The following is a 57,299-nucleotide window of genomic DNA, read 5'->3' on the forward strand; positions in this document are numbered from 1 at the left end:
CCGGGGCTGCAAATATAAAGCAACTGGCAACGCACCCATGTCGCCGCAGGCACTGCCGCAAAGTCGGGAATAAAACCGTTTTCTTCCGTACAATTCAGGAACACCGGCTCAGCCCCTGCCAATAAGGCAGCCCCTTCGTAAATTTGGTAGAACGGGTTAGGCATAACAATCGCCGCATCCGCTTTGCGTGCTACCACCGCTTGGGCAAAAGCAAACAGTGCTTCGCGTGTACCGTTGACGGGGATGACGTGTTGTTCCGCATCTACCGAACCGGCCGGAAGTTGAAAACGCTGCATCAACCACTTAGCAATCGTTTCACGCAACGCTGCACTGCCTTTGGTCAACGGGTAATTCGCCAAACCGCTCATATTCGCAGCAATGGCTTCAGCGATAAACGTCGGTGTCGGGTGCTTCGGCTCCCCCATTGCCAACGACACTGCGGGCAAGTCCGCAGGGCTAATGCCTTGCAGCAAGGTACGAATGCGTTCAAACGGGTAGGCTTGCAAGCAGGCAAGATCAGGGTTCATGGAGCGCAGTTATCCCAAACAGTGGTGAAAACACCAGAGTATAACGGAAAACCTGAATCTCCTGAAACGCTACAGCGGCAAAGAATTCGTTGCTGCATTCACCAGTGGTGAGTGGTAATACCCTGATTCTGATAAGGCGAGCGCCTGATGCAGGGTGTTCCGTTGCAGCCGGGCTTCAATGCCTTGTTTAACCCTGCCCCACTCGGTGTCAAGAATACTGTAAATAGCCGTATCGCGAATAACACCATCCGGCATAATCGCGCTACGACGCAAAATACCTTCTTGTACCGCCCCCATTTTTTCTAATGAACGGCGTGAAGCCACATTGCGGATATCAGTTTTGAATTGCACCCGCAAAATACCAAACGTTTCAAACGCATGGCGTAGCAGTAGGTATTTGCTTTCAAGATTAACCCCGCTGCGTTGGTATTCAGGCGCATACCAAGTACCACCGATTTCTAGCCTCATGTGTTTCATGCAAATATCGCGGAAACGAGTACTGCCAATCGCCCGACCGGAGGCATTATCAATGACAGCAAACGGCAAGTCAGTTCCGCCTTCACGCAAACGGATAGCGTTATTAATAAAGGCTTCCATCTGCGCTCGTTCGGTCATATCACCGTAAAACATGTATTTCCAGATATTTTCGTCACGAGCCGCTTGCAACAAGTCGGACAAATGCCACTCAATCAAGGGTTCAAGGCGTACCAAACGGCCTTCTAACGTCATAGGTTGTAATGTCATAACCTATACCCACTTAAAATAAGCAAGACAACACACAGAAACTGCCTTGTGCTAATCCAGCCCCTAAAAACGCCCCGATCAGCACATCGCTAGGGTAATGCAGCCCCAAAATGACCCGCGACAACGCCACCAGCACCGTAAACGGCACAACCAGCAACGCCCATTCTGGGTAGTAATGCAGCAATATCAATGTGAAACCAACCGCGTGTAAAGTATGCCCAGAGGGAAAACTAAACTGATCAAGTGCAGCAACATTCTGGAAAATATCACCGTTGTGATTGTAAGGGCGCACCCGCTCAGTCGAGGTTTTCAGCCACTTATAGATCAATACACCCGCCAAGCCCACTAAACCCATGTGCAATGATACTTGCACGGCAGTTGCACCATAAATCAGTGGCAACATCACTATCAGTACATACCAAAACACCCCGTTACCCAAACGGCTGACAGCAGCAAACAATAGGCTAACGGATTTCCAATGATTAATGCGGTTGAACAACAAACATAAAGGAATTTCACGGTCATTAAGCCGATGGAGCAATTTCATAGCGCACCTCGCGCAAGACGTTTTGAAGGGTTTGATCTAAGCGTGCCACGACTTTCTCCCAGCTCAAACCATGAGCTGTCTGGCTCGCATATTCGCCTTGACGGCGGCGTAAATCGGGGTCAAGAGCCAATTCAATACTAGTGGCAATAAATGCGGCATTATCATCAAGCAGCACAGCCATACCATTTTCACCGTGACGAATGTGTTCGTAAGCAGCCGCATAGTTGAAAGTGACAACCGCCAAACCACTAGCCATTGCCTCCAGAATCACATTACCAAAGGTTTCGCTGGTGCTGGGGTACAGGAATAAATCACCACTCGCGTAATGTTCTGCTAAGGCGATACCCGTTTGCATCCCCGCAAACAGACAATCGGGGTGAGCTTCTTGCAAACGCTTGCGTTCCGGGCCATCACCAACCAATAAAAAACGCGCATCCGGCACATGTTGTTGAATCGCACGGAATGCCGTAAAAGCCAGATCAAGGTTTTTTTCTTGTGCCATACGTGACACCAACGTCACCAGCAATTGTTCGGGCTGTATCCCGAAGCGTTCACGTAAAGTGCTGCTGCGACGTTGTGGATTGAACAGTTGCACATCAATACCACGCTCTAAAATGCCTAATTTGGTATAACCGCTGGCGGTAAGTTGTTGCTGTAATTCGCGGGTCGGCACTAACGTAACCAACGTTTGGTTATGCACGTGGCGTAAATAACGTTTCGCCAGATTGAAAAACCCACTCAAACGGTAATAACGGCTGTAGTGGTCGAAATTGGTGTGAAAGTCGCTGATCACGGGAATGCCAAGCTTTTTTGCCGCTTTCATCGCGGAATAACCTAAGGGGCCTTCAGTCACAATCTGTACGATGTCAGGGCGTTGTTTTTTCCACAAGCGTTTCAAGGTGTTGTATTGCGGAAAGCCTAGGCGAACCTCCTTATAGAAAGGCAGAGTCAATCCATTGACAAGGTATTCCTTAAACAAGTCTTCGCTGCGGGCTTTTTCTTGTGCTGATTGGCGCGGACGCACCAACTGGATGTGATAGCCTCCCCGCCGCCGCAATCCATCCACTAAATGGCTAATAGTATGAGCCACCCCATTAATCTCTGGTGGCCACGTCTCGGTGACAACCGCTAAGCGGGTCAGGGAAGTAACAAGTTGTAGTGGGCGGTTAGACACAAAAACTCACGTTTAGCAGTAGATATACCCGCTATTTTGCAGGGTCAATGCTGCAAGACCGTGACGTTTTCATGACGGTTGTGTTTAAGTCGACGGTGAAAAACGGTAGCCCGCACCACGAACGGTTTGAATGTAATGTTCAAGACCATACGGTGATAACACCTTACGCAGACGCAAGATATGCACATCTACTGTGCGCTCTTCCACATACACATTGCGCCCCCAAGCGTTATCCAACAGTTGTTCACGACTGTACACACGGTCAGGGTGTTGCATGAAAAACTTTAACAGGCGAAACTCAGTAGGGCCGAATTCGAGTTCTACATCATTAACGGTAACGCGATGACTGAGTGGATCAAGGCTCAGTTGCTCAAACTCCAGTATTTCCCGCGATTGACTTTGCTGGGTACGGCGCAACACCGCTTGTATACGGGCAATCAGTTCGGCAGGTGAAAACGGTTTGCTGATGTAATCATCAATACCTGCCTTAAAACCATTGATTTTATCGCTTTCTTCTGCTTTGGCAGTGAGCATAATCACCGGAATATCTTGGGTGCTGGTATCCCGCTGCAAACGCCGTACAATATCCAGACCACTCACACCAGGCAGCATCCAATCCATCAGGATCAGTTCAGGGCGGTGTTGGTCAATTTCAGCGTAAGCTTGCTCGGCATCAGCCGCTTCACGTAATGTGAACCCCACTCGCCCAAGGGCAAAACTCACCATATTACGGATGGGCTGTTCGTCATCGACAATCAGGATTGTGCTCATGTTAAACCTATCTGAATTCCATTTTATTCGGGCGATTTAACCCTATTTGTGTGTCAATTCGATGACAGAGTAATAAAACGCTACCAGTTTCTCCGCCTGCGCGGTGTGTGACCAAGTAGCCGCATACGCCAGCGTCTCTTGCGTTTTTTGGATGTACAAAGTTTTATCCAGCAACAAACATTTAACCTGTTCTGCAAACAGTGCTGGATTTTCTGGGGCGACCAAGCCACCGAGACCTGCCCCCATAACATCTTGCGTCCCCAGTACTGCGGTAGACACTACTGGCGTACCGCACGCCATGGCTTCCAGCAACACTAGCCCTTGCGTTTCAGTACGGGAAGCAAACACGAATACATCCGACGCTTTGTAACACGCCTGCAATTCGCCATCACGGTGCAAATAACCCACAAATATCACATGCCCAGCCAAACCTTCACGCTGAACTTGTTTATGCAAGGCTTTTTCCGCAGGTCCCTCCCCTGCAATTACCAACAAAACATCAGGAATGTCTGCCCGCAACCTTGCTGTCATCGCTAACAAAAAGCCGATATTTTTCTCAAACGCTACCCGTCCCACAAACAGAATCACGGGGCGTTCAATAGGAATACCGTGCTGCTGGCGAAAAGCCATCCCATCACCCGCTGCGAATACCTGCTGATCCAACCCCGTCGGCAACACTGTCATGGGCGTTGTTACCCCGTAACCTAGCAGTACTTGCTGCATGGCGGTCGATGGGACAATCAGTGCATCCAAATCTGCACACTGGGTACGCGAAAAGCGCCGCGCCACGTAGCGTAACCACTCTTTCGGCAACCATTGGATGTAGTTGTAGAGGTATTCTTCAAAAAAGGTATGGTAAGTCGCTACCACCGGGAGCTTCAGCTTGCGTGCCAATTTCAGCCCTGCGTAATGCGCCACGAACGGGGTATGGATATGGATAATGTCGTAATCCCCCGCCCGTAAGGTTTCCGTCAAACGGTGGATATGGCGGATACGCATCATGCGATCTTCCGGGTCAACAATCACATTGCGTGAGCTGATGCGAATAATGTCGGTTTCATCCGCCGTCGTTTCAGCATAAGCTGGGGCAATCAATGTCACCCGATGCCCCGCCGCCTGCAATGCCTGCCGGAATGCCTGAATCGACGTAGACACACCATTGACGCGCGGAAAATACACGTCGGAAACCATTAATATGTGCATGATTTATTAACCTGAAACAGCGTTGGCTGCCAACTCGAATTCCTGAAAATTCACTGGCACATTGATTTCTTCCTTACCGCGCTGCAAAGTTAAGCTGAGCTGGATAGTACCCGCATATTGTTCCAGCAACTTCACTGCCTGTTCCTCGCTTTCCAGCCTCACCCCGTTGACTGCCAGCAATACATCGCCCGTTTTCAATCCCGCTTTCACGAATAACGCCGGATCAGCGCCGGGGCTTAAACGGTAGCCAGATAACTTACCGCTTACCACGACAGCCTCAGGCTGCACCGCATCAAACAAGCGATAAGGGTCAACAGCCGCATTGTCGCGAAACGCTTTCAAATCCACGAAGGCTAACTCATCCGCCGATACTGCCAAGGGCGCTGCAACTGCTGTTGCTGCCGGAGAGTGCATCCCCAACTCTAACTTTTCCAGATGCCCGCTCGCTGCGTGTTGTAATAGCGCGTAATGCTCGCTCACTTCCAATAATTTAACGCCCTTGTGGGTATGCAATTCACGCCCGCTTTGCACCAAAAATTGTCCGCCATCATGCTCCAGCACCGCAAAACCCTGTCCATTAGGTAGCCGCAACATCCCAGACAAACTCAGCGGCAAGCTGGTGAGGGGAATATCACGCCAATCCGGGCGACGCCCAATCACTCCCGCAGGCGCAGGCGCTGGTTCGTATTGCAGCGGGAATTGCAGCAAGGGCAAGTAATCCGGGTTGTAATTGCCTGCCGGGTAAGGCTTGCTGTCATCAATCTGGGTGGCACTGTTGCCCGCACGGTACGTCAGGCTGGCGGGGTTATCCTGCTCAATCGGGCGCTCGGTAACGATTTCGCCGGTCTGGTAAGGCGTGCCATCCACACGGGTCAGGGGTTCAGACGGGTCACGGAAATGGCGGAACGTCACCGGGGTTTCCGGGAACACATCCTTGCCCTTGGTGTAACGCTGGCTGACCACCACTTGGCGGTAGCGGGCAGCAGCCGCTAAAGCGTCACGTTCTGGCGGGTACAACAAACCGCCCTTGATGGTTCCATCCGTTTCCAGATGCCCACCTTTGGCAGTGAACTCACGCATCAAGGTTTGGCGTAAGGCTTGCGCTTGCTGGAAACTGTCCGCACTGGTGGTATCCAGTGCAGGCCAGTCGGCACTGTAGCCATTGGCAGCACGGATATGCTGGCCCAACACCTTTTCTACCGCCTGCGGCATATCACCGTAAAGGCTTGCGCCCACCACCGTTTCAAGGAAATAGCGTAATTCCCCCTTGCCCAGCTCGCGGTTGAGCGGATCGCCCTGCCCTGCCTTGCCCGGCGTGACGGTTTCCGGGGTGCTGCGGTCAGCCTTGTACAGCAGGTAATTCATTTCCTGCCACCCCAGTTCTCCGGCAAACTTGCGCGGCATTGCCCAAGTGCTGTCCACGGTGTTACCCGTGCCAGAGGTGAAAGTCGGGAATTCGGTGCGGGTAATCCCGCTGTGGCAGCCGATACACTGCGCCATTTCTTCGCGGGTTTGCGGGCGTAATGCGCCATTTTTGTCTTCGATATAACCCGCCAGCAACCAGCCCGCACCGTTATCGACCCAGCCTTGTGCATCGTTGCCGTAAATGCCCGTGCCTTCGGACTTTTCACCGGGGCGGAACTGGCTGGGCTGCCAATCCCGCGCCTTGTACATGTAGCGCACTTCCTTGACCCGCTGGCTGCGGGTTCCGGGGAACGGGCTGATGCTGGCATCCGTGCCATCCGCCCGTACATCAACGTAGTGCAACGGGTGGGCAAATTCTGTTCCCAGCGGATACAGGCCGTGCTCGACCGCCACGCTGGTGGCTTTGCCCAGATAAGTTTTGCTGTCATTGGGCAACAATCGCCCCTGAATAGCGTGTTCCAGCAAATCAAGGTTTTGCGCGTAAGTGGCAAGGTCAAAACTGCCATCCTCACGCTGCATGAATGTTTCCGGCAAGCGGATATAGATGCCGGAAACTGAGCCGGTCATGGGGGTAAAAATGCCGTAAGGCATGAAATTGATGGCACGCCAGCCGGTGATCCAGCCTTGCGCATCGCTAAAAAAGCCATTTTTAGCCTGTTGACTGCGCACGAAACCATCCGCTTTCGCGGGCAAATCCGCCGGATCAAGACCGGGGAACAAACGAAACGCTGATTGCACGCCCGCATCCCACTGTTTTGGGTCGCCGGGGCGTTGCGCGTAGGCCGCTTTCCAGTTGTCGGTACGCAAATAAGTGCGCATGTCCCAAGCGGCGGTATCAATCCCCATGGCTGCGACGACGGCTCGCAGGTTTTCCGGTTTCAGGGTGTTTTCCCAGCGGTTGATGGTTGCCAAGGGCATAACCGTGTCATACGGGGCGAAAGCGTATTCGAGTTGTAGATTACCAATGCGGGCTTCCAGACCGGCTTGCGGGTTGTTATTACCCAGCCCTTGTTGATAAGCGGCATTGGTATGGCAATATTGGCAGGCATTTTGCGTGCCGCGTGAGGTTTCGATGTAACACTGGGCGGGTACTTGCGCGTAAGGGTTTTCAAACAGCACCGGGTTGGCACGGTCGCCTTGCAGGCCAACGCCAGCACCCCCTGTGGTATCAACAGGATTGGTCGTCGTAACATTCTCAGCCGTGTTGTCACCACAGCCAGCCAATACGCCTAACACCATCCACACAAACAGCCAGTTTTTGTTCATAAACGCCTCACCCACAAAACAGGAAAGGCTGGCAAGCGAAACTTACCAGCCTTCAGACTAGAACCTCACGTTGTGCAAGGTTTACTTGATGGCTGGCAGACCGCCAATGTAGCCGAAGTCAGCGTCGAATTTGTCGATGGTAGCCAAGGCTTTATCGACTTCCGTGTTTTTGCCTGTCGCCCAATCACCGTGGTGCTGATTGTTACTCATGATGTAGGTGTGACCGTTCATGTCTTCAGCCACTTGCAAGCCATTGTGTTCAGCACCGGCTACACCGCTCAGGACGCGGCTCAGCTTTTTGGTGTCAACATTATAAGCCCACACGAAGTTGTTGACGTGCATCCCGGAGTCTTCACCGATGAACAATGTGCGCATCTTTTCAGCGAAGAAAATGTTATCCGGGTTAGCGATTTTATCGACGTTAGACGTATTACCAAACGCATCAGCCGCCGCCAAGTCTTCACCCAGCAGGGCGGTTTCAACGTACATATTGCTGGCTACGTAATCAGAGTTGATCGCAGCACCGGAGGTGTCTTTCTGGCCACTTTTCAGGTCAGCCGTGTAAGTTGCACCAGACGATGACTTTTTCAGCTTGATGTCGTTGATCGGCTCTTTGGCATCATCGGTCATGCTGTCACGGATGGAGGACATTGCCATGTACAGCTTCTTGTCAGCCGCATTCACAGCAACACCTTCCATTTTGGTGAATTCAGTCGTCGCGCCTTTCAGGGCAGCATAACGACGGGATTCCAGGAACGCTGCTGCTTTTTCTTGACCGGCTTTCACCGTCAAGCATTCATCAGCTGTAGAGCCAGCGCGAACACGAGTGTAACCAGTTGGGCAAGCGCCCTCAGCCGGTGCAACCGCATCAAAAATACTTTCAAAGGTGGCAACATCAGCCAAGGCTTTGATTTCTTTGTCCGTACCACTGCCCAGTTTCACCCAAGTCAGGTTGGCTTTGCCGCCTGCATCTGCGGAAGTTTGTGTCCACTTGGAGGCGTAGATAGTGCCGGAAGACAGGTCGCCCGCTTTGTCAGCCACGTACATCAGCATGAAACCGTGCGTGCCGTCATCACCCATGTATGCGGTTTTGCCATCCGGCATGACTTTGGACTGTTCCCAGGTACCACGACCCATCGAGTAGTGCTTGACGATAGTGGTTGAACCGTCTTCCTTGACGGTGACTTCCGGGATGAAGCCATAGTGGTAGGGGTTGGCAATCTTTTCATTGTTGAAATACTTTTCAGTCAATGCTTTAACACCAGCCGTAGTGGTAGCCGCCCCTGTCGTCAGCGGGTTGTATTGCAGGTCGTAATCTTCTTCAGAACCCAAGTGCGTATTCCAAGGTGTTTGTGAACCAAAGCACGGAATCCACAGGCCATCAACACCCGCGAAATCCAGCGGCTTTTGGGATTTGACTGACAATTTGCCGTCAGTTCCCTGCGTAATGCCAGTCAGGATCATGGACATCGGCATACGGGTATACCAGCCTTCTTTCTTGTAGGCTTCTGAACCGTCAGACAAAATCCAGTCGTATTCCAGATGGGAAACTAGGAACAGGTTGCTGCCAATTTTCAGCAGGCTGTTAGCATCCGGGGTTTCAGCAATCACCGGCTTGCCCATTGGATCCATGATTGGTGTCATTTTGTGGTCGTACAACTGCCCCGCAGCGTTGGCATTGCCACCTACTTTGTCTTTCACGCCAAACAGCTTATTGTAAGTCAGCGGAAAATCTTTGCTGGTGCCGTCAGCGTAAGTGACTTTGGCAACAGAGGCAGAGTAGGTTTTAGCCATGTCAGCCGCAACAGTCGGCGCTGGCATACTGCTGAATTCGACCGACTTGACAGCTGCGCTGGCGGAAGCAGAAGTTGTGTTGTCATCATCACCACAGCCAGCCAGAGCAGAAGCGACTGCCAGTGACAGCAAGCTGATTTTCAGGTATTTCATTGCATTATCTCCAAGGGTAATTGGGCGTGTACGCCGTGCAATGTAACGCTGCTTATTGACGTTAACGTTAAGCTTATGTTGCAGTTTTGTTAAATATCTCAGGTGTTTGGATATGAGCACTTATGCCGTACAATTGCCGCCATGAAAACTTTATCCCTTAACTCCCAAGCCAATGGCAGTATCCGAGTGCGCGAAGCCCTACTCGGTAGCCGTATTGACACCAAACCGTTCCTTGCTGATGAAACTCTCGCCATTAACCCGCTGACCGTGGCGATTCCCGGTGGAGGTTGCGCGGTGCTGTTCCGTTACGGTGTTGTGGTCTTTTTTGGCCTGAGCACCGAACAAGAAAGCGCCTTCATGGAACGCTTGCTGCCATTGATTCAAGACCCACGTACTTGGCCAGATGAAGAATTACTTGACTTGCGCATCGAATCCACCCAATTGGAAGGTATGGATGCCCAAGGCTGCCTATGGTTACACGATACCTCAATACAGCGCGTGCAATTGGTCGCCGAAATGCTGGCTCGCAGCTCTATCCTTTCCGATGACGAAGCCCGCCTGACCAAAACCTTTGACAAAATCGAACCCTTGGCACAAAACCTCAGTAAACAAGGGCGTGTCGGGCAAAAAAAGCAAGTCTTGCTCACTTACATTGGCGATTCTCTGCTCAGTCAACAACGCATGGTCGGGCGTGCCGAAGTCGCCGACAAACCCGATTTGCTGTGGGAACGCCCCGAATTAGAAGGCTTATACCTACGGCTAGAAGACGAATTTGAATTGCGCGAACGCCATCTGGCATTGGAACGTAAGCTGCAAGTCATCTCAAACACCGCTGAAACTTTGCTGGATTTATTGCAAACCCAGCAAAGTTATCGAGTGGAATGGTATATCACTATTTTGATCGTGGTCGAAATCTTCCTGACGCTATATGAAATGTTTTTTCGTGGGCATTAATGGTCGCGATCAGGTAAAGCAATATTTAATTCCAACACATCAAAATCCGCGCCTTTCTCGAATTGGACATTAACCTGTTCATCGCTAATCGGCACGTATTTGCGGATAACTTCCATAATATCGCGGCGTAATTGCGGCAGATATTCTGGCCCATTACGGTCAAGGCGCTCATGAGCAATGACAATTTGCAGGCGTTCTTTAGCAACCTTGGCACTGGTGGGTTTCGATTGCTTAAAATAATTAAACCATCCCATAAATCACCCGAACAACTTTTTAAAGAAGCCCTTTTTCTCCACTTCCAAGAAGCGGTGCGGGACAGTTTCGCCTAAGAAGCGGCGAACAAAGTCATCATAGGCTTGGCCTGCGTCACTCACTTTATCAAGAATAACGGGGGCACCGCTGTTAGATGCCTGTAATACACTTTGTGACTCTGGAATCACTCCGATCAAAGGCACTGCCAGAATTTCCAGAATATCCTCCATTGCCAGCATTTCACCCGCCTGAACCCGTGCGGGTGAATAGCGCGTAATCAACAGGTGTTCCCGCACGCTTTCGCCACGTTCTGCACGGTGTGTCTTACTTTGCAACAAACCTAAAATCCGGTCTGAATCACGTACTGAGGACACTTCAGGATTAGTCACCACAATGGCATCATCGGCATAATACATCGCCATATGTGCGCCACGCTCAATACCTGCGGGGGAATCGCACACAATGAAATCGAAGCCCAGTTCGTGTAAGTCATCCATGACCCTGCCTACACCTTCTGGGGTCAGTGCATCCTTATCACGGGTTTGAGAAGCCGGTAGAATATGTAAGTTTTCAACATGCTTGTCGCGAATCAAGGCTTGATTGAGGGATGCTTCATTATTAATAACATTGACAAAATCGTATACGACACGGCGTTCACACCCCATGATCAGATCAAGATTGCGCAGCCCGACATCGAAATCAATGACGGCAGTTTTATAACCACGCATGGCAAGCCCCGTAGCGAATGCCGCACTGGTGGTGGTTTTACCAACGCCGCCTTTGCCTGAGGTAACGACAACTATTCTGCTCAAAAGATGCTCCTTCTTATTGACACGGTATAACGGGTACTTACCACGAAATACTTCAGCGATACTACCAGATAACGCACATATTATTTAGCATAAAAACCTGAAATGTTTAGAACATGGGAGTAATTTTCAACTTTTCGCCATCCAACCAAACCATCGCTGGAGAGCCTTTCAGATTCGTGTCCATGTCATCCAACAAACGATAATGTCCTGCAATCGAAACCAATTCTGCCTCTAGCTTCTGGCAAAAAATACGGGCGCTGGTATCCCCACCAATCCCAGCCAATACTCTGCCGCGCAAGGAACCGTACACATGCACCGAACCACCAGCGAGAATTTCTGAACCTGCACTAGTATGCTGCAATATCACTAGACTACCTTCAGGAAAATACACTTGTTGACCTGAACGCAACGGTCGATCAACTACCTTCACACTTGTGGCTGTACTGGCTGTAACCTTTGGCTCTATCGCTACCATTTCTGGCTCTACAGAACGCCCTAAGCGGCTGGGGGCACCGGTGGCTCGCCCTGCTCGTAAAACAGACCAACCTGCTTGCATGGCTTTTTCGACACACTCTTCAGCAATATTGCGTATCCCAACAGGGATAAATCCCAAAGTCAGTAACATTTCTCGCAAACCCAGCATGTCTAATGTTAAACAGGCTTCCCCTAAAGGGCTACAATCCACCAATAACGGGCTGTTGTCGAATAGTTGCGGCAAACTGTCGCGCTTATTTTGCAGTTTTTCTTGAATGGTCTCCAAGTTAGCAGAAGCCAGCCGCAATACGCTGAGCAAGGTCATTTCACCCTTTATTTCAACTAATTCTCCAGACAAACCGTGTACTCCTAACTAACGAATGCATGAACCTGACAGTAACCTCAACCGATAAAAGGTACAACATTGTTTGTATATTTTGCATAAAATCGTTTTATCGAAATATTTTATGCGAGTATAATTCACTTAATAAATACTTTTGCTGATTTTTTGCACTGGGGGCTCCAATTATCATGTACAGGGGTACATCTTCGCCAACTCTCGGCGTAACTGCCGCGTTGCTACTGGTATTGGCTATACCAACACTGGCTGCCACTGGGCAAACTGCTATTACAATAATATCCTCCCCAACACTTACAACGTCTAATAACACACAAGATGCACAAACCTATTTCGACAACGCCACCACACTCTTGGTTTCTAAAAACGGCAGCAAACCAGACTTAAGCAATGGTCTAAAATGGCTCGAACGCTCTGCTGCACTTCGTTACCCACCCGCGTTGTTTGAGCTTGCTAATTTGTATGAAAACGGTGTTTACGTAAAGCAGGACACTCACAAAGCGGTCAGTTTTTATGAACAAGCGGCGCAACAAGGGCATGTTGATGCCCAATACAATTTAGGGATGCTGTACTTACGCACACTTAAGGAAACAGATAAAGCACGTCACTGGTTGGAACAAGCAGCACAGCAACAAGATGCTCAAGCCCAATATAACCTTGCGCTATTGCATGATTTCGCCACAGATAAACAAGCTGACCCAGAGGAAGCTACGCACTGGTATCGCCAAGCCGCACAAAATAAACATATCAATGCCCAGTTCGACTTAGGGGTACGCTACCTGCAAGGCATTGTCTTGCCAAAAAATCTTTCACAAGCCGCTTACTGGTTCCGCAAAGCGGCCGAACAAGGTGACCCCGCTGCGGCTTTCAATCTAGGCTTGATGTACGAAGAAGGTAAAGGCTTAACTCAGAACCTGCCAGAAGCGATTCGCTGGTATCAAGAAGCAGCCCAACAAGGTGAAACAGGAGCACAATATAACCTTGGCATTAAGTACCTCATGGGTCAGGGGATTACACAAGATACCTCCAAAGGTATTGATTGGATACGCAAAGCGGCTGAAGGTGGCAACCCTGCTGCTCAGTACACGGTAGGCTTCATGTATGACCAAGGTTCGAATCTGCCCAAAAACGACCATATGGCGCTGCACTGGTATCGTCAATCCGCCGAACAAGGGTACACCGATGCGCAAATTGGGCTAGCCATCATGTTCACACAGGGTCAAGGTGTACCAGTTGACCAAACAGAAGCCCAGCAATGGTTCCTTAAAGCAGCAGAAGCAGGTAGTGCAGTTGCCCAATTCAATTTAGGTACACACATGGCACACGGTATTGGCACGGCTAAAGACTTGCTATCGGCTGCTTTTTGGCTATCCCGTGCAGCCGCGCAAGGGCATGAAGCCGCGATTGCCAACCGCGATTACGTGCTAAAACATCTGACTCAACAGGAACATGATGAATTAGTACGTCGTTTGAAAACGGTAACAGACGCAACACGGACTCAGGACAAGCAAGTCGCCATCCAGTAGAATGCGGGGCTTTAAGAAAATAAGCGCGGATTCATGTCTGTATTGCTCAAACCCCACTTCCCCGCCTCTCCCAACGGTTACATCCGCTGGGGGCAATTGTATGGCGCATCCCTCGACTGGTTGCTTGCCCAATCCGCGCAAAGCTTTGATAGCTTGCTGCTGCTGGCAGTGCCGGATGTGCATACCGCCTACCAGATGGAATCCGCCCTGCAATTTTTCGCCCCAGAAATCCCGCGTCACATTTTCCCCGATTGGGAAACCTTGCCCTACGACGTGTTTTCCCCGCACGAAGACATTATTTCCGAACGCCTGAAAACGCTGGCAACGCTGCAAAATCTCAAGCGCGGCATCTTGCTTGTGCCCGCCACCACCTTGATGCACCGCCTTGCACCCACCAGTTATGTACACGGGCATACCTTTGTGGTGCGCAAAGGTTCGCCGCTCAATATCGACAAATTGCGCAAGCAACTCGAAGAAGCAGGCTACCGCAACGTCAGTCAGGTAATGGCGCACGGTGAATACGCGACGCGTGGTTCGCTGGTCGATTTGTTCCCGATGGGCAGTCATACGCCCTACCGGATTGATTTGTTCGACGAGGAAATCGACTCGATCCGCACGTTTTCGCCGGAAACGCAGCGGACGGATACCGTCGTGGATAGCATCGAACTGCTACCAGCGCGGGAATTTCCGCTGGATGAAGCGGGGATTCGTACCTTCCGCCAGAATTATCGGGCGCAAGTCGAAGGCGATTTGAGCCGTAGCCGCATTTACGAAGGCGTGAGTCAGGGCAAACCGCCAGCGGGGATTGAGTATTACTTGCCGCTGTTCTTTGAACATACCGCGACGCTGTTTGATTACTTGCCGAAGAAAACCTTGCTAATACTCGCAGAGGGTGTGGATGCAGCAGTTAAGCAGTTCTGGGAAACGGTGGAATATCGGTATGAACAGCGGCGGCATGATATTGAAAGGCCGTTGCTCGCGCCGGAGAAGTTGTTTCTGACAGCGGCGATGTTGGGGAGTTGGTTGGAGGATTACCCACGGGTTGATGTACAACGCGGTAGGGGCGTATTGCATACGCCCTCTTCCTCTTCAACAGAAGACGAGGGAGAAAAAGAAAGAGGGCGTATGCAATACGCCCCTACGGTGGATTATGGGGTCGCCGCCCTGCCCTCGCTCCTCATCCACGCCCGCCAAGAACAGCCCCTGTTCCTGCTGTTCAATTTCCTCAAAGACCTGCAAGGGCGCGTACTATTCACCGCCGAATCTGCCGGGCGGCGTGAAGCCTTCCTCACCCTGCTGAAAGACAACGGCATCACGGTCAAGACGCTGGAGACCTGGCAGGATTTTCTCGGTAGCAAAGCAGAAATGGCGGTCACAGTTGCACCGTTGGAAAACGGTTTCTGGCTACCTGATGCAAAGATTGCGGTCATTCCCGAAAACCTGTTGCATGGGGTGCAAATCCAGCAGCAACGCCGTCGGCGCAAAGCTACCCGCGATGCCGATGCCATTATCCGCAACCTGACCGACCTCAACGAAGGCGCACCCGTAGTCCATGAGGAACACGGTGTCGGGCGTTATCTGGGGCTGGAAACGGTCACTGCGGGCGGGGTGACGGCGGAATATTTGCTGATCGAATACGCCAACCACGACAAGCTGTACGTCCCCGTCGCCGCGCTGCATCTGGTCAGCCGTTACACCGGGGCTGACCCGGAACACGCGCCCTTGCACCGCCTCGGCAATGAGCAGTGGGACAAGGCACGGCAAAAAGCGGCGGAAAAAGCCCGCGATGTGGCGGCGGAATTGCTCGACATCCACGCCCGTCGTGCCGCGCAGCAGGGGCATAGCTTCCCGTTTGACGACAATGATTACCGCCTGTTTGCAGGCGCGTTCCCATTTGAGGAAACGCCGGATCAGGCACTGGCGATTGAAAACGTGATCAAAGATATGCGTTCCGCGCAGCCGATGGATCGGGTGGTGTGCGGCGACGTGGGTTTCGGCAAGACCGAAGTGGCGATGCGGGCGGCGTTCGTGGCGGCAAATGCGGGCAAGCAGGTGGCGATGATTGCGCCGACGACCTTGCTGGCGCAGCAGCATTTGAACAATTTCCGTGACCGTTTTGCGGACTGGCCGTTCAATATCGAATCGCTGTCACGCTTCAAGACCGGCAAGGAAACCAGCAAAGCACTGGAGGCACTCGCCTCCGGCAAAATCGACATTGTGATCGGTACGCACAAGCTGTTGCAGGACGATGTGCATTTCAAGCAACTGGGGCTGGTGATTATCGACGAGGAACACCGCTTCGGGGTGCGCGACAAGGAGCAGATGAAAAAGCTGCGTGCCAATGTCGATATGCTGACCATGACTGCCACACCGATTCCGCGCACGCTGAATATGTCGCTGTCTGGCTTGCGTGATTTGTCGATCATTGCCACCCCGCCGACGCAACGCCATGCGATCAAAACCTTTGTGTGCGAGTGGAACAAAACCATCATTCAGGAGGCGTGTGCGCGGGAATTGTCACGCGGCGGGCAGGTGTATGTGCTGCACAATGAGGTCAAAACCATCGACAAAATCGAGCAGGAACTGAGCGCGATGTTGCCCGGTGTGACGGTGCGCCATGCCCACGGGCAGATGCGGGCGCACGAGCTGGAAAGCATTATGAGTGATTTTTACCACCAGCGTTTCCAGATTCTGATTGCGACCACCATCATTGAAAGTGGCATCGACGTGCCGACCGCCAACACGATTTTGATCAACCGTGCCGACAAGCTGGGGCTGGCGCAGTTGCACCAGTTGCGCGGGCGGGTCGGGCGTTCGCACCACCGCGCTTATGCCTATCTGATTGCGCCGCCGAAATCCGCACTTACGCCGGATGCGGTCAAGCGGCTGGAAGCGATTGAATCACTGGAAGAACTGGGAGTCGGTTTCACGCTGGCAACGCACGATCTGGAGATTCGCGGGGCGGGCGAATTGCTCGGCGAAGGGCAAAGCGGGCAGATTCAGGAAATCGGTTTCAACCTCTACAACGACCTGCTGGAACGCGCGGTGAAGGCGTTGAAGTCGGGCAAAGTGCCGGAATTGAGTGCCACCAGCCGCCGCACCACGGTGGAATTGGGTGCGCCTGCGCTGATCCCGGACGATTATTTGCCGGATGTCCATGCGCGGCTGATCCTCTACAAACGCATTGCCAGCGCGGAATCGCAGGCAGCACTGGACGAATTGCGAGTGGAAATGATCGACCGCTTCGGGCTGCTGCCAGAGCCGACCAAGACGCTGTTCAGCGTCACGCGGGTCAAGCTGCTGGCGCAAGAACTGGGCATCCGCAAGCTGGATATGCACGTCAAGGGCGGGCGGATTATCTTTGACGACAAGCCGAATATTGACCCGATGAAGGTGATTACCCTGATTCAGAAACGCCCGTGGGTGTTTAAGCTGGATGGGCAGGATAAGTTAAGGTTTGAGATTGAACTCCCGACGGTGGAGGAGCGGGAGGAGTGGGTTATCAAGCTGATAGGGGAGATTGGGGGATAACTAGAGTCCGAAATTGCCGCCAAGAGCAGTAACGCAGTTCAGTTTACAATTTTTCATTAGGATGCCAAATGAAACAAATTGGTTTTGACAAAAAGTTTTCTTTACTTGCTCAAGAAGCACACCTTGCCAAAAACACACTTTTATCTGGTTTTGATTTGCTATTGAAAGCAAACTTTTTTCAGGACAAAGACGGTTATTTTTACTCAGCTTTTTTCCATATATCCATTGGCATGGAACGAATTCTGAAACTAGCAGTTGTTACCCACTATATGCTAACGAATAACCATCAGACGCCAACCATCAAACAGTGAAAGAAAGACTTCGGACACGACATCAGAACACTTTACACAGAGTCATTGAAACTATTACCTATCTATCTTCATCCAAATGCTGCAACGCCGTCTAGGACACAAAACGATGAAGCATTGATTGATTTCTTCACAGAATACGGTGTTGGTAGTCGGTACTTCAACTTGAATGAAGTGTGTGAAGCAAAACAGGACAGAAGCCCACTAGACAAGTGGTTAGAGGTAGCAAGTGACATCTACGAAGAGTACACATCACACCAAATACGGGAACGATCCGCCCTGAACTTAATTTATCGGATGGATAGAAAAGGAATTCGTAACGACTTCACTCCTCATCTCGATGAACATGATCATCCAATGACTGTGTTTGATTGTCTATATCGTCAGTATGTCGTCCAGAAAAGTACTCCTTTAATCATCTGGCGACTGATTGAAATACTGCAACCAATCCACTTCTTACTTGAATCAATGGCACATAGAACCCATGACGAGGAAACACAGCACAAGGACATGGTGATTCCACACTACGAAGATTTCTTCTATTTTTTGCGTGCTGATAAACAAAGCATCAAAAGAAGGAAAAAATGGTTAGATATATTCAATTCATAAAAATTTCAAACGAATAAAGTCCATTAGTTAATTTCCTCTTTCTCTTCAATTAACTTACAAATAAGTCTGCACACATTGGGCGGTATTGAAAAGGTAGTCTGCCTAAACTTATATCCTGTATTCAGAGTCTGATTTATTTTCCAAGCCGGAATAGCATATTCCCGCTGGGTCACAGGATCAACTTTCCAGCTCATTTCAAGAGGAATAAAAAACTCCTCATTAGGGTCATCATTTCTATCTATAGATTGATATTCACTTAATGCCACCCCTTTTGCGACAATACCAACCTGATTATGATAAAGAAAGACAATATCTCCTTTTTTAATACCTGTGACACTCCACTTCCGCCCATAATATGCTGCGGCTTTATTGCCATTTAACATCTCAGTATATGCTTCGTCGTCCCATGTCACATTCGTATTAACAATCCAACAATGCTCTATAGAATCCGTATTTTCTCCAACAAGAACACCTGTGATATTTTCATAAGAACTAATCACAGATTCTTTATCTTCATCATTTACATCAACTCGATCCAATCTTTTAATTGCCTCCTCAATAACTAGAATCATATTTTCAGCACTATTCTTTATAACGCCATAATCAGGGAAGCTAATATTTCTATTATGAGCTATATCATTTCTATAATCAGACAAATCCTCCCACTTACTTCTCATGTCTTCTTTGCTCATATCAAAAATATTTCTAAAGTACTTATCCCAATTCGACACAGGGATATAACCTTTGATTGTCGCCACATCCTCATTGCTGAAATTTTCTTTATTCTTAATGGCTTTGATTAATGAATTATAATCAATAACAGAAATCTCCTTAAAAAGGACATCTGATAATTGCCTAAAATCAACTTTATAGAGATCATCTTCATGTAATGAGCTACTTTTTGACTCTTTTACTTTTTTTACAACATTTGCATCCACTTCTTTAACTGACCAGTTAACACCAACGTTAACAACCATAAACTGCGTAATTAAATAACGCATTAGATTCTCAACTTTATTAATCAATGGAAATAGCTCTATTGCATAACCTCTACCAACATCATCCCATAGAGTGTTTATATAAACATTTTTATTACTAACTCTTAATGATGCTTTTCTAATAAAACGCGAAGCGACTCTTAAAGATTCTGCATCTTCAGAAAGAATTGAAAATATTATATATCTATACTTATCACTATTATAGACGGAAGACACATCTCCATCAAACACTTTATATGAAACCACATGGCTTTTATTCTTCTCTATAAGATCAATTTCAGTATCGCTAATCTTAATATTATTATATGCCCTAAGAAAAGATAAGAATCCATCTTTACTACCACAGAAACCGTCATCCACATAAAATGCGATTAAATACTTAATTTCCATAAAGCTCGTAATCCTATCCGAAGTCACTATAAAAAATTTTCAATTAACGAATCTTATAGTAACAGTCGCAAGCTTAAAAATGAATCAAAAAATTCATACTATATACCGATCTCCTTGTTATTGATATTTTAACAAAAAAATCAATCATTTACACATAAACAATCATACCCAGCCACCTCATAGCATGGCACAATCCACAATGAATGGGGTCGTACTTGATTGAGTTTAATCACGTGACCAACAGCACCTGCTCTTCCACCCTTTCAGGCAAGCTGATCGGCACAAAGAACGCCTAATCCTCACCCAACTCACCCACCACTCGAACCCCACTGCCCACATAAAAACAAAATCATGCTGGCTGACTGATCCGCACTTCCACCCGCAACATCCACCCTATGCTATCCTACCCCCAACAAGATTTTTGGCGTTGGTTTATGTCCGCATCGGTAGCACTCAAGGCAAAGAACACCCCATCCCCCGGCACGGTCGGGCGCGGCAAAGCTGTCACCCTCGACAGCCTTCCCACCCACACGCATTGGACAGACGGGCAAGTCAGCCTCCACCTCGGCGATAGCTTCAACCACTACGCCCAATGGGACACCCCAACCGTCATCGTTTCCGACGGCGCGTATGGCATCCTCGGCTTTGAAGGCGACACCTCCGACCACCTCGGCATCGCCGCATGGTACGAACCGCACATTCAGGCATGGAGCCAACACGCCACCGCGCAAACCACCCTCTGGTTCTGGAACTCCGAAATCGGCTGGGCAAGCGTCCACCCCCTGCTGGAACGCCACGGCTGGCGTTACGTCAACGCCAATGTCTGGAACAAAGGCAAAGCCCACATCGCTGGCAACGTCAACACCGCCAAAATCCGCCGCTTCCCCGTCGTCACCGAAATGTGCGTCCAATACGTGTTTGAAGCACGGCTCGACAACCTCAGCTTGCAGCAATGGCTCTACCGCGAATGGAAACGCACCGGATTGACCCTGCGTAGAGCCAACGATGCCTGCGAAGTCAAGGACGTAGCCACCCGCAAATACCTCGACCAAGGCCACCTCTGGTATCCGCCACCGCCGGAAACCTTCGCCAAAATGGCCACTTACGCCAACCAGCATGGTAATCCGGCAGGCCGCCCCTACTTCTCCCGCGACGGCATACGCCCGATGACCGCCGACGAATGGGCAAGCCAACGCAGCAAATTCCACTGCCCAATGGGTTTCACCAACGTCTGGGAACGCAATCCCCTCAAAGGCGCAGAACGCATCCGCGTCCCCGAAATCAGCGGCAAAGCCGCCCACCTCAACCAAAAACCGTTGAACTTGATGGGCATGATCATTGAAGCCGCCAGCGACGCAGGCGATGTAGTATGGGAACCCTTCGGGGGATTGTTTTCAGCATCATTGGCAGCGAAACGCGCCGGACGCAGAGCGTTTGCCGGGGAAATCGACCCGACTTATTTCCAGCTTGGTCTGGAACGCTTCATGCCGCGCCAATCCACCCTGTTTTAAGCATCAGCGCACCACGTTGCCATTCGGCTGGATACCGAATTGCGCCGCCAGTATCGCACTGATGCTGGCATCGTCGCCCTTGGCAAGCAAACGATTCCACTCCCCAACCGTGCGCCCCTGAAATTCAGCCGCATAAACTTCCGCCTTGAACCGCTCAATAGATGGGTGAGCAATGCGATCAAGTTTGGCAAAGTTGGTATCCAAACGGTACGGAAACTGCGCCAACAATGCCCGCAACAGGGCTTGATATTCACGGGTCGGCAAATAAGCCGTACCACCAGCACCCCAGTTTTGCACCATTTGTTGCGCCTGAACATACTGCGCGGCAGTGCCTTGGAACTTGTAACCGTTCGTATTGGTTTGCTGCAAGTTGGAAGTCCGTGCTGACGTATCCTCCGGCTCTAGCACCAAATAATCCGGTGCTTTGTGGTAATGCTCATCCCGCACTTTGGCGATAGAGCCACCCGGAATCACCGCAATACCCACGATTTTTGGCTTACCGAAAATCAAAAACTCCGGCAACCACGCGAGCATGGCGACATGGGTTTGATCATGGGCAAAGTGGTTTTGGCTATCCTTGAAACGGGCGGTAATCTCAGTCGCCAACGGAAACCACGCCTTGATTTCCAGCCCCGGCATTGGGCTAATTTGCCCGTCAAACACTGTGTCAGGAAAACCGGGGTCTTGCCGCCGCCATTTGCCAAATCCGGCGAAGCTGCTTTGCTTGTTCAGGTACTCACAGGTGTTGAACTCAATCAAATTGCCCACCAACGGCGACAGCTTGGAAATAATCTTGGCGAGATTTGCCGCTGCTTCCGGTGATGCGGGCTTCGCCAGTTCCAGCACGTCAAAGCAGTGACCATTCAATGCCTGCATATGCTGGGTTGCCAGTGCGAGGATTTGTTGCGTATTCATGCACCTATCCTCAACTGCATTGCATTCAGGATGGCTTGTGCATCAGCCTTCAGCACCTGACAAATTTGCAGGAATTCCAACACATCCAGACGGCGTTCACCGCTTTCGTATTTGGAAACAAAGGACTGCGGACGCGCTAAACGGGAAGCAACATCAGATTGTGTCAATCCTGCCGTTTCACGGGCGGTGATCAACAAAGAACAAAAATGTTCGTATGCGGGAGAGTGTAAAGTTTTAGCCATCCGCGCATGATAAATCCTGAAATCGAATATCCCATTTCAGGATAAATGTGTTAGATTTGTATGAACTGATGAGGGACTAACCATGTTACAAGACTCGATTGTGGAAGAAATCCACCGCATCCGTGAAGAATACGCCAAACGGCTAGGCTACGACCTGAACAAAATCTGTGAAGAAATGCGCCAACGCCAAGCACAGGCAGGCCGCAAAGCCGTTACCCGTATGCCGCGTAAACTACGTCTCCAGCCGCAAGCGGCGTAAGGCTGAACGGGTTTATGTCCGCATCGGTAGCACTCAAGGCAAAGAACACCCCATCCCCCGGCACGGTCGGGCGCGGCAATGGTCTGGAACGCTTCATGCCGCGCCAGTCAGAAAAGACTGATGCAAGAAAACGCAAAAAGCATTCTTGGGCAGATATACCCAGCTTCGGCATGTGGGCAGACCGTGAAGAAATGGCAGACCCAACAGAATATGTACGAAACATTAGGAAACCGCGTTATACCCTGTAAGGCTAACCTTATAGACCGCGTCCATATCAGCAATCAACATACTTTGCGCCTTTTCAGTAATGCTTCCGCACGGCTTTCAAAGAGTAATGAACGGGCTTTGGCGGATACATCAGAACGTCCGCTGCGATACACCCTGCCAACGGGAACAGAGGGAAATACTGGGGACGCTTGTGTGTTGTTAACCATGTTCCAGTTCCCGCTTGAGGCTATCCATATCCACGGTAAACACCTCCACCTGTTCCTCTGCCAATGCTGCCAGAAAATCCACGCGGTCAAGTCCTGCAATGACCGCTGACTTTTCCAGCGACACAGCCCCGCTCACATACTGACGGATGGCTATCCCCAACTTCATCTCACGCACCGACTGCAATAGCTTATTGCCCAGTTCCTCACCCGAAATATAATCACTGTCCACCTGTCACTCCTCCTTACCCGACCACACTCAAATGCGGCTGCTTGAAATCCGTATCCTTAGCAAACACCGGAGGCAGCAAATTCGCCACAAACCGCAGCTTGCTCCCGTAATCGTCGAAGACCTTGCCACTCTTGTGGCAGTAAAGTTCAATCACTTCAGCAGCTTTGAGCAGACTGGCTTTTTCCGCCTCACTGACAACGACCACCTCACCGGGTTGAGTTTTCCCTTGCGGTGACAGAATCATGTACAGCGTCACGCCCCTGTCGTGCCCTTGCTGCCAAGCTTCTTCGTATTGCTCCACCGTCAACTCGTAGAAACAGGCTTCATTGGGTTCAAAACCCAACTTGAAGATGACAGAAACAGCCGGAAAAACGGTGAAAAACAGGTCAAACATGGGCTACGTCCCGTAAGTGCCAACATCGCAAGTTTAGCACTGGTTGATGAAAGCTGCCCACGCAGCACTGGGAAGCCATTTCAACTTTGGCAATCCCCCCAAAGCGTCTTATACTGGACATCAAGCAGCTTAGAGGACGCTACCATGCAAAAACATCAGGCTTTGCAACTACTTCGTGACCAATTCACCGAAATCCGCCAACGCTTCGGTGTCAAGCGGCTGGCACTGTTTGGCTCAACCGCCCGCGACGAAGCCCAAGCAGGCAGTGACGTGGATGTGCTGGTCGAATTCGATGGCAAAGCCGACTCCAAACGCTATTTCGGCCTGATGTTCTATTTAGAGGATATGCTCGGTTGTCCGTTGGACTTGGTGACAGACAAAGCCCTACGCCCCGAACTACGCCCCTTTGTGGAAAAGGATGCCATTTATGTCCCGTGAATGGCGTTTCTACCTCAATGACATGATTGAGTTCGCCGAACTGGTACTGGAATATACAGACGGCTATTCGCAAGCCGAGTTTGAGCAAGACCGCCGCACCTATGACGCGACCCTGCGTAATATGGAACTGATCGGCGAAGCGGCTACCCACATTCCTGACGAAATCCGCGAACAGATGTCAAACATCCCATGGCGGCAACTCATCGCTACCCGCAACCGTATCATCCACGCCTACATTGGCTTGGACAACGACATTCTGTGGAGCATCATTGAAACCAACATCCCACCATTACTGCAAGACCTGAAAGCCTTTAGGGATAGGTAGAGTCCACCCCAAACACATACCCCAAATCAATCCCCTGCTCGGCAAACGGCGGAATAAACACCTGCTGGCAATCCTCTGCCGTAACGCACTCTTTGGAAAATACCACCCGGTAATGCTCCCCCGCCAGTTCATAGGCGATCAGGGTTTTATTCTCCGGGGAAATCACCCAATAGTACGGCACTTGATACACCTGCAAGCGCATCAGGTGCATCACCAAATCCTTGCTTTCATGCCCCGGCGAGGTAATTTCACATACCCAGTCGGGCAAAATATCCACCACACCCTCCGGCGGATTGGGTACACGTTGCTTGCGCCACCCTGCGAGGTCATGGGTTGGGCAGTGGTGTTCACTGTAACGCACGCTGATTTCCGTCACGATCCACCAGCCATCTGCACCTTTGCGACGTTTGAAGGGAGAAACTTCATCAGAAAGCCCGGATTGCACCTGCGCATGGGCAAACCGCGCCATCGGGCGTTTCACGATTTCACCATTGATCAGCTCAATGCGCCCATCGGTTGTATCTGCCAGCAGCAGGTCATCGACTGTCGCAAACTTCCGCGCTTCCATCTAACGCCTCCACGTCAACCTTTTGATATTGACCGACAGATTACCCCTACCACACGCAAAAACAAAGTGGAGATCAGGTTAACCCACTGAGGCAAATGCGTTGTCAGCACGAATATTTGTAGCTACAATTCATAAATATCGCCACAAATGAGGCAACATTTATGCACGTCGCTGTCCGCGAACTCAAAAACCGCTTTTCCGAATACCTGAAATACGCCCAAGCAGGCGAAGAAATCATCGTCACCACCCACGGCAATCCCGTGGCACGTTTGACGCGCTTAGCACCCAATTTGCAACTTCGCGCCTCACAACCACTGGATAAATTAGCGTGGGTGCGGCGTGGACAAGCTGGCAAAAAACTGGGATTGCCTGCCGCGCAGCGTATCCGCTTAACCGATGGCGTGTCGTTGAGTGATTTGCTGCGGGAAGACCGTGCATGAGCATCCCCCTGCTTTATCTCGACACTTCCGCGTGGCTGAAATTGTATGTGGAAGAAGACGGTTCAGAAGCAGTCCATGCGGCGGTTGAACAAGCGGAACAGACTTGCACCCACCTGATCTAACCCATTAAAACCCGGACACCTCAACTTGTGAGGAATGATGGCATCTCCTATAAATCAATACTGGGGGCGTCTGTTTTTTGTTAACCATGCTCCAGTTCCCGCTTGAAGCTATCCATATCCACGGCGAACACTTCTATCTGCTCCGCAGCCAATCAAGTCACCATTCCCTCGAAACTTCGTCAACAACAAAATGGCAATAAAAAACCCCGCGATGCGGGGTTTTTTTATTATGGTTACAAAACCTTACGATTTTTTCGCAGCATCATCCACTTTAGCCGCATCACCTTTGCCAAACGGATCAGGGCGCGGTGTATCGTTAGTAGACGGTGGCAAAATCGGCAACTTGATGTCAGGCTGTTTACCTGTCAGGGTTTTCAAGAACGCCACAATATCAGCCGTTTCAGTTTCAGAGAATTTCTTACCCAACTGAATTTGACCCATAATCGTGACGGCCTCTTCCAACGTTTTCGCAGCACCATCGTGGAAATACGGATACGTCATTTCTACGTTGCGCAGTGTAGGTACTTTGAACTTGAAACGGTCAGCATCTTTGCCAGTAACACCCACCAAACCTTCGGCTTTGCTGTCGGTTTTGTACGGTTCAACTGCACCCATTTTCTGGAAGCTGGAGCCACCTACCGCAGGACCATTGTGGCAAGCCACGCAACCGCTATCTTTGAACAACTTGTAACCGTTGAGTTCTTTGTCATTCATCGCAGTCTCATCACCTTTCAACCAGCGGTCAAATTTGGAATCGGGTGTAACCAACGTTTCTTCAAATGCCGCAATAGCATCCGTCACCATGTCGATGTCGATCGAATCTTTGCCGAATGCCATCTTGAACTCGTCTTTATAGGCGGGAATGGATTCCAAGACACCAATGGCAAGTTCATGCGTGAACGCCATCTCTCCAGGGTTAGCAATCGGGCCACCGGCTTGAGCTTTCAAGTCTTTGGCGCGACCGTCCCAGAATTGCGCCACATTCATGCTGGAATTGAGCACAGTTGGTGAATTGATTGGGCCTTGTTGCCAATGGTCGCCGATGGAAGTGGGCAGGTTATCCGTGCCCCCCATGCTCAGGTTGTGGCAAGAGTTGCAAGAAATAAAGCCGGATTTGGATAAACGCGGATCAAAGTATAACTTTTTCCCTAACTCTACCATCGCCTCTTTTGGCACATAAGAAGGTAACGGTTTAATGGGTTCGTCTTTCACAACACTGGCTGCTTCTGCCGCCTTGGCAGGCTCAGCCTTGGTAGCTGTGTCCGCCCACACAGCAGTGGCAACACCAAGTGCCAGCAATGAAATCATCAGGGCTTGCGCTTTCATGAGTATCTCCTACTTTTTTGGGTAAATCTTTTGTAGGCTCATGTTAGCGGTAAGGGCTTTATTCAACTTGATACAGATCAAGTAATTTCCGGTCATATCATAGGGTTTTTAGTTCATCATCATCGGTTTTTTGGGATAATCCGCCATTGTATTCATGCATTTCCTCTGATATTGGTGTCAATCTTGAAAAAACTTCTGTCCTTTGTATTCAGCATTTTCTTGCTAGGTGGCTGCATCGACCGTTTCGAGGTACAACCGGATAATAAACTGCAAGCCCAATTGCCACCTGGCGCACACATTACCGACGATGGCACGATGCTGGCGCAAGGGCGCGTAGTCGGCGTTAGCGACGGCGACACCTTGACCGTCTTAGCCAGCAACAAACGCAATTACAAAATCCGTTTACAAGGCATTGACGCGCCTGAAACCAAACAAGCGTATGGGCAAAAGTGCAAAGAAATGCTCATGACCCGCGCCGTCAATCTCACTGCTGATGTTGAAGCTTACAAACTCGACCGTTACGGGCGCGTGATTGGCAAAGTCACGGTAGAAGGCAAAGATGTCGCGCTGGAACAAATCAAAGCCGGTTGCGGCTGGCATTATGACGCATACGCTAAAGAACAAAGCTCTGACGATCAAGCCGCTTATGCTGCTGCGGAAAAACAAGCTCGCAAAGCCAAGCGCGGGCTGTGGAAAGACAAACAACCACAAGCACCTTGGGATTTTCGCAAACAATCATCCAATAAAAAATAAACACGGAACGGCAATACGTAAAGCACTCCATCATCTAAACAACCCCGTTTGTCTGGAGACAATGGCTATCGTTTAACTCAGGATACATAAATATAAAATGTTAAAAATAGACAACAAATTAAAATTAATTTTTATAGAAAGGTATATGGCTACATTATTATATTAATGCAATTTAGTAGCGCGTTATAAGACAAGAAAGACTTAAGGACACAGCTATTCCATAAGTTTTTATTTATACAAAATAGCAAGCAAAAGGAGTTTGTTATGTCATCCATTAACGCTCAATTCACATCAGATAAATATATTCCCAAAAACCTCACCACTTATGGCGAGAAATCCTCACGGCAACAAAATTCTGTCACACAAAGGCAGCTTCCAAACTTGTCAAGTAATCCAGAAATACTTCAATCACTGTTCAATATCGTGGCACAACTCCTTCAGTTACTCACACGGCAGCCAGGAGCCGGTGCTACAGGTGCTACAGGTGCTACAGGTGCTACAACAGGTGCTACTGGAAATGGAGATGCGGGAGCTGGAGGTCCGGCAGGAGACTGTCAAGACTCAGTAGCTCCTTGGATTGGTACCAATAACGACGATTTCCAAACAGCCCACCAATGTGGTCAATCATTATCTGGTCGCGATGGTAATGATGTTTTAACAGGACAACAGAGAGGTGACTTCTTGTCTGGTGGAGATGGCTTAGACCGACTATCAGGAGAAGGTGGCAATGACTCCCTCTACGGGGGCAATCATGAAGACTGGCTATTCGGTGGCACTGGTACTGATTACCTTGATGGTGGTTCATATGATGATATTTTGATAGGCGGCTCCAATGGCAATGAGGAAATACGAGTCGATGGAAATCTGCAAGGAGAGACGTTAAGAGGTGGAGATGGTAAGGACAAATTGTATGGTGATGATTATACAACATCAAATACAGGAGTTCCAGGAGATATTGATGCTGATGGCACTCCTGCCCCTACTTTCCCGAATAATGACATCCTTGAAGGTGGTAATGATGACGACCTATTGGACGGTGGGTCTGGTAATGACAAGTTGGACGGCGGCGATGATAATGACACTTTATATGGCAGCGTAGGCAATGATGAACTATACGGCGGCGATGGTGATGACCTGCTGGATGGGGGATCAGGTAATGACATACTCGAAGGTGGCTACGGAATAGATACAATCATCGGGGGAACAGGCGATGATACCATCAATGAAACTGTAGAAATTGGCATTCCTCCAGGAGAGGGCTTCCACGACAAAATTCAAGCAGCCATTGACTCAAACCCAACTAGTGGCGGTAATCAGGAAATAATAAACCTAATGGCAAAGGAAAGAGCGGGAGAAATCAAATTGCAACAAATTGATGGCTCAAGTGAAGATCCTCGTCTTAACCGCGTGGAAAAAGATACTTTCCATTTGAAGCAGGATCTATTTACTAACGGGCAACCAAATTATCGTGTCATCCACTTTGCCGCAGGCACAGTAGATGACGCCGTGTTCGTTACCAATAACGCCAACAACAATACTTACAAATTAAAGAATATTGAATTTATTTCTCAATCTAATGGCAGCAATTTTACTCTATCAGACTTTTTAAGTAATCAGGCATATGTCACAAAAATCAATGCTGACGGCAGCATTGTTTAGTCGTAATTGATTCCTGTATCAAGCCAACATTCTCCTCTATTTTTATGATAGAGGGGAATATTAAACGGTAATTTAGCAAACCGGCGTTTTGGCTTTCTCCCCCACCACTTCGCGCACCAATTTTGGCACGAGGAAACCGGGCAACTGTTGGCGCATTCCTTCGAGAATGCTGACAGCCTCGGTTTCCGCCACCTCAAAATGTGCCGCCCCCGCCACCCTATCCAACACATGCAAGTAATACGGCAAAACCCGCTCGGCAAACAACGCTTCGCTCAAATCCACTTGCGCCTGCACACTGTCATTCACCCCACGTAACAGCACTGCCTGATTCAACAACGTCACACCCGCCGAATGCAAAGCGGCTAATGCTTGGCGCACATCGTCTGCTGCTAACTCTTGCGCATGATTGGCGTGAATCACCATGACCACTTGCTGACGGATACTTGCCAGCACCTGCAAAAATCCCGCGTCAATCCGCGACGGCAACACCACCGGCAAACGGGTATGAAAACGTACCCGTTTCACATGAGAAATATTGTTCAACTGCCTGAAAAACAATGCCAAACGTTCGTCAGCAAGTGTTAGCGGATCACCGCCACTCAAAATCACTTCGCACACATCAGGATTAGTGCGGATATACGCCAATGCCCCTTCCCACTCACCCTTCACCGGATTCGAGTCGCTGTAGGGAAAATGCCGCCGGAAACAATAACGGCAATGCACCGCACACGCGCCCGTCGTCACCAATAACACCCGCCCGTGATACTTGTGCAATACACCATCGGCTACCAGTGCCTGATTATCACCCACAGGGTCAGCGTGGAAACCCTCAACCACTTGCAACTCGTCATCCAATGGCAACACCTGGCGTAACAGCGGATCATTCCAATCGCCGTGTTTCATCCTAGCGATGTAGCTGTACGGAACCAGTAAGCGGAATTGGCGAGCAGCATCCACACTCATGCCATTCCCTCCCAACCCCAACGCTTGCATCAACGCCAACGGATCACGCACAGCCCCCGCTAATTCACGCTGCCAACCCACTACCGGAGATTGTTTATAAAGCAACATAGGCAATATCCCAAGAGTTAAAATCGTCACCTTTACACAATAACGGCTCAACCATGCCATTTTCTACCTGATTTTTTATCTTGATTCCGGTTATCATAGCGGGCTGTTTTGAATATGAACGATTTTGGAGATGGACAATGGCTACCTATGGTGCAAATGATTTACGTGTTGGTGTAAAAATTATCATCAACGGCGACCCTTACACTGTCGTAGAAAGTGATTTCGTGAAACCCGGCAAAGGGCAAGCATTCACCCGCGCCCGCGTCCGCAACCTCAAAAGTGGGCGCACCATTGAGCAAACCTTCAAATCCACTGAAACGGTCGAAGGTGCCGATGTTGAAGACCGTGATATGGAATACCTCTATACCGACGGCGAAAACTGGACATTCATGGACAGTGGCACGTTTGAACAGCTAGAAGCGGGTGCAACCGCCATGGCTGATGCCGTCAAATGGCTGAAAGGCAACGAAAAATGCGTCGTCACTTTATGGAACGGCGTACCATTACAAGTCACCACACCCAACTTCGCCGAACTGAAAATCACCCAAACCGACCCCGGTGTCCGTGGTGATACCGCGACCGGTGGCACTAAGCCTGCCACGCTCGAAACCGGCGCTGTCGTCAAAGTGCCGCTTTACATGGAAGAAGGCGAAATCCTCAAAATCGACACCCGCACTGGCGAATACGTTTCCCGCGTCAAAGCGTGAATCTAGCCGCTTTGCACGAACGCGCATCCCTGAACCAGCAGGTGCGCGTTTTTTTTGCCGAACGCAAGGTGCTGGAAGTCGAAACCCCGGCACTCTCGCAAGCAGGTAATACCGATCCGTTCATTGACAGCTTCAGCGTCAACACACCTCACGGTTTGCGTTATTTGCACACCTCGCCGGAATACCCGATGAAACGCTTGCTGGTCGCGGGGGCGGGTGACATTTACCAACTCTGCAAAGTGTGGCGGCGTGATGAAAGCGGCAAACGCCATAACCCCGAATTCACGCTGTTAGAATGGTATCGGCTCGGTTTCACTTGGCAACAATTGATGCACGAAGTCGCCGATTTATTGCACACGCTGATTCCACACCTGCAAAAACCCCCACGTTTTTGCAGTTATCGTGAGGCATTCCTTGAAAGCGTGCAGCTTGATCCCCATCTTGCCACAGAAGCCGAATTGTCGGCTTGTGCGCAGGCACACGGCATCGCCATCAGCGGTGACATGCCGGTGCAAGCTTGGCGGGATTTGCTGTTAACGCATTGTGTGGAACCGCAATTCCCTACCGACCAATTGACGTTTCTATACCATTACCCCGCCAGTCAATCTGCGCTGGCAAAAATACAGCAGGTGGATGGGCAGGCGGTTGCGGAACGTTTCGAGGTGTATTTAGGTGCATTGGAGCTTGGCAATGGTTATCAGGAACAAACCGATTCAGCGCAGAATCGCTTAATTCTGGTACAAGATGCGCACACTCGCGGGCATGACATCCCCGTCGATGAACGTTTTCTTGCGGCACTCGAACACGGCTTGCCAGAATGCGCAGGCGTTGCCCTCGGCATCGACCGGATTCTGCTGTGCAGGATGCAACGCGATGACCTGAAACAGGTTATCGCTTTTTCATGGGAGGTGGCATAATAGCCGCCGACAATAACAGTCAAGGAGATTGAACGTGGACTTTCTGATATCTAACGCTCATGCCGAAGGTGCAGCCGCACCCGCAGGTGGTGGCATCGAAATGTTGCTCATGATGGGCGTATTTTTCGCCATTATGTATTTTATGATTATTCGCCCTCAGCAAAAGCGTGCCAAAGAACACAAGATGATGATCGAATCCCTCAGCAAAGGCGATGAAATCGTTACCGGCGGCGGCGTGATTGGTAAAATTGCGAGTATCGGTGATAGCTTCGTCGACCTGACAGTTGCTGATAATGTCACCATCAAAGTACAAAAACAGGCTGTTGCTTCTGTCCTGCCCAAAGGCACGATGAAAGGCGCATAAACGGTAAGTGGGGGGATTTTCCCCCTCACCTCCAACCCACACGGAATCCTATAACAATGAATCGCTATCCACTCTGGAAGTACCTCATGATCGCAGTCATACTGCTGATCGGGGTTATCTACTCTGTTCCCAACTTTTTCCCCTCCGAACCGGCGGTACAATTAAGCCCTAAAGTCGAACAGGCTATCGACCCGGCAACCATGCAGCGTTTCGAGCAAGCGTTACAGGCGAAAGGCTTAACCATTCGCGCCAGTGAGAACAACGGTCAACAAGCCTTATTCCGCTTTGAAGACACCGATGTGCAACTCAAAGCGTCGGAAGCCTTGAAAGAAGCGGTCGGCGATCAGTTTGTGGTAGCACTCAACCTTGCCCCTTCCACCCCAAGCTGGTTACGTGCCTTGAATGCTAACCCGATGTTTTTAGGGTTGGATTTGCGCGGCGGGGTACATTTCCTAATGGAAGTGGACATGAAAGCGGCACTGGATAAGCAGATTGACCGCTACGAAGACGAATTCCGTGATTTCCTGCGCGAACAAGACATCAAGTATCTAGGCATTGCCCGCGAAGGTGACACGGTACTGGCAAAATTCCGCGACGCTGCCAGCCGTGATGCTGCCAGTGCGGCACTTAGCAAGGAATACCAGAACAGCCTGCAATTCACCATATTGCCCGACACTACCGATTTGCAAGCGAGTATTTCGCAAACCGCAATGCTGGACATTCAAAAGTTTGCCCTGCAACAAAACATTACTACCCTGCGCAAGCGCGTTAATGAGTTAGGGGTTTCCGAGCCTGTTATCCAGCAACAAGGCGCTAACCGTATCGTGGTACAGCTCCCCGGTGTGCAAGATACCGCCCGTGCCAAAGAGATTCTGGGCGCAACCGCCACTCTCGAATTCCGTTTGGTTGATGAACAAAATGACCCAACGCAAGCGCAACAAAGTGGGCGTGCACCGCTTGGTTCGCAGCTTTACAAAGAGCGTAATGGCGACCCTATTTTGCTGAAGCGCCAAGTGATGCTCACAGGGGATTACATAATTGATGCCTCTTCGGGCTTTGATGACAAAAGCCGTCCTGCGGTACATATTACCCTCGATGGCAAAGGGGCAGCTCGTTTCAACAAAGTCACCGGTGAAAACGTCCAAAAACTCATGGGTGTGGTTTTCATCGAAACCAAAATCGAGAGCCAAACCGTCGATGGGCAAACAGTCAAAACCAGCAAAACCACCCAGGAAGTCATCAACGTTGCCCGCATTCAAGAGCAATTGGGGAAACGTTTCCAGATTACCGGGTTGGACTCCCCCAAAGAAGCGCGTGACCTTGCCTTATTGCTGCGTGCCGGTGCATTAGCCGCGCCGGTTTATATCGTGGAAGAACGTACCGTTGGCCCTAGCATGGGTAAAGAGAACATCGAAAAAGGCTTTAACTCCAATCTGTGGGGGTTTGCAGCAGTGGTGTTATTCATGGTGGTTTACTACCGCGTTTTTGGCGTTATTTCCAGCGTGGCGTTGGCTATTAACGGCTTTTTCCTGTTTGCACTGCTTTCCATGATTCAGGCAACCCTGACATTACCAGGGTTGGCGGGTATCGCCTTGACACTCGGTATGGCGATTGATGCCAACGTATTGATTAACGAACGTATCCGTGAGGAATTACGTGCGGGTGCTTCGCCACAAGTCGCTATCAATATCGGCTATGAGCGTGCTTGGGGTACGATTATTGACTCTAACTTGACGACGTTGATTGCCGGTATTGCGCTATTTTTATTGGGTTCCGGCCCGATTAAAGGCTTTGCCGTGGTGCTGTGTCTGGGGATTCTGACCTCCATGTTCAGTGCGGTAACCGTGTCACGGGCGATAGTTAACCTCGTCTACGGTTACAAACCACGTCTGCAAAAATTGGCGATTTAAGGGGCTACAGCATGATTGAGTTATTTCCATTTAAAAAAGCCATTCCGTTTATGCGGTATGGCAAAACCACGACGGCTATTTCACTGGCAACGTTTTTGTTCTCGGTGTTCGCACTGTTTTTCTACGGTCTGAATCTGGGGGTCGACTTCACTGGCGGTACGGTGATGGAGGTGCGCTACGCACAGGCTGCGCCTATCGACACCATTCGTGAAGCCATCAAAGCCACCGGCTATCATGAGGTAGCGGTGCAAAACTTTGGCTCGACACAGGATGTGTTGATCCGTTTGCCATTGAAAGAAGGCGTTTCCAGCGCTCAAGTCAGTGAGCAAATCATGGGTGTGCTGAAAACTGGAACACCCGATGTAATGCTCAGTAAAGTCGATTTCGTCGGTGGGCAAGTCGGGCAGGAACTGTATGAAAACGGTGGCTTAGCCCTGATTTTAGTCGCTGCTGGCATTATTATTTACTTGGCATTTCGCTTTGAATGGCGCTTTGCGGTTTCCGCAGCGATTGCCAACCTGCATGACGTGGTAATCATTCTTGGCTTATTTGCGTTCTTCCAATGGCAGTTTGACTTGACGGTTCTGGCAGGTATTTTGGCGGTACTGGGCTATTCAGTGAACGAATCGGTGGTGGTATTTGACCGAATTCGGGAAAACATCCGCACCATGCGCGATGAAACCATCCCGGACATTATCGACAGTGCGATTACCAGTACTATGTCACGTACCATTATCACGCACGTATCGACCCAGATCATGGTGTTGGCGATGCTGTGGTTTGGCGGCGAAGCCTTGCATAACTTTGCGCTGGCATTGACTATCGGGATTATGTTTGGGATTTACTCATCAGTATTGGTGGCCTCCCCGCTACTGCTACTGTTCGGCCTCAAACGCGAACACATGATCCCAGTAGAGAAAGAAAAAATCGAAGGCATGAACGCGGATGGCTCCGTGGTCTAACCTTTGCCTTTATCCTTGGGGGCAACTCTACTGAGTTATCCCCCAAGTTCCTAAACGAAGGTCATCTATAAATCAGACAAATAAACTGTCCCAGACTGTACGTTCATGACGGTAATGCATTAACGCATGAATAATCTGCTGCTTACGCCCCTTTCGGTGTGTCAGCGATTGTATTTGCTGCCAAGCAATGGCTTCATCCCCGAAATTGTACTCAATATTGCGTAGAAACTGTTCGATATGGCGTAACGCGGGCGTTTCTTTCCAAGAATGCTGCTCCTTCAGCCAAGCAACCAACGCATGACCACGCTGATTCACAGCCTCGTGTTTTGTTTGGTACAAAGCTAATAGCTCAGCCTCTACTTTATCAACGACTGTTTGCAAGCATTCTTTATTGCTTAATTGTTCCAAGTCATACTGCTTCAGCCATTCCACGACCGAAAATAACATTAAGTCACCAAAAAACTGACGCTCAAATTCATTAGAAATGTCAATCAGTGCATCGTGCTGCTGTTCCACACCGGGGCGAAAATCATCCTGTAACTCCGTCTCAGAAATACGCCGATGTAACATAGGCAGATTGGCTGAAACAAAACGCGCACCAATTTCAGCCTGAATCAAACGCCCCGCCGTTGGCCCCGACATACGTAAACGTAAGTGCCCGAAAGGAATGATGTATTTCAACCCATCGAAATTCACAATGTAATTACCCGGATAAATCGTGCGTGCCGGAACCAGTGTCAGCGGCTCTTCAGTCCGTTGGAAAGCGGTTTTACGTGTCAGGTGCTCACCAAAGAAAAATGCCTGCAAACGCGCCGCAAACGTATCAAGACACGCATGATGGTCATGTTCTCCTGCAAGCGGGCAACGGTACTCGAAAACCGTAGCCTGCTGCTCAAGCCCGAACAGTTTCGCCAAATCGTGGTAAGCAGCATCCCCAGGTAACGGGGTATCGCGATGAAACCGGCACGCCTCGCGTATTTCATAGGTAGCAATTTCATGCAAAAATGCGGTGACATCCTCCAAAAAATTCGCCGCCATGACCGCTGGTGATACCGGTGGATCACCCACCAGCTTACCCGTCAGCATCAGGGTATCCGTGGTCTGGAAAATACGGTCGATAGCATGAAAATAATCAATTTCTGGCAGAAATGACTGGTCGCTATCCACCAAATAATACAAAGTACGGGTTTTATCCTGCGTCATCGACAACATTTTCAGATAACTGAGGTTGCGGTTGGCAGCTTGCCCTTTTAGGTAAAAACGTTCAGCAGGCTGGGTAGTCAACAAGTTTCCCAAGTGTTGGCGTTGCGCATCGGGAATCGCTTGCAGCATTTGATACTGTTCGGCTTGGTCGAAATGGATGACCGTTAACCCTTTCTCCGCATACTCTGCCACCAATGCCTTATGCTGTGCAATGTGATGGGCTTCACGACTGTCCTCAGCCACCACAATGCTAATACTGCCAGCATAACTATAGCGGGCAATTTGCTGGTAAATACTCTCTAAACAGTTGCGTAAATGTGCAGGGCGACCCGCCACCGGGATACTGAGAACCAAGGCATGATTTGCCGACATGACAACCTCAACGGCGCGAAGAATAATTGGGGTAAGCATCCTGATCGATGAATAACTCGATCAGGTTAATACCGCGATGGAAATCGACTTGCGCAAAAACACGCTCACAATCTACTGATGTTTTAACACTGAAGTGATTGATACCAAAAGATTTTGCCAATAAGGAATAATCCGGGTTCTGAAAGTCACAATCCAGAAAACGCTGTGCATATTGCTGGTGCTGATTTTTACGGATCAACCCCAAAGTCTGATTATTAAACAGGATAATAGTGAGAGGGATGTGGTAATTCACGGCAGTCATGATTTCCATGCAACACATTTGGAAGCCACCATCCCCCAAAATCGCAAAAATGGGTTTATTCAAGGTAAAACGTGCCCCAATCGCAGCAGGAATCGCATGGCCTAATGATGATACGCCCGTATTCGGTACAAATAAATCGCACGTTTTCACCCGGTAAAAATTTTGCGCGAAAATAATATTGTCATCAACCAAGACAATACCTTCATCAAACTGCTGTTCTAGCTGTGCAAACAGCGCTTTAACTAACGCGAATTTATTGCCGAATATAACGGTACCTTCTGCCTCATTTTGAACGTCAATACGGCGTTTGAAAGCAGCAATATCAGGCCGGGGTTTTGGCTCAAGCCCCTGTGGTACACAATAGGCATTAAGAGCCGCAAGAAAATCGCCAAGATCAGACTGAATGGCTAAATCAGCCTTAAAGACTTTCTCAAGTTGCGCCACGTTACGGTCAACTTGAATGATTTTGCTGGGATTTAATACCCCCTGTTTCCAGACATAACTGGTACGCTCGTTGAAACCAGCCCCTAACAGGATAATCAAATCAGCTTCCTGCATGAAGTAATGCATGGCATGACCGCTAGAGGTGACACCCAAACTGCCTAGTGACAGCGCAGAACGTTCATCCATAGCGCCCTTGCCTTTCAAGCTGGTGGCGACGGGAATATTGAGATGCTCACTAAATTTATGTAACTCCGCACGAGCTTGAGCAGATTGCAAACAACCGTAACCCGCAAGTATCACCGGGCGTCGAGCTTGGCGGATCATCTCAGCACATTGTTCCAGCACAGAAGGAATTATGTGCAGCTTAGGGAGCGGTTTAAGTGTCGGTAATTGTTCCAGAATCGTAGCATCCACCCATTCTTTTTGCACATTGACGGGGATGCTTAGCACCACAGGGCCAGGTACATCAGAAACCAGTTGCCTTGCGGCTTGATTCAATACATTGGTGAGGTAATCGGTGCGTTCAATCAATTTATGGTAACGGGTCACACCAGAAAATAACGCCGTTTGGTCGATACTGCCCCCCTCCCCTGAACTTTCCTGCAAACCGCCACGCCCGAAAATATGGGTAGGCGCTTCGCCGGTAATCACAATCATCGGCAACTTATCAGCATAGGCGTTGGCAATACCGGTAATCAAATTACTGGCACCGGGGCCTGCGGTCGTGATGCAAGCACCAATACGCCCGCTCACACGCGCATAACCGCCCGCCATAAAAGCAGCACCTTGCTCATGCTTGACCAGCACCGTTTGAATGCCAGAACCATAAAGATCGTCGTATACGGGAAGGATGTGTGCACCGGGCATCCCGAAAATCGTTTCCACGCCTAACTGTTGCAGGAATTTAACGATGAGTTGGCTAACCTGAATTTGCATGAAAACTACCTGTACCGATGGATATAGAACAAAACATCATCATTGTCGAATATGCCCATCCCCCAACACCACATACTTCTGCGACGTTAAGCCCTCCAAACCCACCGGCCCCCGCGCATGAATCTTATCGGTGCTAATCCCAATCTCCGCCCCCAGCCCATATTCAAAGCCATCGGCAAAACGTGTTGACGCATTCACCATCACCGAACTCGAATCCACCTGCCGCAAGAATGCCCGCGCCCGCGTGTAATTCTCAGTAATAATCGCGTCGGTATGTTGCGACCCGTAATGATTAATGTGCGTAATTGCTCCAGCCATATCCGCCACCACGCGAATCGCCAAAATTGGCGCAAGGTATTCCGTGCTCCAATCCGCTTCCGTCGCCGCCACACACGCAGGCAACAGCGCCCGCGTCTGCTCACAACCGCGTAACTCCACACCCTTCGCCGCGTATTCCTCTGCCAAAATCGGCAACACTTGTTCTGCCACACCCTCTGCCACCAGCAAGGTTTCCATCGCATTGCACACACCGTAACGGTGCGTCTTCGCATTCACCGCCACCTTAACTGCTTTCTCAAGATCGGCCTGATCATCAATGTACACATGACAAATCCCATCCAAGTGCTTGATAACCGGAATGCGTGATTCCGCACTCACCCGCTCAATCAAACCTTTGCCACCACGCGGCACAATCACATCAACGTATTGCGCCATGCGCAGCAATTCACCGACCGCCGCCCGATCCGTAGTTTCCACCACTTGCACACAGGCGGATGGCAAACCGACCACTTCCAAACCTGCCCGCACGCACGCCGCAATCGCCTGATTGGAATGAATCGCTTCCGACCCACCGCGCAAAATCGTGGCATTGCCGGATTTCAAACACAGCGCCGCCGCATCCACCGTCACATTCGGGCGCGATTCGTAAATAATGCCGACCACGCCCAGAGGCACACGCATTTTACCCACCTGAATCCCCGACGGGCGATAGCTCAAATCGGTAATCGTGCCAATCGGATCAGCCAGCGTCGCGACTTGGCGCACACCTTCCGCCATGCCTGCAATCGTTTTATCGGTCAGCGTCAAGCGATCCAGCATCGCCGCATCCAAGCCTTTGTCGCGCCCAGCAGCCAAATCTTTGGCGTTTTCAGCTTTCAGCCAGTCCGCACGTTCCAACATCACTTCTGCAATACGCAGCAGCGCATTGTTTTTAGTGCTAGTCTCAGTATTCGCAAGGATCTGAGCAGCTTGCTTCGCTTGCTGACCAACGCCTTGCATGTAGGTGGTAATCGTCGTGTTAGTGTCCAAATCCAAATCCTCACGGTATGCAGTGTGTCGATGTTATCATGAAAATAGCGCTACGATCTTTCTGACAATTATCATAGGCAGCCGCTTTGCTGTAGGTTATAACACCCAATATATGGCAAAATGCGCCGCTCAGTTATTCACTGGAAACCATTCCCAAAGCCTGAATTTATGACAGATTACTTACTTATTATTGTTGGTACGGTGTGGGTCAATAACTTTGTCCTGTCACATTTTTTGGGCTTATGCCCGTTCATGGGCGTTTCCAGAAAGCTCGAAACGGCGATGGGCATGGGTTTGGCAACTACTTTTGTGCTGACGCTCTCGTCGATTGCCAGTTATCTGGTGAACAATTATCTGCTCGAACCGTTTCACTTGGAATATTTGCGCACCATCAGCTTTATTCTGGTGATTGCCGCGATTGTGGGCTTTACCGAAATGGTGATTCGCAAAAGCAGCCCGGTGTTGTACAACGTATTGGGGATTTATCTGCCTTTGATTACCACCAATTGCGCCGTGTTGGGGGTGGCATTATTGAATGTGCAGGAAACTCACGACTTCATTGAATCCGCGCTCTACGGTATGGGCGCAGCACTGGGTTTCACTTTGGTCTTGGTGTTGTTTGCGGGTATTCGCGAACGCCTTGCGGTGGCAGATGTGCCGGAAACCTTCCAAGGCAACGCAATTGGTTTGATTACCGCTGGGCTAATGGCGCTGGCATTCATGGGCTTTTCTGGATTGGTGAAACACTGATGTTGGCAGCCATTCTTATCATTAGCGGGTTAGCAGCCGTTTTCGGGTTGCTGCTGGGTTACGCCGCGATTCGCTACAAAGTCGAAGGCGACCCGATTGCGGACAAAGTGGATGCGATTCTGCCGCAAACCCAATGCGGGCAATGCGGTTTCCCCGGTTGCCGCCCTTACGCCGAAGCCATCGCCAAAGGTGAAGCCGACATCAACCATTGCCCACCCGGTGGTGAAGCGACGATTAAAGCCCTCGCCGAATTGCTGGGCGTGGAAGCCAAACCACTCAACGATGAAAACGGCGAGCATTCCAGCGTGCCATTGGTCGCCGTCATCGACGAAAACACCTGCATCGGCTGTACTTTATGCATTCAAGCCTGCCCGGTGGATGCAATTGTCGGCGCAGCAAAACACATGCACACCATTATCGAAAGCGAATGCACCGGCTGCAAACTGTGCCTGCCGCCGTGTCCAGTGGATTGTATCGCGATGGTTCCCGTTAAGGTCGAACCTGCCACTTGGAAATGGCCATATCCAGTTTACACGCTGACGCAACAACCGTCCAATGATGCCAACGCGCAAGCACCAAAGGTGGCTTCATGATACAAACCTTACACAAGCTCTGGCGTAATCACGGTGGTCTGCATCTGGATTACCACAAGGAAGATTCCAACGCAGCCCCAGTGCGGCATCTGCCAATGGCGGAAGAATTAATCATTCCCCTCCAGCAACACAGCGGTTACAAACCCACGCTCACGGTCAAGGCGGGTGATTACGTTTACAAAGGGCAAGAAATTGCCTCACACACCGGTTTTATGAAAGTGCCGCTGCACGCCAGCACCTCCGGCACGATTACCGCGATTGAAGAACGCCCGATTGCCCACCCCTCCGGTCTCAGTGATTTGTGCATCATCCTCAAACCCGACGGCAAAGATGACTGGGACAATGCCCGAATGCTCGCCTACCCAAATCCCAGTCAAGTGGATGGTGAAATCTTACGCCAACGCATTTGTGCCGCAGGCATTGTCGGCATGGGCGGGGCGGTGTTCCCTGCCGCTATCAAACTCAATGTGCATGACAATATTCCCATCGAAACCTTGGTAATCAATGGCGCAGAATGCGAACCGTACATCACCTGCGACGACCGTTTAATGCGTGAAAAGCCCGTAGAAATCTTGCGCGGTGTGCAAATCATGATGCACATCATTGCCACCCAACGCTGCTTGATCGGCATTGAAGACAATAAACCGGAAGCGATTGCTGCCATGCAAGCCGCACGCGAGGAACTCGGTGACCAACGCATCGAGATTATCCCCATCCCCACGCTTTACCCCAGCGGCAGCGAAAAGCAGCTTATTAAAATTCTCACCGGCAAAGAAGTCCCCAGCGGCGGCAGACCTGCCACAATTGGAATTGTTTGCCACAATCCCGCCACCGCCCGTGCCATTTACCGCGCCGTCGTATTGGGTGAACCGCTGATTGATCGCTACCTCACCATCACCGGCAAAGGTGTGGCACAACCTTGCAATGTCGAAGTACCACTAGGCACACCGATTCAACACCTGATTGCGCACAGCGGCGGCTACACGCCAGCGGCAAAGCGTTTGGCAATGGGCGGCCCGATGATGGGCATTTCCTTGCACACTGACCAAATCCCTGTCGTCAAAGCCACCAACTGCATTTTGGTCAGCGATATTCCTGAGAGCGAACAACAACCCGCCCTGCCCTGTATCCGCTGCGGACGTTGTGCCGAAGCCTGTCCCGCCAATTTACTGCCACAACAGCTTTACTGGCACAGCCGCGCCCGCGACTTCGACAAAGCCGAACAATATCACTTGTTTGACTGCATCGAATGCGGCTGCTGTGCTTATGTTTGCCCTAGCCACATTCGCTTGGTGGACTATTATCGCTTTGCCAAGGCCGAAATTCGCACCCAGCGCGACGCCAAAACCAAGGCAAACATTGCCCGCGAACGTCACGATTTCCATCAGGAACGCCTCGAACGCGCCAAACGTGAAAAAGCCGAAAAGCTAGCCAAACACAAGGCACAAGCGCAAACTACTACCGATGATGGCAAAAAAGCCGCTATCCAAGCCGCACTGGAACGCGCCAAAGCCAAAAAAGCAGAAGCCGCTGCCCAAACAACCACTGGGGAAACCACGGAATGATCTTCAGCAAACGCACATCCCCTTACGTGAGCGGCAAACAAGATGTCAGCAGCATTATGCGCCAAGTGTTATACGCGCTGATTCCCGGCACAGCCGTACTAATCTGGTATTTTGGTTGGGGAATGCTCAGTAATTTGGTACTGGCCATTGTATTCGCGGAATTGCTGGAATGGGGCATGTTAACATTGCGCCAACGCCCGGTACGCCCGTTTCTGAGCGATTACAGTGCGGTGGTCACGGCGTGGTTATTAGCGGTGGCAATGCCTGCGTTTTCGCCTTGGTGGTTAATTGCGATTGCGATGATTTTTGCAATTGTGATTGCTAAACATTTGTATGGTGGCTTGGGGTACAACCCTTTTAATCCGGCGATGGTGGGTTATGCTGCCGTGTTGGTGTCTTATCCGGTGCAAATGACGATTTGGCCTGCACCAGTGGATTTCAGCGTTGTACACATTGACTTGGGGCAAACCTTGCAACACGTGTTTGCCGGTAGCGCCCAAGGCTGGGATGCACTGAGCGCAGCTACCCCGCTCGATGCTGTCAAAGTCAGTCTGAGTTTGAATAAACCTTTAAGCGACATTTACGCCACGGGGCAATTTGGTCTATTGGCGGGGCAAGCGTGGGAGTGGGTAAGTCTGGCATGGCTCCTCGGCGGCTTGTGGTTGCTGTGGCAACGTATTATCGGCTGGCAGATTCCTGTCGCGTTGCTGGGAACCTTGGCGCTGATGGCCAGTGTGTTTTGGCTGATTGACGCGCAAGCGTATGCGTCGCCGCTGTTTCATTTGTTTAGCGGGGCTGCGATGTTGGGCGCATTTTTCATTGCCACCGACCCCGTATCCGCCAGCACTACCCCTACCGGCAAATTGTTTTACGCAGGGGGGATTGGGCTATTTACTTACATTATTCGTACTTGGGGCGGATACCCGGATGCGATTGCGTTTTCCGTCATCATTATGAATATGGCCGTGCCATTGCTGGATTACTACACCCAGCCGCGTGTGTACGGCACTAAGCGGGGATTACAGGGATGACTGAGCCGCTGCTTAAACAAATTATCAAACCGGGCGCATTCCTTGCCGGATTTGCTTTACTTGGCACTTTAGCCTTGGCATCGGTGTATAATCTGACGTTACCCACAGTCGAAGCCAATGAACGCGCAGCCACCTTAAAGCAACTGAACTTGCTGGTGGATAAGCAAACCTACGATAACGATTTACTCGCCAGCAAACAGGTATTACCCGCTGCGGATTTCGGTAGCGCTGAAGACGTAACCGTATACCGTGCCAGCAAACAAAACTTGCCCGTTGCTGCACTCTTCATCGTCAGTGCGCCGGATGGCTACAGCGGCAAAATTCGTCTAGCAGTGGGTATCCGTGCGGATCAAACGCTGGCAGGTGTGCGGGTATTGGCTCACAAAGAAACACCGGGCTTAGGCGACAAAATCGAGGCTGACAAGCATCCGTGGATTTTGAGCTTTGCCGAGAAATCCTTGCAGAACCCTACGTCAACATTATGGGCAGTGCGCAAAGATGGCGGCGAATTTGATCAGTTTACTGGCGCAACCATTACCCCACGAGCCGTTGTCGGTGCAGTCAAACGCACCCTAGAATGGTCACAACACCATTTTGCCAGCCTGTTTACCCCCAAAGCGCCTGCACAAGGAACACAGCCATGAATTCAACTTACCGTGAACTGACCGTCGCAGGCTTGTGGCACAATAACCCAGGCTTGGTGCAACTGTTGGGTTTATGCCCTCTGATGGCGGTCACGACCAATTTCGTCAACGGCTTGGGGCTGGGCTTAGCCACGTTACTGGCACTGGTGGCATCGAATCTCGCCATTTCCACCGTGCGGGATTACATTCGCCCCGAAATCCGCATCCCCGCCTTCGTCTTGATTATTGCGGGCAATGTCACCCTAATCGAAATGCTAATGCAGGCGTATTTTCACGATCTGTACAATATCCTCGGTATTTTTATCCCCTTAATTGTCACTAACTGCATTGTGATTGGGCGTTCGGAAGCCTATGCTTCCAAAAATCCGCCGTTACACGCAGGCTATGACAGCTTAATGATGGGGGTTGGTTTCTTATTGGTACTGGTTGTCTTGGGCGGAATGCGTGAATTGGTTGCCAATGGAACATTATTTGCGCAAGCCCACCTCATGTTTGGCGAAGCCGCACGCGGTTTAACCCTGACCTTGAGTGAGGATTTCAAAGGTTTATTACTCGCTGCCCTACCCCCTGGTGCATTTATCGGCTTGGGTTTTTTAGTGGCGCTAAAAAATTACATCGACAAACGCATGGCGCAAACGGCTAAATCTGCTAAAACCATGCCCATTAATAACTTTGGTGAAACGGCGTGAATAAAGCCAAGCGGGAGGAAATCTTCCGCCGCCTGCGTGATGCGAACCCAAACCCGACGACCGAATTGGTTTATAACAGCACCTTTGAATTGCTGATTGCGGTGATTCTTTCAGCACAAGCCACTGATAAAGGGGTAAACAAAGCCACTGCGCATTTATTCCCCGCCGCCAATACCCCAGAAGCCATTTATGCGCTCGGCGTAGACGGTTTAAAGGATTACATTAAAACCATTGGTTTATTTAATAGCAAAGCCACCAATATTATCGAAACCTGCCGTATTCTTGTCGAAAAATATAACTCACAAGTGCCACAAGATCGCGCCGCCTTAGAAGCCTTACCCGGTGTTGGGCGTAAAACCGCAAATGTGATTTTGAATACCGCGTTTCGTCAACCGACGATGGCGGTGGATACGCATATTTTCCGTGTTGCTAACCGTACCGGCATTGCCCCCGGCAAAAATGTGTTAGAAGTTGAAAAAGGCTTGCTCAAACACATTCCCAAGGAGTACTTGCTGGATGCACACCATTGGCTAATTTTGCACGGGCGCTATACCTGCGTGGCACGTAACCCCAAATGCGGGCAATGCCTGATTGCCGACCTGTGTGATTTCAAGGAGAAAACCGTCTAATGTTTGGCAATGACCGCGATGCCATGCGCCGCTATTACGCGCAATGCTGGCATAAATTTCAACAAAAACAGCCCTTGGATGCGTTAGAAACCCAAATTGCCAGCGTGATTACGGAACACCCAGAATACCATCATGTCTTTGCCGCCCCCGATAGCGCGATACAACGCGATTACCTGCCCGACAATGGCGAAACCAACCCGTTTTTGCACATGGGCTTACACCTTGGCATTCGCGAACAGGTCGCCACTGACCGCCCGACTGGAATTCGCGAACTTTACCGGCAATTGGTGATCAAATACGGCAATAACGCGGCGGAACACCGCATGATGGATTGTTTGGCAGAAAGCATCTGGCTGGCGCAACGCCACCAAACCATCCCGGATGAAGCCGCTTATCTTGAGTGCTTAAAGAAACGATGAGGTAAAACACATGAAATTGGGCGTTTATGCAGGCATCTTACTGCTACCGTTGGCATTAGGAGCTTGCTCTATCATGCCATCCAGTAATACTTATACCACTGCACAAGCAGGTACGCTGCAAGAGGTGAAATTTGGCACTATTATCGGTTTACGCAATGTCATGATCCGCGAAGACAATGCGGAAACAGGCAAAGTTGCTGGTGGAGTGATTGGCGGTGTGGCTGGCAATGATATAGGGCAAGGCAAAGGTCAAATAATTGGCAGTGTTGCAGGTGCAGTCATTGGCGGTACTGTGGGAATTGCACTTGATCGCAGTATCCAATCAAAACCGGGCGTAGAAATCACTATGCGCTTAGAAGATGGTCGCACTATTGCAATAGCCCAATTAGCAGATGAGCGTTTTATGATGGGTGAGCAAGTTAAAATATTAACCAGCCAAGATGGCAAAGCACGCGTAACACATTAAAATCGAGTGAGCGTATTAATCATAATGCGCTCACTTACTAACCGTTATCCATGATTAGTCCATCGCTACAATAACATTACTACTACTAACATTACTCAAATCGAAAATACGAGAACGGCTAACACTTCCACCATCAAGTGTTACATCAGCCCGATAAAAACCGGGTTCCAACTCAATATTAGCAGAATGTCGATTAATCGACCTATCATAAATCTCTTTACCATTCTCTAAACGGTAAACTGTCCATGTTACTGGTTGCATGGCTGGCCCATTATTTAACGTGGCCATTAATAATACTTTTGACTTAGGTATATCACCCGCTACACCATAAATAGGAGCACTTTGAACTTGAGCTGCCATTGCTGACAAAAAAACCAGCGAAGCTATTGCTAATTGATGACAAACTTTTTTAATTACCATTTTACACACCTTTTTGCTTGCTCTAGTTATGATTAAATAATCTTAAACATTTACACATCTAAGGTTAATTCACTTAAGTAAAAATACAATTCGATTTTTTTTCTGACGCAAATAAAAAAACTGTTGGAACTTTCTTTCCTGTTAGTAACACGGTGCAGAAACACGCCTGCTTGTGCTATCCTGACGCCCCGTAATATCCCCTGTACCGGAGTTTGCTGATGCACCCAATGCTCAGAAAAGCAATAGAAGCCGCACGCGAAGCAGGCGAAGGCATTCGCCACTACGCCAACAAAGTGCATAAGCTAGATGTCGAAAACAAAGCACACAACGATTTTGTCAGTCAGGTTGACCGCCAAGCTGAGCAAGGAATTGTGCGCTTGCTGCAACGCGCCTACCCTGATCATGCGTTCATGGGTGAAGAAAGCGGTAAGCAAGGCGTTGACAGTGATTATGAGTGGATTATTGATCCGCTAGATGGCACCACCAACTTCCTTTACGGCATCCCTCACTATTCAGTTTCAATCGCCTTGAAACACAAAGGGCGTTTAGTCGTTGGCGTGGTGTATGACCCGCTGCGAGATGAAACCTTTGCCGCAGCGCGTGGTGAAGGTGCTACCTTGAATGGGCGACGTATCCGTGTATCCGAACGCAGCACCCTGCAAAGTGCGTTGTTAGGCACCGGCATTCCCTTCCGTGCCAATCAGAATCTCGATTTGTACTTGCAAACCATGAAAGCCTTGCTGCCGGATACCGCTGGCGTGCGCCGCCCCGGTTCAGCGGCGCTTGACCTAGCCTATGTTGCCAGTGGGCGCTTTGATGGTTTCTGGGAATTCGGTTTGAATGAATGGGATATCGCCGCCGGTGTGCTATTGGTTCAAGAAGCCGGTGGCCTAATTGGTGACATGAAAGGTGACAACACTTTCCTGAAAACGGGCGATGTGGTCGCCGCTAATCCCAAAGTTTTCAAGGAAATGATCAAACGCCTGCATCCGGTCATGGCAAGATGAACTAAAATCAGGGGATGAAACAAGCTAACTTCATCCCCTTTGCTTACTGCCTACTATTACTCACGTTGCTGCCATTAAGTGGCTGCGAACAACGTGATTCCGCCCCACCACCGCCAACGCCAACGCCAACGCCACCAGTCGAATCAATCGTAGAACCTGTCATCATTCCCGACGCTGACAAGTTGCAACCCGATGATTCCACCACTGTGAATACGCAACCACCCTCCAATAATCCCACCACCGTAGAGACGCAAAATCTTGCGTCTCTACCACCGCCGGAGCCGGAAATCATGCCCACGCCTCCCGAAAAACCCAATATCCTGAAAATACCCAAGCTTGCCCAACAAACGCTGCCGAGCAACGAGTTCTCGCTACGCTTCCGCGCTACAGGTGAAAGTTTCTACACCGAAATCAACTTGGAAAATGGCATCCTCAATTACACCTATTTTGAAGATACTGATGGACGTTGCGCCCAATGGGTAAAAAGCACCCCTTGCTGGCAAGAGGAGGATCTCAAAACCATCAGCCTCGCCTTACGCCCCGAAGATCTCGACAATCTGTATGCAGTCATCAAAGAGAGCGGCGCTCTCTCCCTCAAGCGCGATACCTTTGGTGGCGCAAAAGCTGGGCAGCGCCATTACCGCCAAACCCTTGACATCATGCTTGATGGTAAGGAAAAGCAACTGGTCTACCAAAGTTTTCCGGGGTCTAGCCCCAAACCCGAAGCCTTCGCTCGCTTAGAAACGGCATTACTCGAATACGCCCGCGACTTGCCTCATTAACACGTCATTGGAAACCTTTTCATGTTCGACTGGACAGCTTATCTATTAGCAGCACTAGCCGCTATGGCAGCAGGTATGATCAACGCACTCGCGGGCGGTGGCACACTTATCACCTTTCCCACGTTAATTGCATTAGGTATCCCACCCGTAGCAGCAAATGTGACAAGTACAGTGGCGCTTTGCCCCGGCTATTTCGGGGCAACACTGGCACAACTCAACAACATCCGCAGCCAAACACAACGCTTGTGGTTGACATTACCAGCGGCTGTTTTTGGCGGCATTCTCGGTGGCATCTTATTATTGAACACGGAGGAAAAGGTGTTTCAAGCACTGGTGCCATTTCTGATTTTACTGGCATCACTGTTACTTGCCATCCAAACACCCTTACGCACTTGGCTTACTCGCCGCTTACAGGCACATAGCGCCCAAGGTATACCCCAGGTATGGGTAGTGCCATTAATCCTATTGGCGGCTGTGTATGGTGGCTATTTCGGAGCAGGCTTAAGTGTCATTGTACTCGCGGCCCTAGCACTGATTCTCGATGACACCCTAACCCGGCTTAATGCGCTCAAACAGGCCGTGGCATTTGGGGTGAATGTCGCTACTGCAGTATTTTTCCTATTTTCCGGTAAGGTTGTCTGGGTCTTAGCACTGATCATGGCGATGGGCGCTCTATTAGGCGGCCTTCTTGGTGGCAAACTGGTAAATGGCATCAATCCCTCCATGCTACGCTGGTTAGTCGTCAGCATTGGGATAATTATTGCTGTCATTTACTGGATCAAGTGATCCAACGCCTCGATCAATACTAACGCCGGTTTGTGGAAAAATACACCGGATCCTGCCTGTTCTGGTGTCATGCCGCGCAAAAATAAATACAGCGCCCCCCCAACATGCTGTTCCCAGTCATACCTCGGCAAACGTTGTTGCAAATAGCGATGCAACGCCAAACAGTAGATAAGGTATTGCAAATAATAATGGTGTTCCGCCATCGCTTCTTGCATGGCTAACGGGGTGTAATCAGCCAAAGTTCCACCCAGTTCATTTGACTTGTAATCCACCACAAAATATTGCTCCTCCGCCACAAACACCAGATCAATAAAGCCCTTCATATAACCAGTAAGCTCATTAAATTTTAGCTTGTCGATAGCATGGTGAATGACCTCCCATTCAAGGGGAAGGTGTTGATGCAGCAAGGCTTGTAATGGTTTCAGACGTAACCGTTCTACCGGAAAATAGAATTCGAGTTCGTCAAGGCGTTGAGATTTCGGCAGGTCGCAAAGACGCTGATGGGTAAACGACAAGGGGGTATGTAAGGTATTTTCGAGTAGCTGTGCACCTGCTGCCAACCAGCGTTCTGGCAAACCATGCCGTTTTAGTACGGGACGCAATACGGTGTCATGCTGTGCTGAAAGCGGTTGGGTAAAATCAAGTTCTTCCAACATTTTATGCAAACAGCTCCCGGCTTTTGCACCACGAGGAAATACATCGCTACGGCTGCGCTCAACGATCGGGGTAGTGCGTTCGTTGAGCGCAGCCGTAGCGAATACTAGCGTGTCATAGTCCGGGCGCTCATCTTCTTTGCCTGCCGCTAAACCGCTGAAACTACCGACTTTGGGTATCGGTGCATAACGTTGCTGGTAACGGCGGATACTGGGTTGCCATTGCCGATTGTCTGGCTGATAACGTAGCGGCGTTTCATTCACCGGCAATGTCTCATGGCTGATACAGCCTGCGGACTGCTCCACGAGATGCGCTAATTGGGTATGCATCAAACGCTGACGTTCATCAGGTTGCATTCCTTCTTTACGCAATTTGCCGAGAATTTCCCTACTCTGCGGCAATGCACCGAACAGCAGCCAACCCAATGCTGAATAGTAGTCGAAATGGTTAAGGCGTCCGCTCACCAAAGTGACGGTGCAATGGTATTTGGCACGGGTCAGCGCCACATACAATAAGCGCAGGCTTTCAGCTTGTTCAGCCTCACGGAAACAGCGCCGCGCAGCATCACCCGCTAGAGCATCGGCTTGCAGACGCGAAACGCCTCCGGCTGAACCCGCATCATACCAACTGAACCAAGTGCTGGCTTTGGCATCACGTTCCACCCACAAATAAGGGCAATACACAATACCGTACTCTAACCCTTTACTTTTGTGGATGGTGGTAATTTGAACCAAATCCTCGTCACTTTCTAAGCGCAACTCATGGGCTTCGTCTTTTTCCCTAGCTTCCGCTTTTTGCTGCAACCAGCGAATCAAGGCGTGCATCCCATGGCCTTGCAAGCGGCTCTCGGTATGAATGAGTTCTGCCAAGTGCAACAAATTGGTGAGGCGGCGTTCACCATCCGCTAACGCTAATAAGTGTGTATAGCGCTGACGTTGCAACATCCACTGTCGAAACATCGGCATAAAACCTTGTGTGTGCCATGTTTTATGCCAACGGTGGAAGGCTTCGAGTTCAGCCTCCAGTGAGGTGGGGTGATCGTCCAACCCCAACAAGTCTTGTGCAGTAAAACCACACAGTTCAGTCACCAGTGCTTGTTTAAGCGCCGTTTCATTACCCGGCTCGGCAATGGCACGTAATATCGCCCGGAAATCAGCCGCTTCACGGGTGCAAAAAATACTGTCACGTGATTTTTGTACACTGGCAATGCCACGTGCCAACAACGCCTGCTTAATCTGCTCACCCTGCTGGTTTTCTCGCACCAATACCGCAATATCGCTGCTTTCCACCGGGCGGTCGCCAATCTTAGCTGCCCCCATACGGGCAGCATTCAACAAACGGGCAATGTCATCAGCAACCGCTTCAGCCATTGCAGCCTGTACGCTGGTGCTATTAAAACCCTCCTCCAGCGAATCCCAATCCCACAAACGGATAGGCGACAATGGCGGCTCTACCCGCAAACTGTCTTGAGCTTTACCTGCACTAACCATTTCATAAGCAATATCACTGCGGAATGGATTGGCAGATTGATCAAATAGGTGGTTCAACCCTTGCAACAAATCGGGGTGCGAACGAAAATTATGTTGCAGCGTGTAGTGGTGCTGAGTGCTGTTGGCGGCTTTCAGGTAAGTATAAATATCCGCCCCCCGAAAACCGTAAATCGCTTGTTTGGGGTCACCTACGTAAAATACCGGTTGTTCCGGCTTATCGCGGTAGATGCGCTCGAAAATCTCGTACTGAATCGGGTCAGTATCTTGAAACTCATCAATTAATGCCGCTTGGTATTTCAGCGCCAAACGCGGTGCAAAATCGGGATGTTGTTCCAAGGCATCGCGCAAATGCAGCAGTAAATCATCAAAAGTAAGAATCCCTAATTGCTGTTTCCGCAGTGGCAATTCAGCACGCAGGTGGTGCAGTAATTGCCAACGCAAGTGTTCCAACGCGGCTTGTTCACCTTCCTGCTGGGCGTAATCTGCCGCGATTAATGCCTCTACTTGCGCAAAAAACGTATGCTCTGGGGTGGCTTTACCGTCTTTGGTTTTGTCTGTCAGCACGCTTGGCGTGAAACGCTCAAGCACCTCATGGGGCAACGCCAACGGTTGCGCAAAATAGGTATCCAGCTTGCCCGCCCAGTTCGGCACATGGCGTTTATTGTAAGTGCTACCATTGAGCGCCCCGCCTAGCAATAAGCTGACAATAGCGTCACGTTCACTTACCCACGTCTGCTGACAGGTTTGCAAGGCTTGGGCAAATGCCGTCTGTAACTGCGCAAATGACTCATTCGTCACCTGCGGCATCTCGGTGCGCAAATACGGCTTGCCAATAAAGTTACGCACATCGGCAAGCAAACTGTCCGGGGTCAGGCTGCGTTTTTGCAATAACCGTAAATGCAGCGCATCGGGTTTCAGGAAATGTTGATACCAAAACTTGTCAGTGAGTTCAGTCAATAAGCTGTCTTCATTGGTCACCAATTCGGTTTCAAACGGCATTCGTGCTTCAAAAGCATTTTCGGATAATACCCGCTTACAAAAACCATGAATGGTAAATACCGCCGCTTCATCGAAACTTACCAATGCCAATTGCAAGCGCTGAATGCAGTCATGCAACGGAGTTTCTGTCAGCAATACTTCATACGTTTCCTCATGTGGGCGCTCTTCCAGAAAGGCCAAGGCATCCGCCAAACGCTTACGGATACGGTCACGTAACTCCGACGTTGCCGCTTCGGTATAAGTCACCACCAAAACCTTGTCGACAGTTAGACCATAGACAGCAATGAGACGCAGGTAGAGCCAAGAAATCGTCCAGGTTTTACCGGTTCCAGCGCTGGCTTCGATCAGGTTGGTTCCTTCCAAGGGTACTGTTTGGGCATTAAGTGTTTGCATGGTAGCGTTCAATAGTTTTTCATTTAAATGTCAACCGAATCTGAGCTCAATCGTTATACACATTGAAGAAAGCCCAATAGTCCCCTAAATAGTTCATTATAAAAATTTCGATAGCCCTTAATACCTTAAACCCTCCTGCGCCGGAGGGTTTTTATTTTTTGGGCATATCCGCCGGACTGAACTTAACCCGTACCCGCAACTGCCGCAAAACATCCGGCGGCACACTGTCAGACATGACAATCAGCGAATACAATTTGCCGTTCAGAGTCCGCCAATTCAGCACACACACCCACGGATGCAAAAAGCTGCTGTCATCCAACCGCGCAAAAAATCCAGCAGAAGCAGTACGTACCAAGGCATTATCCACCTGATAAAAACGCACTTCCTGCACCGCATTCGGCGCAACCCGGCTAATATGCAAACGCCAGTAATAGCGCAACGACATCACAATCAACACCAGTAAAAAGCCCTTGCCCCACCAGGGCAGAGCAGGCATCAAACCCACCACTACCGCCGTCAGCAAATGGCTTGCCAGAATGAAAACAGCCAGTCGCCGTGAAGCCCCTGGCTGCAAATACAAAGGCGGTTGATTATCCAAACGTCATCAGCACACTAACGCCCGCAATAACGCTCGTGCGTTCGTCATGCCCACCACTAAATTCTGGTGAATATCCTCCATCGTGATTTCTTCGTTATCTTTGCCCGCTGCCCAGTTAGCCACCACAGCACAAGCGGCATAACAAAGATCCAACTCACGGGCAAGTGCGGCTTCTGGCATTGCCGTCATTCCCACCAAATCGCAGCCATCGCGTTCCAAACGGATGATTTCAGCAGCGGTTTCCAAACGCGGACCTTGGGTAGCGGCATACGTGCCACGCGGCACTACATTCAACTTTGCGCATTCAGCCGCTGTCAGTAGGGCATTGCGCATTTCCGTACAATACGGCCAAGAAAAATCAATGTGAGTCACATCGGTCAAACCATCCTCAAAAAAGGTATGCGCCCGCCCGTAGGTGTAATCAATAATCTGATCGGGAATCACCAAACGCATTGGCTGCATTTCCGGCGTAATCCCACCCACGGCAGCAATCGCCACAACTTTTTTCACCCCCAAACTCTTCAGCGCCCACAAATTGGCACGGTAATTCACCCGATGCGGGGGGATATTATGGGTGTAACCGTGCCGTGCCAAAAACGCGATACGCTTGCCAGCAATCATGCCGTGTGTCACCGGCCCCGAAGGCTCACCGTAAGGCGTATGCACCACTTCGCGGTGAATCACTTCCAAGCCTTCAATTTCAGTCAAACCCGTACCGCCAATCACCGCAAATTCAATCGTGCTCATGTCATAACCCTTTTACTGCGTAAATACCGTTGGCATTGCGCCAATATTCCTTGTAATCCATCCCGAAACCAAACACGTAACGATCCGGTAATTCCAACGCAGAAAAATCGCGGTGAATACCCTCAACCCGACGTTCATGTTGCTTATCCGCGAGTACCGCCACGTATACCGCAGCCGCACCCTGTTCCTGACACCAATGCGTAATTTCACGCAAGGTATAACCTTCATCGAGAATATCATCAACCAACAACACATGCCGCCCTTCCAACGATGTATCCGGCTTATGCAACCAAGTAATCGTTTTACTGCCGCTTGTTTCCCCACGGTAGCGGGTAGCGTGTAAATAATCTTGTTCCAAGGGAAACATCAAGCGCGTCAGCAAATGCCCCGTCAAGATCACGCCGCCAGTCATCACACACAATACCAGCGGGTTTTTATCCGCGAGTGTCTCGGTAATTTCAGCAGCCATTCTATTCAACATGGCAGCAATATCCTCAGCGGAATACAATAAATCAGCGTCTGCCATGGCTCGGGCAGCATCAGCAACTGTGATAACCATTTGTTCACCTATTGTTCAAACAATCTTGGTATTCTAACTTAAATCAACAAATCGGCATGAAAAAATAGAAATAATAACTGCTAGGTATTGCATTAGCACAATCAGAATATTATGATTTGCTTATATTAATGAAACCCTTTTTACGCGCCGACGGGCGCTTTACTCTCCGCTAGAGGTATATCTCATGAAACATACAAAAATCGCTCTGATGGTTGCATTACTGGCTGCTTCCGGTGTTGCTTCTGCTGAATTCTTCGATGGCTTCGACAATGGCAGTGGCGTAGGTCAGGGTCAAGGCCAAGGTCAAGCAAGCACCAGTGGTCAAGGCCAAGGTTACGGCACTGGCGCTGGCGACGTAAACGGCTGGGGTCGTGGCAAAGGCGATGCTGATGGTGAAGTAGATTTCACCATCACTTTCAAAGGCAAAGGCAAAACCGACATGGCTGCTGATACCTACGGTCAAGGTCGTGGCGATGGTTCTACCAACGTACAAGGCAGTGGCTACGGTTATGGCGATGGCTACAATAACATGTACGGCTACAGCAACACATCATCTAACGGCTACGGCAATAACCCATGGGGTGGCTATGTTATGCCTAACATGATGCAACAAGCGCCAGCTATGCAAGCCCCTGCTCAAGGCCAAATGCCAGCAGCCCCTGTTCAAGGCCAAATGCCGGGCTACGGTTACAGCCCAATGATGATGGCTCCAGGCTACGGAATGCAAGCGCCTAGCTTCGAGCAAATCCAAAAGCAAATGGAAATGCAACGTGCCCAAGCTGATGCTTTCTTCAAGAAAGTCGAAGAACAGCGTGCAGCCATGGCTGCTCAACAGCAAAAAATGGTTGAAGCCAACAAAGCTGCTGCGCCTGCTGCAACTGCTGCTCCAGCCGCTCCTGCTGCTGAAGTTAAAGTTGAAGCGGCTCCTGCCGCTGCACCAGCACCTGCTGCACCAGTCGCTCCTGCTGCTAAGTAATCAGATTTCACGATCTGAAGAGAAAGGCCGGTATCAACCGGCCTTTTTTGTGGCCTCCACACACTCACACACCAACCCTGCCCCTCGGTAAATAAACCCGCTATAAACCTGCACCAAACTCGCACCGGCGGCCAATTTCGCCTGCGCATCTGCCCCCGACAAAATTCCCCCTACCCCAATAATCGGAATCCGGCTATCCATATCTGCCCGGAACTGCCGAATCACTTCAGTGGAATGCTGTGTCAACGGCTTACCGCTCAACCCACCTTGCTCATTGGCATGGCGTAAACCTTGCACTGCTGATTTATCCAAGGTCGTATTGGTCGCAATCAACCCATCAATCTGCACCTCGGAAAACACCTGCGCCATATCACGGATTTCCACCTCACTCAAATCCGGCGCAACCTTAATCGCTACCGGCACGTAACGCCCATATTGCTGCGCCAGTTTGCTTTGTTCCTCACGCAAGCTGAGCAACAAACGCTTCAATTCATCCCCGTATTGCAAAGTACGCAACCCCGGCGTATTTGGCGAAGAAATATTGACCGTAATGTAATGCGCCACAGGGTAAGCCTTGCGCAAACCGATCAGGTAATCATCTGCCGCTTTCTCAACTGGGGTATCGAAGTTTTTACCGATATTGATGCCAATAATGCCGGGGTAACGCGCTTGACGGACATTCTCCAGCAAATAATCAATCCCGTGATTATTGAAGCCCATGCGGTTGATAATGGCTTGCGCTTTGGGTAAACGGAACAAACGCGGCTTAGGATTGCCGGGTTGTGGGCGCGGTGTCACTGTGCCAATTTCAATAAAGCCAAAGCCCAACGCTGCCAATGCGTCGATGTATTCACCGTTTTTGTCCAGCCCTGCTGCCAATCCGACGGGATTGGGAAACTCAATGCCCATTACCGTGACAGCCCTGCCCGGCAACGCCGCCGGTTTGCCCAACAAGCCGGTTTTACCTGCCAGTTTCAAGGAATCCAGTGCCAGATGGTGTGAGGTTTCAGCAGGAAATAAAAACAGCAGATCGCGAAGGAGTGTGTACACAAAGAAATCCCCGGTTCAGAATGAAACCGGGGATTATAGAGGTTTAACGCATATTTTCCAGCGCAGCAATCCGATCTTCCAACGGTGGGTGCGTCATGAAGATTTTCTTTAAACCATCGCCCAAAC

General features: G+C 50.1%; 61 protein-coding genes (2 of these 61 cut by a window edge). 32 read left to right on the forward strand and 29 right to left on the reverse strand.

Going from position 1 to position 57,299, the window contains the following annotated elements:
• From dapC to BLV87_RS08990, 8 genes are all read right to left on the reverse strand, one after another.
• Positions 1 to 527, reverse strand: partial view of a succinyldiaminopimelate transaminase gene (dapC, locus tag BLV87_RS08955; protein WP_093067700.1) — the beginning only. 667 nt of this gene lie to the left of the window's left edge; only the first 527 of its 1,194 coding nucleotides appear in the window; it begins with the start codon at positions 525 to 527; its stop codon lies off the left edge, out of view.
• A gap of 69 nt (positions 528 to 596) precedes the next feature.
• On the reverse strand, positions 597 to 1,271 hold the full coding sequence (locus BLV87_RS08960) for a GNAT family N-acetyltransferase (RefSeq protein WP_093067702.1): 675 nt from the start codon (positions 1,269 to 1,271) through the stop codon (positions 597 to 599).
• Between the two features lie 13 nt (positions 1,272 to 1,284).
• Positions 1,285 to 1,818, reverse strand: coding sequence for a phosphatase PAP2 family protein (locus BLV87_RS08965; RefSeq protein WP_093067705.1), 534 nt, complete (start codon positions 1,816 to 1,818; stop codon positions 1,285 to 1,287).
• The gene (locus BLV87_RS08970) at positions 1,796 to 2,992 is read right to left on the reverse strand and encodes a glycosyltransferase family 4 protein (protein ID WP_093067708.1); all 1,197 of its coding nucleotides are present in this window, start codon (positions 2,990 to 2,992) and stop codon (positions 1,796 to 1,798) included. The genes BLV87_RS08965 and BLV87_RS08970 overlap by 23 nt, the downstream gene beginning before the upstream one ends.
• An 84-nt stretch (positions 2,993 to 3,076) precedes the next feature.
• Positions 3,077 to 3,763, reverse strand: a complete 687-nt coding sequence (phoB, locus tag BLV87_RS08975) for a phosphate regulon transcriptional regulator PhoB (protein WP_093067711.1) — start codon at positions 3,761 to 3,763, stop codon at positions 3,077 to 3,079.
• A 42-nt stretch (positions 3,764 to 3,805) separates the two neighbouring features.
• Complete coding sequence (locus BLV87_RS08980) at positions 3,806 to 4,966, reverse strand: glycosyltransferase (RefSeq protein ID WP_093067714.1); 1,161 nt, start codon at positions 4,964 to 4,966, stop codon at positions 3,806 to 3,808.
• Between the two features lie 6 nt (positions 4,967 to 4,972).
• Positions 4,973 to 7,657, reverse strand: coding sequence for a hypothetical protein (locus BLV87_RS08985; protein ID WP_093067718.1), 2,685 nt, complete (start codon positions 7,655 to 7,657; stop codon positions 4,973 to 4,975).
• Between the two features lie 81 nt (positions 7,658 to 7,738).
• Positions 7,739 to 9,604, reverse strand: coding sequence for a PhoX family protein (locus BLV87_RS08990; protein ID WP_093067721.1), 1,866 nt, complete (start codon positions 9,602 to 9,604; stop codon positions 7,739 to 7,741).
• Between the two features lie 141 nt (positions 9,605 to 9,745).
• Between BLV87_RS08990 and BLV87_RS08995 the strand changes: the two genes are divergently transcribed.
• Positions 9,746 to 10,558, forward strand: a complete 813-nt coding sequence (locus BLV87_RS08995; RefSeq protein ID WP_093067725.1) for an RMD1 family protein — start codon at positions 9,746 to 9,748, stop codon at positions 10,556 to 10,558.
• On the opposite strand, the gene minE is transcribed toward BLV87_RS08995, so the two are convergent.
• The 3 genes from minE to minC form a co-directional block, all read right to left on the reverse strand.
• A complete protein-coding gene (gene minE, locus BLV87_RS09000) occupies positions 10,555 to 10,812 on the reverse strand; it encodes a cell division topological specificity factor MinE (protein ID WP_093067728.1) in 258 nt (85 codons plus the stop codon). The genes BLV87_RS08995 and minE overlap by 4 nt on opposite strands.
• 3 nt (positions 10,813 to 10,815) lie before the next feature.
• The gene (minD, locus tag BLV87_RS09005; protein ID WP_093067731.1) at positions 10,816 to 11,622 is read right to left on the reverse strand and encodes a septum site-determining protein MinD; all 807 of its coding nucleotides are present in this window, start codon (positions 11,620 to 11,622) and stop codon (positions 10,816 to 10,818) included.
• A 106-nt stretch (positions 11,623 to 11,728) separates the two neighbouring features.
• Entirely contained in the window at positions 11,729 to 12,454 is a 726-nt protein-coding gene (minC, locus tag BLV87_RS09010; RefSeq protein WP_245706976.1) for a septum site-determining protein MinC, read from the reverse strand.
• 173 nt (positions 12,455 to 12,627) lie between these two features.
• On the opposite strand from minC, the gene BLV87_RS09015 reads away from it, so the two are divergent.
• From BLV87_RS09015 to BLV87_RS09025, 4 genes are all read left to right on the forward strand, one after another.
• On the forward strand, positions 12,628 to 13,980 hold the full coding sequence (locus BLV87_RS09015) for an SEL1-like repeat protein (protein ID WP_093067737.1): 1,353 nt from the start codon (positions 12,628 to 12,630) through the stop codon (positions 13,978 to 13,980).
• A gap of 33 nt (positions 13,981 to 14,013) precedes the next feature.
• Complete coding sequence (gene mfd, locus BLV87_RS09020; RefSeq protein WP_093067739.1) at positions 14,014 to 17,511, forward strand: transcription-repair coupling factor; 3,498 nt, start codon at positions 14,014 to 14,016, stop codon at positions 17,509 to 17,511.
• A 68-nt stretch (positions 17,512 to 17,579) separates the two neighbouring features.
• Entirely contained in the window at positions 17,580 to 17,822 is a 243-nt protein-coding gene (locus BLV87_RS19670; RefSeq protein ID WP_217629964.1) for a hypothetical protein, read from the forward strand.
• 45 nt (positions 17,823 to 17,867) lie between these two features.
• Positions 17,868 to 18,428, forward strand: a complete 561-nt coding sequence (locus BLV87_RS09025; RefSeq protein ID WP_217629965.1) for a hypothetical protein — start codon at positions 17,868 to 17,870, stop codon at positions 18,426 to 18,428.
• A 23-nt stretch (positions 18,429 to 18,451) separates the two neighbouring features.
• Here BLV87_RS09025 and BLV87_RS09030 read toward each other — a convergent pair whose 3' ends face one another.
• The gene (locus tag BLV87_RS09030) at positions 18,452 to 19,816 is read right to left on the reverse strand and encodes a HEPN domain-containing protein (RefSeq protein WP_093067742.1); all 1,365 of its coding nucleotides are present in this window, start codon (positions 19,814 to 19,816) and stop codon (positions 18,452 to 18,454) included.
• Between the two features lie 434 nt (positions 19,817 to 20,250).
• Between BLV87_RS09030 and BLV87_RS09035 the strand changes: the two genes are divergently transcribed.
• A complete protein-coding gene (locus BLV87_RS09035) occupies positions 20,251 to 21,327 on the forward strand; it encodes a DNA methyltransferase (RefSeq protein ID WP_093067938.1) in 1,077 nt (358 codons plus the stop codon).
• 3 nt (positions 21,328 to 21,330) lie between these two features.
• Here the strand turns inward: BLV87_RS09035 and BLV87_RS09040 are convergent, their stop codons facing one another.
• A complete protein-coding gene (locus BLV87_RS09040) occupies positions 21,331 to 22,242 on the reverse strand; it encodes a hypothetical protein (protein WP_093067745.1) in 912 nt (303 codons plus the stop codon).
• On the reverse strand, positions 22,239 to 22,484 hold the full coding sequence (locus tag BLV87_RS09045; RefSeq protein ID WP_093067748.1) for a helix-turn-helix domain-containing protein: 246 nt from the start codon (positions 22,482 to 22,484) through the stop codon (positions 22,239 to 22,241). The genes BLV87_RS09040 and BLV87_RS09045 overlap by 4 nt, the downstream gene beginning before the upstream one ends.
• 82 nt (positions 22,485 to 22,566) lie before the next feature.
• On the opposite strand from BLV87_RS09045, the gene BLV87_RS19335 reads away from it, so the two are divergent.
• Together BLV87_RS19335 and BLV87_RS09050 are read left to right on the forward strand one after the other, a co-directional pair.
• The gene (locus BLV87_RS19335) at positions 22,567 to 22,743 is read left to right on the forward strand and encodes a hypothetical protein (protein WP_175517893.1); all 177 of its coding nucleotides are present in this window, start codon (positions 22,567 to 22,569) and stop codon (positions 22,741 to 22,743) included.
• A 14-nt stretch (positions 22,744 to 22,757) separates the two neighbouring features.
• A complete protein-coding gene (locus BLV87_RS09050) occupies positions 22,758 to 22,991 on the forward strand; it encodes a hypothetical protein (RefSeq protein WP_093067751.1) in 234 nt (77 codons plus the stop codon).
• 178 nt (positions 22,992 to 23,169) lie between these two features.
• Here the strand turns inward: BLV87_RS09050 and BLV87_RS09055 are convergent, their stop codons facing one another.
• A complete protein-coding gene (locus tag BLV87_RS09055; RefSeq protein ID WP_217629966.1) occupies positions 23,170 to 23,406 on the reverse strand; it encodes a UPF0175 family protein in 237 nt (78 codons plus the stop codon).
• Positions 23,407 to 23,419: 13 nt separating this feature from the next.
• On the reverse strand, positions 23,420 to 23,800 hold the full coding sequence (locus tag BLV87_RS09060) for a hypothetical protein (RefSeq protein WP_093067753.1): 381 nt from the start codon (positions 23,798 to 23,800) through the stop codon (positions 23,420 to 23,422).
• Between the two features lie 144 nt (positions 23,801 to 23,944).
• Between BLV87_RS09060 and BLV87_RS09065 the strand changes: the two genes are divergently transcribed.
• Together BLV87_RS09065 and BLV87_RS09070 are read left to right on the forward strand one after the other, a co-directional pair.
• Positions 23,945 to 24,238: a nucleotidyltransferase family protein gene (locus tag BLV87_RS09065; protein WP_093067755.1), complete on the forward strand. Its 294-nt coding sequence runs from the start codon at positions 23,945 to 23,947 to the stop codon at positions 24,236 to 24,238.
• Positions 24,228 to 24,563 carry a HepT-like ribonuclease domain-containing protein gene (locus BLV87_RS09070; protein ID WP_093067757.1) on the forward strand — a complete coding sequence of 112 codons (336 nt, stop codon included), beginning with the start codon at positions 24,228 to 24,230 and terminating at the stop codon, positions 24,561 to 24,563. Before BLV87_RS09065 ends, BLV87_RS09070 begins: the two co-directional genes overlap by 11 nt.
• On the opposite strand, the gene BLV87_RS09075 is transcribed toward BLV87_RS09070, so the two are convergent.
• The gene (locus BLV87_RS09075) at positions 24,550 to 25,131 is read right to left on the reverse strand and encodes a Uma2 family endonuclease (protein WP_093067760.1); all 582 of its coding nucleotides are present in this window, start codon (positions 25,129 to 25,131) and stop codon (positions 24,550 to 24,552) included. The two genes, BLV87_RS09070 and BLV87_RS09075, sit on opposite strands and share 14 nt — an antisense overlap.
• A gap of 161 nt (positions 25,132 to 25,292) precedes the next feature.
• Here BLV87_RS09075 and BLV87_RS09080 point away from each other — a divergent pair, with 161 nt between their 5' ends.
• Positions 25,293 to 25,571 carry a type II toxin-antitoxin system Phd/YefM family antitoxin gene (locus BLV87_RS09080; RefSeq protein WP_093067763.1) on the forward strand — a complete coding sequence of 93 codons (279 nt, stop codon included), beginning with the start codon at positions 25,293 to 25,295 and terminating at the stop codon, positions 25,569 to 25,571.
• A complete protein-coding gene (locus BLV87_RS19960; RefSeq protein ID WP_139282150.1) occupies positions 25,568 to 25,693 on the forward strand; it encodes a PIN domain-containing protein in 126 nt (41 codons plus the stop codon). Before BLV87_RS09080 ends, BLV87_RS19960 begins: the two co-directional genes overlap by 4 nt.
• Before the next feature lie 243 nt (positions 25,694 to 25,936).
• On the opposite strand, the gene BLV87_RS09085 is transcribed toward BLV87_RS19960, so the two are convergent.
• On the reverse strand, positions 25,937 to 27,019 hold the full coding sequence (locus BLV87_RS09085; protein WP_093067766.1) for a cytochrome-c peroxidase: 1,083 nt from the start codon (positions 27,017 to 27,019) through the stop codon (positions 25,937 to 25,939).
• Between the two features lie 183 nt (positions 27,020 to 27,202).
• Between BLV87_RS09085 and BLV87_RS09090 the strand changes: the two genes are divergently transcribed.
• Both BLV87_RS09090 and BLV87_RS19040 read left to right on the forward strand, forming a co-directional pair.
• Complete coding sequence (locus tag BLV87_RS09090; RefSeq protein ID WP_175517894.1) at positions 27,203 to 27,772, forward strand: thermonuclease family protein; 570 nt, start codon at positions 27,203 to 27,205, stop codon at positions 27,770 to 27,772.
• A gap of 264 nt (positions 27,773 to 28,036) precedes the next feature.
• On the forward strand, positions 28,037 to 29,431 hold the full coding sequence (locus tag BLV87_RS19040) for a calcium-binding protein (RefSeq protein ID WP_139282151.1): 1,395 nt from the start codon (positions 28,037 to 28,039) through the stop codon (positions 29,429 to 29,431).
• Between the two features lie 72 nt (positions 29,432 to 29,503).
• Here BLV87_RS19040 and epmB read toward each other — a convergent pair whose 3' ends face one another.
• On the reverse strand, positions 29,504 to 30,502 hold the full coding sequence (gene epmB, locus BLV87_RS09105) for an EF-P beta-lysylation protein EpmB (RefSeq protein ID WP_093067771.1): 999 nt from the start codon (positions 30,500 to 30,502) through the stop codon (positions 29,504 to 29,506).
• Between the two features lie 137 nt (positions 30,503 to 30,639).
• On the opposite strand from epmB, the gene efp reads away from it, so the two are divergent.
• From efp to secF, 5 genes are read left to right on the forward strand one after another with little or no spacing between them, the layout of a single operon-like run.
• Positions 30,640 to 31,209 carry an elongation factor P gene (gene efp, locus BLV87_RS09110; RefSeq protein WP_093067774.1) on the forward strand — a complete coding sequence of 190 codons (570 nt, stop codon included), beginning with the start codon at positions 30,640 to 30,642 and terminating at the stop codon, positions 31,207 to 31,209.
• Entirely contained in the window at positions 31,206 to 32,126 is a 921-nt protein-coding gene (gene epmA, locus BLV87_RS09115; protein WP_093067776.1) for an EF-P lysine aminoacylase EpmA, read from the forward strand. Before efp ends, epmA begins: the two co-directional genes overlap by 4 nt.
• A 34-nt stretch (positions 32,127 to 32,160) precedes the next feature.
• Positions 32,161 to 32,490 (forward strand): preprotein translocase subunit YajC, encoded by a 330-nt coding sequence (yajC, locus tag BLV87_RS09120; RefSeq protein ID WP_093067779.1) that lies wholly within the window; start codon positions 32,161 to 32,163, stop codon positions 32,488 to 32,490.
• Positions 32,491 to 32,546: 56 nt separating this feature from the next.
• Complete coding sequence (gene secD, locus BLV87_RS09125; RefSeq protein WP_093067782.1) at positions 32,547 to 34,400, forward strand: protein translocase subunit SecD; 1,854 nt, start codon at positions 32,547 to 32,549, stop codon at positions 34,398 to 34,400.
• Between the two features lie 11 nt (positions 34,401 to 34,411).
• A complete protein-coding gene (gene secF, locus BLV87_RS09130) occupies positions 34,412 to 35,362 on the forward strand; it encodes a protein translocase subunit SecF (RefSeq protein WP_093067784.1) in 951 nt (316 codons plus the stop codon).
• A gap of 72 nt (positions 35,363 to 35,434) precedes the next feature.
• On the opposite strand, the gene BLV87_RS09135 is transcribed toward secF, so the two are convergent.
• Genes BLV87_RS09135 through BLV87_RS09145 form a run of 3 tightly spaced genes read right to left on the reverse strand, consistent with a single transcriptional unit; the run spans position 35,435 to position 39,896 of the window.
• A complete protein-coding gene (locus BLV87_RS09135; RefSeq protein ID WP_093067787.1) occupies positions 35,435 to 36,937 on the reverse strand; it encodes a hypothetical protein in 1,503 nt (500 codons plus the stop codon).
• A gap of 7 nt (positions 36,938 to 36,944) precedes the next feature.
• Positions 36,945 to 38,618, reverse strand: coding sequence for a thiamine pyrophosphate-binding protein (locus BLV87_RS09140; RefSeq protein ID WP_093067789.1), 1,674 nt, complete (start codon positions 38,616 to 38,618; stop codon positions 36,945 to 36,947).
• Between the two features lie 39 nt (positions 38,619 to 38,657).
• A complete protein-coding gene (locus BLV87_RS09145; protein WP_093067945.1) occupies positions 38,658 to 39,896 on the reverse strand; it encodes a glutamate-5-semialdehyde dehydrogenase in 1,239 nt (412 codons plus the stop codon).
• A gap of 198 nt (positions 39,897 to 40,094) precedes the next feature.
• Here BLV87_RS09145 and rsxA point away from each other — a divergent pair, with 198 nt between their 5' ends.
• Genes rsxA through BLV87_RS09190 form a run of 9 tightly spaced genes read left to right on the forward strand, consistent with a single transcriptional unit; the run spans position 40,095 to position 46,712 of the window.
• Entirely contained in the window at positions 40,095 to 40,676 is a 582-nt protein-coding gene (rsxA, locus tag BLV87_RS09150) for an electron transport complex subunit RsxA (RefSeq protein ID WP_093067792.1), read from the forward strand.
• The gene (rsxB, locus tag BLV87_RS09155) at positions 40,676 to 41,269 is read left to right on the forward strand and encodes an electron transport complex subunit RsxB (protein WP_093067795.1); all 594 of its coding nucleotides are present in this window, start codon (positions 40,676 to 40,678) and stop codon (positions 41,267 to 41,269) included. Before rsxA ends, rsxB begins: the two co-directional genes overlap by 1 nt.
• Positions 41,266 to 42,834, forward strand: a complete 1,569-nt coding sequence (rsxC, locus tag BLV87_RS09160; RefSeq protein ID WP_093067796.1) for an electron transport complex subunit RsxC — start codon at positions 41,266 to 41,268, stop codon at positions 42,832 to 42,834. Before rsxB ends, rsxC begins: the two co-directional genes overlap by 4 nt.
• Positions 42,831 to 43,865, forward strand: coding sequence for an electron transport complex subunit RsxD (gene rsxD, locus BLV87_RS09165; RefSeq protein ID WP_093067799.1), 1,035 nt, complete (start codon positions 42,831 to 42,833; stop codon positions 43,863 to 43,865). The genes rsxC and rsxD overlap by 4 nt, the downstream gene beginning before the upstream one ends.
• Complete coding sequence (gene rsxG / locus BLV87_RS09170; RefSeq protein ID WP_093067801.1) at positions 43,862 to 44,509, forward strand: electron transport complex subunit RsxG; 648 nt, start codon at positions 43,862 to 43,864, stop codon at positions 44,507 to 44,509. Before rsxD ends, rsxG begins: the two co-directional genes overlap by 4 nt.
• A complete protein-coding gene (locus BLV87_RS09175) occupies positions 44,506 to 45,198 on the forward strand; it encodes an electron transport complex subunit E (RefSeq protein WP_093067804.1) in 693 nt (230 codons plus the stop codon). Before rsxG ends, BLV87_RS09175 begins: the two co-directional genes overlap by 4 nt.
• Complete coding sequence (gene nth / locus BLV87_RS09180; protein ID WP_093067807.1) at positions 45,195 to 45,827, forward strand: endonuclease III; 633 nt, start codon at positions 45,195 to 45,197, stop codon at positions 45,825 to 45,827. Before BLV87_RS09175 ends, nth begins: the two co-directional genes overlap by 4 nt.
• Positions 45,827 to 46,246: a DUF1841 family protein gene (locus tag BLV87_RS09185; protein WP_093067810.1), complete on the forward strand. Its 420-nt coding sequence runs from the start codon at positions 45,827 to 45,829 to the stop codon at positions 46,244 to 46,246. The genes nth and BLV87_RS09185 overlap by 1 nt, the downstream gene beginning before the upstream one ends.
• Positions 46,247 to 46,256: 10 nt before the next feature.
• Positions 46,257 to 46,712, forward strand: a complete 456-nt coding sequence (locus BLV87_RS09190; RefSeq protein WP_093067812.1) for an outer membrane lipoprotein — start codon at positions 46,257 to 46,259, stop codon at positions 46,710 to 46,712.
• A gap of 54 nt (positions 46,713 to 46,766) precedes the next feature.
• Here BLV87_RS09190 and BLV87_RS09195 read toward each other — a convergent pair whose 3' ends face one another.
• On the reverse strand, positions 46,767 to 47,132 hold the full coding sequence (locus BLV87_RS09195; RefSeq protein WP_093067815.1) for a hypothetical protein: 366 nt from the start codon (positions 47,130 to 47,132) through the stop codon (positions 46,767 to 46,769).
• Between the two features lie 218 nt (positions 47,133 to 47,350).
• Between BLV87_RS09195 and BLV87_RS09200 the strand changes: the two genes are divergently transcribed.
• From BLV87_RS09200 to BLV87_RS09210, 3 genes are read left to right on the forward strand one after another with little or no spacing between them, the layout of a single operon-like run.
• Complete coding sequence (locus BLV87_RS09200) at positions 47,351 to 48,139, forward strand: inositol monophosphatase family protein (RefSeq protein ID WP_093067817.1); 789 nt, start codon at positions 47,351 to 47,353, stop codon at positions 48,137 to 48,139.
• A 14-nt stretch (positions 48,140 to 48,153) separates the two neighbouring features.
• Entirely contained in the window at positions 48,154 to 48,921 is a 768-nt protein-coding gene (locus BLV87_RS09205) for a hypothetical protein (RefSeq protein WP_093067820.1), read from the forward strand.
• 21 nt (positions 48,922 to 48,942) lie between these two features.
• A complete protein-coding gene (locus BLV87_RS09210; protein ID WP_093067822.1) occupies positions 48,943 to 49,707 on the forward strand; it encodes a sulfite exporter TauE/SafE family protein in 765 nt (254 codons plus the stop codon).
• Here the strand turns inward: BLV87_RS09210 and recB are convergent.
• The 4 genes from recB to BLV87_RS09230 form a co-directional block, all read right to left on the reverse strand.
• Complete coding sequence (gene recB / locus BLV87_RS09215) at positions 49,692 to 53,243, reverse strand: exodeoxyribonuclease V subunit beta (RefSeq protein ID WP_093067824.1); 3,552 nt, start codon at positions 53,241 to 53,243, stop codon at positions 49,692 to 49,694. The two genes, BLV87_RS09210 and recB, sit on opposite strands and share 16 nt — an antisense overlap.
• A 151-nt stretch (positions 53,244 to 53,394) precedes the next feature.
• Positions 53,395 to 53,841, reverse strand: coding sequence for a protein YgfX (locus tag BLV87_RS09220; RefSeq protein ID WP_093067826.1), 447 nt, complete (start codon positions 53,839 to 53,841; stop codon positions 53,395 to 53,397).
• Positions 53,842 to 53,847: 6 nt separating this feature from the next.
• A complete protein-coding gene (locus BLV87_RS09225) occupies positions 53,848 to 54,588 on the reverse strand; it encodes an S-methyl-5'-thioinosine phosphorylase (protein ID WP_093067829.1) in 741 nt (246 codons plus the stop codon).
• A 1-nt stretch (position 54,589) separates the two neighbouring features.
• The gene (locus tag BLV87_RS09230) at positions 54,590 to 55,147 is read right to left on the reverse strand and encodes a hypoxanthine-guanine phosphoribosyltransferase (RefSeq protein WP_093067832.1); all 558 of its coding nucleotides are present in this window, start codon (positions 55,145 to 55,147) and stop codon (positions 54,590 to 54,592) included.
• A gap of 184 nt (positions 55,148 to 55,331) precedes the next feature.
• On the opposite strand from BLV87_RS09230, the gene BLV87_RS19340 reads away from it, so the two are divergent.
• Positions 55,332 to 56,123, forward strand: a complete 792-nt coding sequence (locus BLV87_RS19340) for a hypothetical protein (RefSeq protein ID WP_093067834.1) — start codon at positions 55,332 to 55,334, stop codon at positions 56,121 to 56,123.
• Positions 56,124 to 56,156: 33 nt separating this feature from the next.
• Here the strand turns inward: BLV87_RS19340 and BLV87_RS09240 are convergent, their stop codons facing one another.
• Both BLV87_RS09240 and htpX read right to left on the reverse strand, forming a co-directional pair.
• Complete coding sequence (locus BLV87_RS09240; RefSeq protein ID WP_093067836.1) at positions 56,157 to 57,173, reverse strand: quinone-dependent dihydroorotate dehydrogenase; 1,017 nt, start codon at positions 57,171 to 57,173, stop codon at positions 56,157 to 56,159.
• A gap of 43 nt (positions 57,174 to 57,216) precedes the next feature.
• Positions 57,217 to 57,299, reverse strand: the 3' end of a protein-coding gene (htpX, locus tag BLV87_RS09245; RefSeq protein ID WP_093067839.1) for a protease HtpX. The gene runs 805 nt beyond the window's last position; 83 of the gene's 888 nt are visible here — the last part of the coding sequence; its start codon lies beyond the right edge, outside the window — the gene reads right to left on this strand; it ends in the stop codon at positions 57,217 to 57,219.

Source organism: Thiothrix caldifontis (assembly GCF_900107695.1).
In the GTDB taxonomy this organism is placed as follows: domain Bacteria; phylum Pseudomonadota; class Gammaproteobacteria; order Thiotrichales; family Thiotrichaceae; genus Thiothrix; species Thiothrix caldifontis.

Bases quoted from the DNA above. Each gene is read 5' to 3' on its own strand.
- BLV87_RS08960 (WP_093067702.1), bottom strand. From the start codon at position 1,271: ATGACATTACAACCTATGACGTTAGAAGGCCGTTTGGTACGCCTTGAA.
- BLV87_RS08965 (WP_093067705.1), bottom strand. From the start codon at position 1,818: ATGAAATTGCTCCATCGGCTTAATGACCGTGAAATTCCTTTATGTTTG.
- phoB (WP_093067711.1), bottom strand. From the start codon at position 3,763: ATGAGCACAATCCTGATTGTCGATGACGAACAGCCCATCCGTAATATG.
- BLV87_RS08980 (WP_093067714.1), bottom strand. From the start codon at position 4,966: ATGCACATATTAATGGTTTCCGACGTGTATTTTCCGCGCGTCAATGGT.
- BLV87_RS08985 (WP_093067718.1), bottom strand. From the start codon at position 7,657: ATGAACAAAAACTGGCTGTTTGTGTGGATGGTGTTAGGCGTATTGGCT.
- BLV87_RS08990 (WP_093067721.1), bottom strand. From the start codon at position 9,604: ATGAAATACCTGAAAATCAGCTTGCTGTCACTGGCAGTCGCTTCTGCT.
- BLV87_RS08995 (WP_093067725.1), top strand. From the start codon at position 9,746: ATGAAAACTTTATCCCTTAACTCCCAAGCCAATGGCAGTATCCGAGTG.
- minE (WP_093067728.1), bottom strand. From the start codon at position 10,812: ATGGGATGGTTTAATTATTTTAAGCAATCGAAACCCACCAGTGCCAAG.
- BLV87_RS09015 (WP_093067737.1), top strand. From the start codon at position 12,628: ATGTACAGGGGTACATCTTCGCCAACTCTCGGCGTAACTGCCGCGTTG.
- mfd (WP_093067739.1), top strand. From the start codon at position 14,014: ATGTCTGTATTGCTCAAACCCCACTTCCCCGCCTCTCCCAACGGTTAC.
- BLV87_RS19670 (WP_217629964.1), top strand. From the start codon at position 17,580: ATGAAACAAATTGGTTTTGACAAAAAGTTTTCTTTACTTGCTCAAGAA.
- BLV87_RS09030 (WP_093067742.1), bottom strand. From the start codon at position 19,816: ATGGAAATTAAGTATTTAATCGCATTTTATGTGGATGACGGTTTCTGT.
- BLV87_RS09035 (WP_093067938.1), top strand. From the start codon at position 20,251: ATGTCCGCATCGGTAGCACTCAAGGCAAAGAACACCCCATCCCCCGGC.
- BLV87_RS09040 (WP_093067745.1), bottom strand. From the start codon at position 22,242: ATGAATACGCAACAAATCCTCGCACTGGCAACCCAGCATATGCAGGCA.
- BLV87_RS09045 (WP_093067748.1), bottom strand. From the start codon at position 22,484: ATGGCTAAAACTTTACACTCTCCCGCATACGAACATTTTTGTTCTTTG.
- BLV87_RS19335 (WP_175517893.1), top strand. From the start codon at position 22,567: ATGTTACAAGACTCGATTGTGGAAGAAATCCACCGCATCCGTGAAGAA.
- BLV87_RS09050 (WP_093067751.1), top strand. From the start codon at position 22,758: ATGTCCGCATCGGTAGCACTCAAGGCAAAGAACACCCCATCCCCCGGC.
- BLV87_RS09060 (WP_093067753.1), bottom strand. From the start codon at position 23,800: ATGTTTGACCTGTTTTTCACCGTTTTTCCGGCTGTTTCTGTCATCTTC.
- BLV87_RS09065 (WP_093067755.1), top strand. From the start codon at position 23,945: ATGCAAAAACATCAGGCTTTGCAACTACTTCGTGACCAATTCACCGAA.
- BLV87_RS09070 (WP_093067757.1), top strand. From the start codon at position 24,228: ATGTCCCGTGAATGGCGTTTCTACCTCAATGACATGATTGAGTTCGCC.
- BLV87_RS09075 (WP_093067760.1), bottom strand. From the start codon at position 25,131: ATGGAAGCGCGGAAGTTTGCGACAGTCGATGACCTGCTGCTGGCAGAT.
- BLV87_RS09080 (WP_093067763.1), top strand. From the start codon at position 25,293: ATGCACGTCGCTGTCCGCGAACTCAAAAACCGCTTTTCCGAATACCTG.
- BLV87_RS19960 (WP_139282150.1), top strand. From the start codon at position 25,568: ATGAGCATCCCCCTGCTTTATCTCGACACTTCCGCGTGGCTGAAATTG.
- BLV87_RS09085 (WP_093067766.1), bottom strand. From the start codon at position 27,019: ATGAAAGCGCAAGCCCTGATGATTTCATTGCTGGCACTTGGTGTTGCC.
- BLV87_RS19040 (WP_139282151.1), top strand. From the start codon at position 28,037: ATGTCATCCATTAACGCTCAATTCACATCAGATAAATATATTCCCAAA.
- epmB (WP_093067771.1), bottom strand. From the start codon at position 30,502: ATGTTGCTTTATAAACAATCTCCGGTAGTGGGTTGGCAGCGTGAATTA.
- efp (WP_093067774.1), top strand. From the start codon at position 30,640: ATGGCTACCTATGGTGCAAATGATTTACGTGTTGGTGTAAAAATTATC.
- secD (WP_093067782.1), top strand. From the start codon at position 32,547: ATGAATCGCTATCCACTCTGGAAGTACCTCATGATCGCAGTCATACTG.
- secF (WP_093067784.1), top strand. From the start codon at position 34,412: ATGATTGAGTTATTTCCATTTAAAAAAGCCATTCCGTTTATGCGGTAT.
- BLV87_RS09135 (WP_093067787.1), bottom strand. From the start codon at position 36,937: ATGTCGGCAAATCATGCCTTGGTTCTCAGTATCCCGGTGGCGGGTCGC.
- BLV87_RS09140 (WP_093067789.1), bottom strand. From the start codon at position 38,618: ATGCAAATTCAGGTTAGCCAACTCATCGTTAAATTCCTGCAACAGTTA.
- BLV87_RS09145 (WP_093067945.1), bottom strand. From the start codon at position 39,896: ATGCAAGGCGTTGGTCAGCAAGCGAAGCAAGCTGCTCAGATCCTTGCG.
- rsxA (WP_093067792.1), top strand. From the start codon at position 40,095: ATGACAGATTACTTACTTATTATTGTTGGTACGGTGTGGGTCAATAAC.
- rsxB (WP_093067795.1), top strand. From the start codon at position 40,676: ATGTTGGCAGCCATTCTTATCATTAGCGGGTTAGCAGCCGTTTTCGGG.
- rsxC (WP_093067796.1), top strand. From the start codon at position 41,266: ATGATACAAACCTTACACAAGCTCTGGCGTAATCACGGTGGTCTGCAT.
- rsxD (WP_093067799.1), top strand. From the start codon at position 42,831: ATGATCTTCAGCAAACGCACATCCCCTTACGTGAGCGGCAAACAAGAT.
- rsxG (WP_093067801.1), top strand. From the start codon at position 43,862: ATGACTGAGCCGCTGCTTAAACAAATTATCAAACCGGGCGCATTCCTT.
- BLV87_RS09175 (WP_093067804.1), top strand. From the start codon at position 44,506: ATGAATTCAACTTACCGTGAACTGACCGTCGCAGGCTTGTGGCACAAT.
- BLV87_RS09185 (WP_093067810.1), top strand. From the start codon at position 45,827: ATGTTTGGCAATGACCGCGATGCCATGCGCCGCTATTACGCGCAATGC.
- BLV87_RS09190 (WP_093067812.1), top strand. From the start codon at position 46,257: ATGAAATTGGGCGTTTATGCAGGCATCTTACTGCTACCGTTGGCATTA.
- BLV87_RS09195 (WP_093067815.1), bottom strand. From the start codon at position 47,132: ATGGTAATTAAAAAAGTTTGTCATCAATTAGCAATAGCTTCGCTGGTT.
- BLV87_RS09200 (WP_093067817.1), top strand. From the start codon at position 47,351: ATGCACCCAATGCTCAGAAAAGCAATAGAAGCCGCACGCGAAGCAGGC.
- BLV87_RS09205 (WP_093067820.1), top strand. From the start codon at position 48,154: ATGAAACAAGCTAACTTCATCCCCTTTGCTTACTGCCTACTATTACTC.
- BLV87_RS09210 (WP_093067822.1), top strand. From the start codon at position 48,943: ATGTTCGACTGGACAGCTTATCTATTAGCAGCACTAGCCGCTATGGCA.
- recB (WP_093067824.1), bottom strand. From the start codon at position 53,243: ATGCAAACACTTAATGCCCAAACAGTACCCTTGGAAGGAACCAACCTG.
- BLV87_RS09225 (WP_093067829.1), bottom strand. From the start codon at position 54,588: ATGAGCACGATTGAATTTGCGGTGATTGGCGGTACGGGTTTGACTGAA.
- BLV87_RS09230 (WP_093067832.1), bottom strand. From the start codon at position 55,147: ATGGTTATCACAGTTGCTGATGCTGCCCGAGCCATGGCAGACGCTGAT.
- BLV87_RS19340 (WP_093067834.1), top strand. From the start codon at position 55,332: ATGAAACATACAAAAATCGCTCTGATGGTTGCATTACTGGCTGCTTCC.